Below are 54,317 nucleotides of genomic sequence, written 5' to 3'. Positions count from 1 at the left end.
AGCGGCGGGCGCGGGCCCGCCACAGCAGCCGGCGCTTGCCGACACCGTCACGCCGACGGCGCTGCACACGCCGGTCTCGGGCAGCACCAGCCGGACTTCGCGGGCCGCGGCATGGTCTCCGGCAATATCGGCCACCACCGAGCGGACTTGCTCGTAGCCGGTCGCCATCAGGAAGGTCGGGGCACGGCCGTAGGATTTCGAGCCGACGATGGTGAAGCCCGGTTCGGGGTGCGCGAGCTCTGCAATGCCATGCGCCGGAACCGTGCCACATGAGTGGAAGTTTGGATCGATCAGCGGCGCCAGCGCCGGCGGCGCTTCGACGGCGGGATCGAGCGCGATGCGGATTTCGCTCAGGAACGACAGGTCTGGCCTGAAGCCGGTGGTGACGACGATGCGGTCGATGACCAGGTTGAACGGCTTGCCACCCAGGTTGGCGTCGACGACAAGTCCCTCGCCCTGTGTCTCGATGCCGTTGACGGCGAAAGACGTCAGCATGTTCAGCCTGCCATCCGTCATCGCCTGCCTGGCCGCCAGCCCAAGCGCGCCGCGTTCAGGCAACTGGTCGTTCAGCCCGCCGCCGAGCAGCCTGTCGACGCTGGCGTGGCGCAGCGCCCAGAAGATCTCGGTGCCCGGCGCCGCATCCTGCAACTCCATCAGCGCCAAAGCGACGTTGATGGCCGAGTGCCCGCCACCGATGACCAGGACGCGCTTGCCCGCATAGTCTTCTCTCGCCTTGCCGACCACGTCGGGAATGCCATAGGCGATGCGTGCCGACGCCTCGCCTTCGCCGACAACCGGCAGCCCGTCGACGCCGATCGGATTTGGCCGCCACCATGTTCCGGACGCGTCGATGACCGCGCGCGCGAGAACGCGGTGTTCGCCGCCGGTATCGCGATAGCGGATGACGAAGGGCGCGTCCTTGCGGCCATCATTGGCGACCTTGTCGTGTCCCTGACGGGTGATCGCGGTGACCTCGGCGCCTAGCTTCAAATTGGCGGCGATCGCGGGAAGCCGGCCAAGCGGCGCCAGATAATCGCGCACGATCTCGCCGCCGGTCGGCAGGCCCTGGCTATCCGGCGCCGTCCAGCCGGAGCGGTCGAGCAGCGCCCGCGCCGCCGCATCGATGTTATATTTCCATGGCGAAAACACCCGCACATGTCCCCAATCGAGCAGCGCCGCACCCACGCTTTCGCCGCGTTCCAGGACGAGCGGAGTGATGCCGCGTTCGACCAGATGCGCCGCGGCTGCCAGCCCGACCGGGCCAGCGCCGATCACCGCGACGGGAAGGTTTGCCATCATGTTCATAGGTTCGATCCTTCCGGTATGTTCGAATTATAAGCGCAAAAAAATCAAGCCAGCGCTTTGCCGGCGGTGGGCGCGCAGGCGGCGTCGGCGCAGCACTCGTCGGCGAGATAGCCGATCAGCGCATTCATGCCAGGATAGTTGGCGCGGCAGATCAGCGTCGTCGCTTGCCGCTCCTGCGTCACCAGACCGGTGTCGACCAGCCGCTTGAGGTGATGCGACAGCGTCGAGGACGGAATGTCGAGCTTGCCCTGGACGCTGCCGACGGCAAGCCCGTCGTCACCGGCGCGCACCAGGATGCGATAGAGCTGAAGCCGCGTCGGATTGCCGAGTGCTTCAAGCTGGACGGCTGCTTTTTCGAGTTTCATGGAAATAAACTACGCGGCACTTTTCGCGCCGTCAACTTAATTTCGAAAAATATGGAAATAGCATCAGCCGGCGCGTTTGCCCGAGGCGCCTGTGACCACCTCGCCATCCTCCTTGGTGAACGCGCCGATCTCCGGGTTGGGCAGGATGTCCAGCACCTTTTCCGACGGCCGTGCAAGGACGACGCCGAGCGGGCTGACCACGATCGGCCGGTTGATCAGGATCGGATGTGCCAGCATGAAATCGAGGATCTGCTCGTCGGACCATTTCGGATCGGCAAGGCCGAGTTCGGCATAGGGGGTGCCGTTCTCGCGCAGCAGGTCTCGCGGTGTGATGCCCATCGCGGCGATCAGTTCGACCAGCCTTTGTCGCGACGGCGGCGTCTTCAGATATTCGATCACCTCCGGCTCCTCGCCCGACTGCCGGATGATGGCCAGCGTGTTGCGCGACGTGCCGCAATCGGGATTGTGGTAGATGGTGATGGTCATTTCGAGCCCTTCCCAGTCGACATGGTATTCCGGACGGCGCCGCCCTTCTCGTACCAGCCCTTGCTGCGGTTCACGATCCACACCACCGACAGCATGACCGGAACCTCGATGAGCACCCCGACCACGGTGGCAAGGGCCGCGCCCGAATTCAGCCCGAACAGCGCGATCGCGGCGGCCACCGCCAGCTCGAAGAAGTTCGACGCGCCGATCAGCGCCGATGGTCCAGCCACGCAGTGCCGCTCGCCGCTGAGGCGGTTGAGCAGATAGGCAAGACCGGAGTTGAAATAGACCTGGATCAGGATCGGCACTGCCAGCAGCACGATCACCAGCGGCTGCGCAATGATCTGCTCGCCCTGGAAGCCGAACAGCAGCACCAGCGTCGCCAGCAAGGCAATCAGCGACAAGGGCTGCAGCGTGGCAAGCAGGGCATCGAGCCCGACCTGTCCCCTCGCTGCCAGCAGCCGGCCACGAACCAGCTGCGCGACGATCACCGGCGCGACGATGTAGAGTGCGACCGACAGCATCAGCGTGCCCCATGGGACGGTGATCGCCGACAGGCCGAGCAGCAGGCCGACGATGGGCGCGAAAGCGACGATCATGATCGCGTCGTTGAGCGCCACTTGCGAAAGTGTGAAATTCGGCTCGCCGCGCGTCAGGTTCGACCAGACGAAAACCATCGCCGTGCAGGGCGCCGCAGCCAGGATGATCAGTCCGGCAATGTAGGAATCGATCTGCACGGCGGGCAGCCACGGCCGGAACAGCCAGCCGATAAAGAGCCAGCCTAGCAGCGCCATCGAAAACGGCTTCACCGCCCAATTGATGAACAGCGTCACGCCGATGCCGCGCCAATAGGTGCCGACCCTGGCCAGCGAGGCGAAATCGACGCGCAAGAGCATCGGCACGATCATCAGCCAGATCAGCACGGCGACGGGAATGTTGACCCTGGCGATCTCCGCCGACGCGATGGCGCCGAACGCACCCGGCAGCAGGTGACCAAGCGCGATGCCCGCGATGATGCACAATGCCACCCACACCGTCAGATACTTCTCGACGAAGCCGATGCCGGGCCGCGTCGCCTCGCCCGCGTTCAGAGCGTGATCGGTCATGATGGTTTTCCAGTCATCGCTGCCTCAGCAGTCACAGGTCACGGCATTGATGACGGGACGGCAGAGCTCCGGCGCGCCATTGCAGCAATCTTCCATCAGATAGGCCAGCAGGTCGCGCAAGCCGGTCATGTCGGCGACATAGCGCACGGTCCTTCCGTCGCGTTCGGGACGGATCAGCCCGGCATGTGCGAGCACCTTCAGATGCGCCGACATGGTGTTCTGGACCGTGTCCAGCCTCGTGGCGATCTCGCCCGCCGGAATGCCTTCCGGTCCGGCGCGCACGAGCAGCCGGAAGACATCCAGCCGCGTCTCCTGGCCAAGTGCTGCCAGCGCGTTCAAAGTGCTTTTCTTATCCATATATCCGAATCCTCGGATTTATGGATATCGGCTTCCCAGCGATCTGTAAAGCGTGTCCGCCGCCATCATGTGACGGCAAGCACCTTTCCCGTATCGTGCTGGCGCACGAAGTCGACGCGGGCGCCGTCCCAGTGGTAGCTGTAGTGGCGACCCTGCACTGGAATGGTAATGACATCGGGCCAGAAGATGCCGATGCAGCCGCCGCCCGGCATGCGCACGCTGTTCCATACCAGTCCGTCGCTGCCTGCTGCCCGCAGCGCCCGCCCTTCTGCCTGCGAGGCGGAATAGTCATCCGGGTCGAGCACGCCGGGCACCGCGTTGACGTCATCGAGGTCGCGGTCGACGCTGCCGATCAGCACGCGGAAATCCGCCGTCCAGCCCGGCCCCTCGTTGGTGGCGCGCATGAATTTCTGATGATGGTGGATGGTCTCGGCCAGAGCGACGTCCTCACTGTCGCCGGCATAGTAGATGCCGTAGCTGCCATCCGAGAAGCGGCCTGGCCTCAGCGTCGAGCAGTGCACGAAGGGCGCCATCACGAAGCTGGCGCCGGGGCCGGAAACCCGCCTTGCGGCCGACACCTTGCCGAGATCGCCGATCTCGAACCTTATGCGCGGGTTGGTCTTCGCCTCGACGGCGGCAAGCGCCTCCCAGTCGCGCGGGTCGGCAATGTCCTCAAAGAGGTCGATGGGCGGATGGATGGAGCGGATGATGCGGAAGGTCTGGTGCCAGTCGACGCGGCGCCTGACCGCAAGTCCACTCACCATGCGCCACGCTCCGCATCGAGCCATTCGCGCATCGCCGAGAGATCGGAGATTTCGCCGCGCAGCATCAGGTCGAGGGCCGACTGGCCGCCGAAGGTGGCATTGGGCTTGCGGATCCAGGCGTAGCCGCGTGCCGGCTCCGTGAACAGATAGCGCAGGCCCTTATGGATGCCCATCAGATGCGCCATGCGGGTGCGCAGGTCACGGTCGATCCTGCCGACGCCGCCTTCTTTCCAGCGTGCCCAGGTCCGGGCCGATATGCCGCCGAGCAGGATACAGGCCTCGACGTCGCTAAGATTCCAGGCCTTGAACAGATTGACCGTGGTGCGCGCCAGCGCGCCGGCCTCGTCATCCGATATGACGCTGCCAACCGTGGCCGGTGTCGTGACAATGGACTGAAGCTGCATTTTGTTGCCTCGCTATTGGCAGATATATAGCATGCATTTGCCAATTGGCAAGGAGATCAGCAAGGCAGGGCCAATCGCTTTCAGGCCAATGACAGCTTCCGTCTTGTGAAGGCCACCAATCGCCAAAGTCGGCGCCGCCGCTCATCCGCCTGCCGGCACCTTCTCCCCGTATAGTGACGGGGAGAAGGGAGATGGCCGCATCGCTGGCGCCTATTCTGCAACATTGGAGATTGGCGAAACCGTCCATGACGGCGTCTTTCTCCCCGTCACTATACGGGGAGAAATGCCCGGCAGGGCAATGAGGGGCGGCGCTGACCTCGGCGATACCGGACGGACAGCGCGCCACATATCGTGGCGCGCTCTGACCAATTTTACTCCGCCGCCTCATACCCCGCGATGCCCTTGATCTCCAAAAAATCCTCGAGCCCGTATTCGGCATATTCGCGGCCATTGCCGGACTGCTTGTAGCCGCCGAACGGCAGGCCGGCGTCCCACTGGGGATAGTTGATGTAGACATTGCCGGTGCGCATGCGCGCCGCGACTTCGCGCGCCTTGTTCATGTCCTTGGCCTGGATGTAGGAGGCGAGACCATAGACGGTGTCGTTGGCGGTCTCGACCACCTCGTCGACGCTGTCGTAGGGCATGATCGCCAGTACCGGCCCAAAGATCTCCTCGCGCGCGATGCGCATGTCGTGGGTGACATCGGCGAACACCGTCGGCCTGACGTAATAGCCGCGGTTGAGTTCGGCCGGACGGCCGGGGCCGCCGGCGACCAGAGTCGCACCTTCATCGATGCCGGCCTGGATCAGGTCCTGGATCTTGTCGAACTGGACCTGGCTGACGACCGGGCCGAGCTTGGTGCCGGCGGCGTCGGCGGGGCCGACGGTGAACTTTTCCGCAGCCGCCTTGGCATAGCCGGCTGCCTCGTCATGACGGTCGCGCGGCACGAACATGCGCGTCGGCGCGTTGCAGGACTGGCCGCTGTTGCTGAAGCAGCCGGCGACGCCCTTGCTGACGGCGCTTGCGAGGTCGACATCCCCGAACAGGATGTTGGCCGACTTGCCGCCGAGCTCTTGATGCACGCGCTTGACCGTGTCGGCGGCGGCCTTGGCCACCAGGATGCCGGCGCGGGTCGAACCGGTGAACGACATCATGTCGATGTCAGGATGGCTGGACAGCGCCTGGCCGACGCCCGGTCCGTCGCCATTGACGAGGTTGAAGACGCCCTTCGGCACGCCGGCCTCGTCGAGGATTTCGGCGAAGATGATGGCGTCGAGCGGCGCGATCTCGGAGGGCTTCAGCACCATGGTGCAGCCGGCAGCAAGCGCCGGGCCGACCTTGCAGGTGATCTGGTTGAGCGGCCAGTTCCACGGCGTGATCAGGCCGACGACGCCGATCGGCTCCTTGACCACCAGATGGTTGCCCTTGACGTGGCGGAATTCGAAAGTCTTCAGCACGTCGGCCATCTTCTGCAGATGCGCCAGTCCAATGCCGACCTGGCTGTCCAACGCCATCTGGCGCGGCGCGCCCATCTCGCGTGACACAGCGATAGCAAGATCGCCACTGCGCTTCTTGTAGACCGCAATGATGCGGTTCAACAGGTCGAGCCGCTCACCAACCTCGGTGAAACCAAAGCTGTTGAAGGCGTGCCTGGCGGCGGCGACCGCCTTGTCGACATCGGCCTTGGAGCCGAGCGAAATCTGCGCAAAGGCGTCCTCATTCGAGGGATCGATGACATCCAATGTGTTGGGCACAACAGGATCGACCCACGCGCCATCGATATAGAACTGCAGATTGTGTGACATGGTTTTCTCCTTGGCCGCATCGCCGCGCCGGGCCGTCATATCTGGCTGGAGATAACGATGCACAAACGCCGCTGTCAAACGCAACCCCCGAAGTGGTTGAGCCAGTGCGGCAGTGATTGAGCCAGAGCGGTTGGGCCAGCAACCGGCTTGGTGACGATGGACTACAGCAGGATATGCCCGGCCTCGACCAGAAACCGCCTCGCCGCGGCCTGATCCGTCGCTTTCACCAACAGATGGTCGCCATCGAAAGTGGACACCAGGAAGATGCCCAGCCCGTTTTCCGACAACGGCCTGATGACCGACAGCACGATACCGGTTTCGTCGAAGGCAAACGGCCCATGAAGCTTGAAGGCCACCCAGTCACCGTCCTGCCTGACACTATCCGGCACACGATCCTGCAGGCAAACGATCGAAAGCTCGTCGTCAGTCCTTGTGATGCTGACGAAGCCTGGCCCGTCCGCCCAACCGGGGAAGGTCTCCCCCGCCGCCAGCCGGGCAACCGCGTAAAACCCTGGGAGTTGTTTGAGCCTGACGCAGATGGCCATTGTCGAACCCCTCCCTCAGATCGCCGGTGATCCCGCCAGCTTCTTGCTCATGTGGACCGTCATACCGTTCATGAACGGCTCTTCCCGGTCCACGATATAGCCCTGCCTCTTGTACAGCGACACATTCGCCGCGAACGCGCCATTGGTCAGCAGACGAAGCTCGGCACGTCCTGCTTCGATCGCCTTGCGCTCGGCAAGCTCCAGCAACAACCGGCCAATCCCCCTTCCCTGCGCATCCGGTGCCACGCAGACATTCTCGATCCACAGGTGGTCCTCGGCCAGCACGGTTTCGATCATCCCGACGATCCGATCATCCTCGACGGCGAGATCGAACGGATGCTCGGCAACGGCCTTGTCATAGTCGGCGCGCATAGGCAGCGGCTCGCGGCCGATCACCGGCACCCATTTGGCATAGGCGGCACGAACGATATCCCGGATCGCGGCGGCGTCAGCGGGCTCGGCCGGCCGAAGCCGGATGGAAAAATTGTTGGTCATCAAAGTGCTCCAGACATGAAAAACCCCGCCGGCGGTTTCGCGGGCGGGGCTGGAAACGAACGAACCGGGTCTATCCTGCCGGTCTTTGTCGTCGCGCAATCAGTCTGCCGCTCCGCATTGTGCAGGGGCGACGTCGCTTGGTGTTGGTGGGCGCGAGGAAGAACATGGCGCCAAGCTGGAACAGGAAGCGCGGCGCGTCAAGACACCTACAACGGCTTCTAGTATTCCTGCGCCGTCGGCCGGAACAATATCTCGTTGATGTCGACCTCGTCGGGCTGGCTCATGGCGAACACCACCGTCCTGGCAAAAGAATCGGCCGGAATGGCCACCCGGTCGTAGAGTGCGCGTACGCCCTCGGCGACATCGGGCTCGGTGACGCTGCCGGGCAGTTCGGTCGCCACGGCACCGGGCGAGATGATGGTGGTGCGGACGTTGTAGGGTTTCACTTCCTGGCGCAGACCTTCCGAGATGATGCGCACCGCGTGCTTGGTCGCGGCATAGACCGCTCCGCCCGGCCCGACCTTGTGGCCGGCGACCGACGACACGTTGATGATGTGGCCGCTTTTCTGCGTCTTCATGTGCGGCAGTGCCGCGGCAATGCCGTAGAGCACGCCCTTGATGTTGACGTCGATCATGCGGTCCCAGTCCTCGACCTTGCCGCGCTCCAGTGGCGAGTGCGGCATCAGGCCGGCATTGTTGATGACGACGTCGACGCGGCCGTGCGTCTCGACCGCATGGTCGACCAGACGCCGGACCTGGCCGACATCGGTGACGTTGGTCTGAAGGATGGCGCCCTCGCCAAGTGAAAGCGCGCCGGCCAGCGCCTGCAACCGGTCGAGGCGGCGTGCGCCCAGCACCAGTTTCGCGCCCTCCCTGGCCAGAAGCCGTGCGGCGGCTTCGCCCAGCCCGCTGCTGGCGCCAGTGATGACGACGACTTTGTCCCTGATGTTCTCGGCCATGATTCTTTTCCTTCTGATCTTTGGCTTCGCTGCCCCCGGCAGCATGGGCGGTCGCGTTGGCGGCTCAGCCGGGCAATTCGACCCGACCGAGCCAGCCGGTGACCTCTTCAAGCGTCTGGCGTTCCTGGTCGCACTGCTTGGAAAAACCCTCGATGAGCCGAGCCCCTGGTGCATGATCTGCGAGGACTTTCAGGCTCTGCCCTGTTCCGTAGCCGCCATGGGTGATGAACGGCACCAAGGTCTTGCCGGACAGATCGTGTTCCGACAGGAAGGAGCGGATCACCGAAGGCGCGGTCATGCCCCAGATCGGAAATCCGAGGAACACCGTCTCGTAGGTTCCGATATCAGGCACCGTGGCGGCCAGCGCCGGTTCGAAACCGGACTCCCGCTGCTGCTCCGCCACCGCAACCTGCTGCTTGTAGTCTTCCGGGTAGGGATCGACGGTCGCGATCTCGAAAATATCCGCTCCCAGAGCCCTGCTGATCTGGGCCGCGATGACCCGCGTGTTGCCGGTGCGGGTGTAGTAGGCCACCAGCCCCTTGGCACCGCCCGCCAGTCGCGCGCTCGACGCTCTGGCGGGCCGGCTCGATCCGGGACTCAATCCGGCGCCCAAAGGCAGTGCAAGCATGGTCATCAGTGCACCTCGTCTTGAGACCGGTTGACGCATATGGCTCTCCTGCGCATGGCTCTAGCGATCGATCCTTGCTTCCTGTTGCGGAGAATAGCGCGCTCCCTTCACCGCGATCGCCGAGACCGCATTCTCGATGTCGGCAAGATCGTCCGCCGTCAGCGCGATGGTGGCCGACGCGATGTTCTCTTCGAGGCGATTGAGCTTGGTGGTGCCGGGGATCGGAACGATCCAGGGCTTCTGCGCCAGCAGCCAGGCGAGAGCGACCTGTGCTGATGTCGCCTTCTTCTCGGCAGCGATCACGCCGATCGCGTCGACCAGCGCCTGGTTCGCCTTGCGGGCGTCTTCCGCAAAACGCGGCACGGTGTTGCGGAAGTCGCTGCTGTCGAACGTCGTGCTGGCATCGATGGCGCCGGTGAGGAACCCCTTGCCCAGCGGGCTGAAGGGCACGAAGCCGATCCCCAGTTCTTCAAGCACCGGCAGGATCGCCTCTTCCGGTTCACGCCACCAGAGCGAATATTCGCTCTGGACCGCGGCGACCGGCTGTACCGCATGCGCGCGCCGGATCGTGCGTACGCCCGCCTCGGAGAGACCGAAATGCTTCACCTTGCCTTGGCTGATCAAGTCCTTCACAGCGCCCGCCACCTCTTCGATCGGCACGACCGGATCGACGCGGTGCTGGTATAGGAGGTCTATGTGGTCGGTCCTCAGCCGCCTGAGCGAGGCCTCGACGACGTCACGAATATGCTGCGGCCGGCTGTCCATGCCATCGTGTCGGGCTGTCCCGGCGATGTCGATGCCGAATTTGGTGGCGATCACCACCTGGTCGCGGATCGGCTGCAGCGCCTCGCCGACGACCTCCTCGTTCGTGAACGGTCCATAGACCTCCGCGGTGTCGAAGAAGGTGATGCCACGGTCGAACGCCGCCCTGATCAGGTGGACTGCATCCGCCGTCTCCATCGGCTGCCCGTATGACTGGCTCATTCCCATGCAGCCGAGCCCGATGGCCGAAACGTCGAGACCGCTGTTTCCAAGTGTGCGCTTCTGCATTGTCGTTATCCCTTCTTCTCGGCGTCGGCTTGTTCGAAGACCTTGCGGGCAATGCCCAGAGCCGTGGCTGCCGTTGGCCATCCGGCGTAGAAGGCGAGATGCGTAATGGTTTCGATGAGTTCGTCGCGGGTGACCCCATTGTCGAGCGCGCGCTTCATGTGGAAAGGCATCTCATTTATCCGGTAGCCCGAAATCAGGCTGGTGACGGTGACGAGGCTGCGGTCCCGCGGCGATAGGCCGGGGCGCTCCCAAACGTCGCCGAACAACACCTCGTCTGTGTATCTGCCAAGCGCGGGAGCGATATCGGAGAATGGGCTTTTCAGCCTTGGAACATTGGTCATGGTGGTCTCCTTCGTAGAGTTCGGGCGTTGAACTCGGCGCCACGCGCCGATACTTGGTCAAACCCCGTATTGTTCGTCGCTGACATGCTCCAGCCAGTCGACGACCTTGCCGTCGAGCGCTTCGGCGATAGCGATGTGGCTCATCGCGGTGGTCGGCGCGGCGCCATGCCAATGCTTCTCTCCGGGCGCGAACCAGACGATGTCGCCGGGCAGGATCGGTTCGATCGGGCCGCCCTCGCGCTGCACCAGGCCTGCGCCCGAGAGGACAATCAGCGTCTGGCCAAGCGGATGCGTGTGCCAGGCGGTGCGCGCACCGGGCTCGAAAGTCACGGTGGCGCCGCCGACGCGGGCGGGCTCGCTGCCCTTGAACGGCGCGTCGATGCGCACCGCGCCGGTGAAATAATCGGCCGATCCCCTGGCCGAGGCTTGAGAGCCGTTTCGCGTGATGTCCATGGTTTTGTCCCTTCCTGGCAACAGGCGTGACACGACCGCCGGTCTTCAGAGGCTGCCGGTAGAGGCGCCCGGTGTGATGACGCCTATCTAGGGTCTGCGATTGGTGCCGATTAGGTGCTATATCCAGCATGATCTTATGAAAGGGGCTCATGAATGCCGCGAGACAATCTGAATGAGCTAACCGCATTCCTCGCCGTCGCGCGCGAGGAAAGCTTCACCAGGGCGGCGGCCAAGCTCGGGGTTTCCCAATCGGCGCTCAGCCATACGGTGCGGGCGCTGGAGGAGCGGCTGGGCGTGCGGCTCCTGACCCGCACCACGCGCAGCGTGTCGCCCACCGAGGCCGGCGAGCGGCTGGCTCGCACCGTGGGGCCGCGGCTCGATGAGATCGAAGCCGAGATCGCGGCACTCAGCGCCTTGCGCGAAAAACCCGCCGGCACCATCCGCATCACCGCCGGTGAGCATGCCGCCGATGCGATCCTGTGGCCTGCCCTGGCGAAATTCCTGCCCGACTATCCCGACATCAAAGTCGAGATCATCGTCGACTACAGCCTGACCGACATCGTTGCCGAGCGCTTCGACGCCGGCGTGCGGCTGGGTGAACAGGTGGCGCGCGACATGATCGCGGTGCGCATCGGCCCCGACATGCGCATGGCGGTGGTCGGATCGCCGGCCTATTTCGCCAAATGGCCGAAGCCGCGCACGCCGCAGGACCTGACCAACCACAATTGCATCAATCTGCGGCTGCCGACCTATGGCGGGCTCTACGCCTGGGAGTTCGAGAAGGCCGGGCGCGAGCTGAAAGTGCGGGTTGAGGGCCAGTTGGTGTTCAATACGTCCGGGCTGCGCATGAACGCGGTGCTCGCCGGCCTCGGCCTTGCCTATCTGCCGGAGGAACAGGTAACGGCCCATCTGGCCGACCGCCGGCTGGTGCGGGTGCTCGCCGACTGGTGCGCGCCTTTCCCCGGCTACCACCTCTATTACCCCAGCCGCCGGCAAGCGACGCCGGCCTTCTCGCTGCTGGTCGACGCGCTACGCTACCGAGGCTAGAACAGGAAACCGGGTTTCCGGAGGAGACATGCTCAAAACGAGCAGATAGAGCCCCATCCCGATTCGGGAACAGGTTCTCCATCTGGACTGCGCCCGCAGTCGTTCTATCTTCCGGATCGAGCAGATATGACGAAAATCCGGAGCCATCGCCGTGACCGTGACCGACCTCTATCGAGGCTACATCGCCTGCCTCAACAATCAGGACTGGCAGAAGCTGAATCGCTTCGTTCATGACGAGGTGCACTACAATGGCGACCGCGTCGGGCTGTCGGGATATCAAGAAATGCTGGAGCGCGATTTTCGGGAGATCCCAGACCTCTATTTCGACATCCAACTGCTGATCGCCGAACCGCCGTTCATAGCCAGCCGGCTTCAATTCAACTGCACGCCGAAGGGAACCTTCTTCAGCCTGCCCATCAACGGCCGGAAGATCTCCTTCAGTGAGAACGTCTTCTATGAATTCCTCGACGACAGGATCAGGAACGTCTGGTCGGTGATCGACAAGGCGGCGATCGAAGCGCAGCTTTAATCCAGGTCGGCCAGAAGGCGCCGTCTGCGCAACCAGCAATCGTTCGTAAAAATAGATCATTCTAACGAGAATAATTCGTTGGAAAGATCGGTATAGGAATGACATTCTCCCAGCGTACCTGCCTGGAGCATTGCATTGTCTTCCGTTTCTCACTTCGCGAACGATATTCCGAAAAGCGCGTTTCCTGCCGATCTGACACGAGGGCGAAAATCCCTCAATTGGAATGGCATCGTCCCCGGCATCGTCTTGGTCACGATGATCACTGCGGTCGCCTTCTCGGCCCGCAATGTTTCCGGCTTCGCGCTGTTCAGCCCGATGATCCTCGCCGTCGTCGCCGGCATGATCTACTCCAATGTGCTCGGCACACCGGTGCACGCCAAAGCCGGCATCGCATTCTCGCAAAAGCGCCTGCTGCGCTTCGCCATCGTGCTGCTCGGCTTCCAGCTGACGCTGGGCCAGGTCGTCTCGATCGGCGCCGGCGGCGTCGGCATTGTCGCGGCGACGCTTGGCGCCACCTTCGTTTTCACCATCACGCTCGGCCGGCTGATCGGCGTCGACGCCAAGCTGGCGCAGCTGATCGCCGCCGGTACCTCGATCTGCGGCGCCTCGGCCATCGTCGCCACCAACATCGTCACCGATGCGCGCGACGAGGACGTCACCTACGCCGTCGCCTCGATCACCTTGTTCGGCACCGTCGCCATGCTCGGCTTCCCGCTTATGGCGCCCCTGCTCGGCCTCGACCAGCACGCTTTCGGCCTGTGGGCCGGCGCCTCGATCCATGAAGTGGCGCAAGTCATCGGCGCTGGCTTCCAGAACGGCACCCAGTCCGGCGAGATCGCTACCGTCGCCAAGCTGACCCGCGTCGCCATGCTGGCGCCGATGGTCATCGCGCTCGGCCTGATGGCGCGTCGCAGGAGCAGCAGTGAGGTGGCGGCGCGGCCGCCCATGCCGTGGTTCGTCGCCGCCTTTGTCGCCATCGTGGCGCTGAACAGCCTCGTCACGGTGCCAGCCGAGGTGAAGTCGGCAATGGCGCTCGCCACCACCATCATGCTGACCATGGGGCTGGCCGCCATGGGCCTGCAGGCCGACATCTCGCAGCTGCGCTCGCGCGGCCTGCGCCCGCTGGCGCTCGCCTTCTCGGCCTTCCTGTTCATCGGCTGCTTCAGCCTGATGCTGGTGAAATTCACCTAGTCTAAACCGCGCCTCAGTCCTCGAACGAACTCGACGCGGCATAGATCGCCGCCAGCGTCTCGATGCCGGCCTGGTCGGCCTTGTCGAAGCGGCCGGGCAGCGGGCTGTCGAGATCGAGCACGCCGAAGACGCCTTCATCGTCCTCGAGCAGCACCACCAGTTCCGAGCGCGAGTCGGCATCGCAGGCGATGTGGCCGGGAAAATCATGCACGTCCTTGATCAGCATCGAGGTGCCGAGTTCGACCGCCGTTCCGCACACGCCCTTGCCGACGGCGATGCGCACGCAGGCCGGCTTGCCCTGGAACGGCCCGAGCACCATTTCCTCGTCCGATTGCAGGAAATAGAACCCGGCCCAGTTGAGGTCCGGCACCATCTGGAAGATGAGTGCTGCGGTGTTGGCGGCGTTGGCGATCGAATCGCGCTCGCCGTCGAGCAGCGCCTTAAGCTGAGTGGCGAGGTCGCGGTAGAACGCGGCCTTGTCTGAGGTGTCGATGGCCTTGGCCGCAAACATGAACGTGTCTCCGTATAGGGGGTGGCGGTTCGTCCGATCGCTTGCCAAAGTCCGGCGAGCTCCGCAACCAGACGGCCGCCTGGACAGTCTAGCGTGGATTGCGTCCCCTCCGAAAGCCGCAAGATCAGGATTGCCTCCCGGCGCTGAGCCGGTCGGCAAGGCAGCTATGCGTAAACTTTGCGATGGATCATCTTGAGAATCATGACGGCCCCGATCGGGGCCGCCATTCACATCTCAAACAGGTCGAACAAGTCCTGGGTTTTAGTAGCCGCCCATGCCGCCACCGCCGCCACCCGCAGGCGCGGCATCCTTGGCCGGGATGTCGGTGATCATCGCTTCGGCGGTGATCAGGAGGGCTGCGATCGAGCCGGCATCCTGCAGTGCGGTGCGCACCACTTTCGCCGGATCCACGATGCCTGCCTTGATCATGTCGACATAGACCTCGTTCTGGGCGTCAAAACCCTGATTGTGGTCCTTGCTGTCGGTGAGCTTGCCGACGACGATGGAGCCCTCGACGCCGGAATTCTCGGCGATCTGGCGGATCGGCGCTTCAAGCGCTCGCAGCACGATCGTGATACCGGCCGTGACATCGGCATTGGCGCCGGTCAGGCCGCCAAGCACCGAGCGGGCACGCAGCAGAGCCACGCCGCCGCCGGGCACGATGCCTTCCTCGACCGCCGCGCGGGTGGCGTTCAGCGCATCGTCGATGCGGTCCTTCTTTTCCTTGACTTCCGACTCGGTGACGCCGCCGACGCGGATGACGGCTACGCCGCCGGAGAGCTTGGCCAGCCGCTCCTGCAGCTTTTCCTTGTCGTAGTCGGAGGTCGTCTCCTCGATCTGGCCCTTGATCTGGGCGACGCGTGCCTGGATGGTCGCCTTGGTGCCGGCCCCGTCGATGATCGTGGTGGTGTCCTTCTCGATCAGCACACGCTTGGCGCGGCCGAGCATCTCGATGGTGACGTTTTCGAGCTTGATGCCGAGGTCTTCCGAGATCATCTGGCCTGATGTCAGCACGGCGATGTCTTCCAGCATTGCCTTGCGGCGATCGCCGAAGCCCGGCGCCTTGACGGCCGCGACCTTGAGGCCGCCGCGCAGCTTGTTGACGACCAGTGTCGCCAGAGCCTCGCCCTCGACGTCCTCGGAGATGATCAGCAGCGGCCTGCCGCTCTGCACCACCGCTTCGAGGATCGGCAGCATCGCCTGCAGATTGCCGAGCTTCTTCTCGTGGATGAGGATGTAGGGCTCTTCCAACTCGACGCGCATCTTGTCGGCATTGGTGACGAAATAGGGCGAGAGATAGCCGCGGTCGAACTGCATGCCTTCGACGACGTCGAGTTCGGTCTCGGCGGTCTTGGCTTCCTCGACGGTGATGACGCCGTCATTGCCGACCTTGTCCATCGCCTTGGCGATCATCTCGCCGACGCTGGCATCGCCATTGGCGGCGATGGTGCCGACCTGTGCGATCTCGGCCGACGACTTGACCTTCTTGGAGCGCGCCTGGATTTCCTTGACCACGGCGGAAACCGCCTGGTCGATGCCGCGCTTCAAATCCATGGGGTTCATGCCGGCGGCGACCAGCTTGGCGCCTTCGCGCAGGATCGAGGCGGCCAGCACCGTGGCGGTGGTGGTGCCGTCACCAGCGAGGTCGTTGGTCTTCGAGGCCACTTCGCGCACCATCTGGGCGCCCATGTTCTCGAACTTGTCGGCAAGCTCGATTTCCTTGGCGACGGTGACGCCGTCCTTGGTGATGCGCGGCGCGCCATAGGCCTTGTCGATGATGACGTTGCGGCCCTTGGGGCCGAGCGTGACCTTCACCGCATTGGTGAGGATCTCGACGCCGCGCAGCATGCGGTCGCGCGCGTCGGTGGAGAATTTGATTTCCTTGGCAGACATGATTTTTATCCAGTTCGTTCGGAGAAAATGAGGTCAGGCAGCTTTCTTGGCGGCCACGGTCTTGTCGGTTGCGGCCGTCTCGCTCTTGTCGATAACGCCCATGATGTCGGCTTCCTTCATGATCAGAAGGTCCTCGCCGTCGATCTTGACCTCGGTGCCCGACCATTTGCCGAACAGGATGAAGTCGCCGGCCTTGACGTCGAGCGGAACAAGCGTGCCGTTTTCGTCGCGTGCGCCAGGGCCGACGGCGATGACTTCGCCCTCCTGCGGCTTTTCCTTGGCAGTGTCGGGGATGATGATCCCGCCCTTGGATTTGATATCGCCTTCGGCGCGACGAATGACGACGCGGTCGTGGAGTGGCCGAAATTTCATGGGAACTTTCTTTCTGGGGCCGGCACAGGCGGCCACGCCCCTCCTCTATAGACGCGTTGGCACTCGATAGATAGGAGTGCCAAAAATTATTCGCGGGCCAAATTAAATATTCAAAAGTATTATTTCAGCTGGCCGTTTCGTGATATCCGCAGAATGTCAAATAATTCAAAAGATTGAATTTTGCCGATCGAGTGCCTATTTATCGGACAAGTTCACTTTCACGATTTCAGGCACAAGGGAGATTTCTTCGATGGCCGAAGGCAATCAGACGATCATGGAAAAAGCTGAAGCCCGCTTTGTCGACAAGCAGAAGAAGACAGCGGAGAAAAACAAGGCGACCGCCGAATATATGTCCGAGGCAAGAGCCAGGGAGATCAAGACGGCAAGGCTGAGGGAGCTTCGGCTGGCCAAGGAAGAGGCCGATCGTGTCGCCGAGGCCCTCAATCCTACGCCGAAGAAGAAGCGGGCGACCAAGAAAGCCACGGAGGCCAAGACATGAGCCTCACCTTCCCCAACCCCAGCCGCAGCTATGACGAAGCGGGCCAGCGCATTCGTTTCGTCGGCCATGACGGCATGTTCCAGATCTCATTTTCCGTCGCTGCCGACGCCATGGCCAAGATGCGGCCGGGCACTGCTGCCGATGAAGCCGGTTATCTCCAGACATTCGACACCGAGAGCAGCGCCATCCGCGAGGTGGCGTCGAAGGCCTACGACCGCACCCGCAAGAGCATGTATGTGCTGACGGCGGCCGATTTCGGCTGAAATGGCGGCGAGTTGGTGCTGACCGCGATCAGGTCTTGCGCTCGGCCCTTTCGCGGCGTTTGACGTCGCGGACATTCATCTGCACGACCATGTCCTCGGCCTCGCGCGGCCCCATCCCGACCATCACCTTTTGCCGGACAACCGCAGGCTGGCCGGTGAAGACATCGATGATGCTCCAACTCTGGGGAAGCTCCATGCGCACCGTGTAGCGGTTGGCCATGCCGGTCAGCCTTGCATCGTGAAAAACACGGCGCCCAGGATCAGCACCGTCCAGGCGACGACCGACAGTTTCAGCACCATGCCGCCATGCGCAGCCAGAAGCTTCCGCAGGTGCGGCACACCTGCCGGCGAGATTGGTGCCGCCGCCAAGGCGACAGGGGTCTTGAGGCCAAGTTTTCCAAAAACGGGCAGCAGCGACGGTTCACGCACGAAAGGCCTCGAATGTCAGGAAAAAGCGAAGCAACAACGCTCGCCTCCCTTCCATAGCACTCTTTTCGCGAGCGCCTGCATGCCAAATTCAAGACAGGACTGCTTTGACGGCCGGTCTGTACTGCCTTCGCAACACACAATCTATTCGCGGGAACTGACTGCGCTCGGGGCAGATTGGGACGCGAAATTTTGGAGGCCTCGCCTCGGGATCGAACCGAGGCTTCAGAGATTTGCCGTCTCCAGCGTAGCCGCTCCGCCACGAGGCCATGGCTGTCGAAGTAGCGGCCAAATATTTACGGAAAGGTTAATCCCGAGGGATTGTTCAGAATTTTCGGCATCGAGTTTCAGAGCGTTCGTCAGCCAACCTTGCCGGGCCTCGCTTCCGGCGCAGAGTTGCGATCCTTCACGCCCCAAGCGGCAGCCCGCCCCGTGTCGACCGAGGGCCTCCAGCACTGCGACTGACGTTCTTCCCCTGAGCTACGCGCTTCCGAGGCTGCTTTTACCCCGCGTTGCATTTCGGAGGAGAGGAGCGGAGGCCAACCAACTTTCCCCTTGAACAGCGATTCGATCTGGCTTAGCTTCATCTGAGAAAAGGTTTTCCCAAGCAATCGTCGTCGGGCTCGGCCACCTGCCGGGCCTCATCCGGCCCGGTAAGAGAAAACCTTTTCCCAACCAAGGATCTCGGCGCGATGCCATCGGACGATCTGCCTGCTCCGGTCTTTTCCAAGCCAGTCACCTTGCGTGACGTGGCCGCCCAGGCCGGAGTCAGCGTCGCCACCGCATCCAAGGCGCTCAACGGCCAGGGCCGGATGACAGCCGAGACGCGCGAACGCATTCGCGAGACCGCCCGGCGGCTCGGTTTCCGGCCCAACAGCCTGGCGCAAAGCCTGCTCCGGCGCCGCAGCTTCACCGTCGGCCTGCTCACCAACGATACCTATGGCCGCTTCTCGCTGCCGCTGATGTCGGGCATTTCGGACGCGCTGGTCGACAATGGCGTCTCGGTGTTCCTGTGCAATGTCGAGGAGGATCCGCGGCTGGGCCAGATGCATGTCGACGCCATGCTCGACAAGCGCGTTGACGGCATCATCGCCACCGGCAAGCGCATCGATCGCCATCTGCCCGTCGACCTCTCCAATCTGCGCGTCCCGGTGATCTATGCCTTCACGCAGCCAGATCCCGGCGCCGTCGCCTTCGTCTCGGACGATGTTGGCGGCGCCCGGCTGGCCGTCGAGCATTTCTGCCGGCTGGGCCGCAAGCGCATCGCCCATGTCACCGGGCCGGCGAGCTTTGCCGTGGTGCACGCGCGCGTCCAGGCTTACCGCGACGTGCTGGTCGAAAACGGCCTGACGGTCAGCGAGCCGCTGCTCGGCTCCTGGTCGGAAGCCTGGGGTCACCAGGCGGTTGCGCAACTGTTCGACGGCAAAAGCGAAAGGCCGGACGCGGTCTTCTGCGGCAACGACCAGATCGCGCGCGGCGTCATCGATGCGCTGCGCGAACGCGGCCTCGACGTCCCCAGTGATGTCGGCGTCATCGGTTTCGACAATTGGGAGATCGTGGCCGAGGCGACGCGCCCGCCGCTGACCTCTGTCGACATGAACCTTGTCGCGCTCGGGCGCGAGGCCGGGTTGACCCTGCTTTCGCTGGTCGGCGGCAAGCCCGCCGCGCCAGGCATTCGAAAACTGCCGTGCCGGCTGGTGGTGCGGCAGTCATGCGGCCATCCGCCGGGTGGCTGAAAACGAAGCGCCGCGCAATCGGCGCCAAGCCGCGGACCGCGGCAACCTTGGAGGAGGAGAACATGAGGAACCTGATTGCCAAACTGACCCTGGCCGCTGCCGTTCTGGGTGGCGGTCTCGGCACTGCCGCCGCCGAGACGGCCAACATCTGGGTGCGCGCCGACGGCTCGAATTTCATGCCGAGGATCGTCGATGCCTACAACAAGGCGCACACCAACCAGGTCAAACTCGACATCATTCCCAATGCCGAGATCATCCCGAAATACGGCGCCGCGGCCGCCGGCGGCACGGCGCCCGACGCGCTGTCGCTCGACTTGATCTACACGCCCTCATTCGCCGCAGCCGGCCAATTGGAGGACATTACCGACTGGGCAAAGTCCCTGCCCTATTTTGCCAGCCTGTCGCCTGCGCATGTGAAGACCGGCACCTACAAGGACCACATCTACGGCCTGCCCTTCTCCGCCGACGCCTCGGTGCTGATCTGGAACAAGAAACTGTTCAAGCAGGCCGGCCTCGACCCTGAAAAAGGCCCGGCCAACTGGGCCGAGATCGCGGCCGATGCCGAGAAGGTCAACGCGCTCGGCGGCAACATCAAGGGCTTCTACTTCTCCGGCAATTGCGGCGGCTGCAACATCTTCACCTTCACACCCCTGATCTGGGCGTCGGGCGGCGACATCCTGAGCGAAGACGGCTCGAAGGCGACGCTGGACAGCCCGCAACTGCGCGGCGCCATCGATCTCTACCGCTCGATGGTCAAGAAGGACCTGGTGCCGGCGGGCGCGCAGACCGATACCGGCGCCAACTTCTTTGCGGCATTTGCCGCCGGCAATATCGGCATCTCGCCGTCCGGCGCCTTCGCCATCGGCGCGCTCAACACCCAGTATCCCGATATCGACTACGGCGTCACCTTCCTGCCGGGCAAGGACAGCGGCTGGTCGTCCTTTGCCGGCGGCGACAATTTCGTCGTCACCAAGGGCACCACGAAACTGCCCGTGGTGAAGGAGTTCCTCGACTTCGCCTATTCGCTTGAAGGCCAGACCATCCTTGCCAAATACGGCAGCCTGCCGGTGCGCGGCGACATCGCCAAGGAGGCGCTGAAGGATCTCGATCCGCGCTACCAGGTCGCCGCCGAGGCCATGACCAAGGGCAAGACGCCCTATTCGGTGGTGTTCAACGACCTGATCAACTCCGCCAACGGGCCGTGGACGCAGATGATCAACGAGGTCTTCTTCGGCGACGATGTCGACGGCGCCATAGCCAACGCACAAGAGACGATGCAATCGATCATCGACCAGGCGCCGCAGAAATAGCCCAACCTCACCTCCCCCTTGAGGGGAGGTCGGACCGCAGGTCCGGGTGGGGTCGCCACCGCAGTGCTCGACGTTTCTTGATGTCGGCGCGCTCCGCAGAGGACCCCACCCCCGGCCCACGGCCGGACCCTCCCCTCAAGGGGGAGGGGGACGCAGCGCCAAGGGAACAGCCATGACCATCACCGCAGCAACCCCTGCCCCGCCCCGCGCCCGCAGGGTCGCCAGCCGCCAACAATGGATCGGCCTGCTCTATGTCGCGCCGGCTGTCGCGCTGGTCGTCGTCTTTTTCCTGATCCCGCTCGGCATGACGGCGTGGATGTCGCTGCACAACTGGCCGCTGATGGGCGAGCACAGCTTTATCGGCCTCGGCAATTACGTCGCCATCCTGCGCGACATCAGGTTCTGGAACGCGCTGCGCTTCACCGCCTTCTACACGGTGATCGTCACCATCGCGATCTTCGTGGTGGCCTTTCCGCTGGCGCTGTTCGTCGAACGGCCGCGGCCGCTGACCAATCTCTACCGCACCATGTTCTTCATGCCGGCGGTTGTCGGTTTCGCCTCGGCCAGCCTGCTCTGGTCGTGGTTGCTGAATGTCGATTCCGGCCTGTTCAGCCCGGCTGCCTACGACCTCGGACTGATCGACAGGAAGTTCAACCTTCTGGCCACCTTCCAGCCGGCCTTCTGGTCGATCATCGCCATGGTCGTCTGGAAGGTCGCCGGCTTCACCATGATCATCCTGATGGCCGGCCTGCAATCCATCCCGCAGGACCTGCAGGAGGCGGCCGTCATCGACGGTGCCGGGCCTTTCGCCAGGTTCAGGGCGATCACCTTGCCGCTGATGCGCCGCACGCTGGCGCTGGCGCTGATCCTGTCGGTCGCCGGCTCGATCCTCGCCTTCGACCAGTTCTACATCATCCTGCGCGGCGGCCCGCGCAACCAGACGCTGACGGCGGTCTACTGGATCTTCAACCAGTCCTTCGTGTCGTTCAAGCTCGGCTATGGCGCGGCACTTTCCATGGTGCTGCTGGTCATCCTGGTGGCGCTCAGCCTCGTCCAGCTATGGTTGTTGCGCAAGCCTGAGGGTCTCGACTGATGGCGCAGGCCGCCTCCCGTAGCCGCCGGCTCCTGAGCCGCGTCGCAGAACATTCGACCGGCATCGTCGCCTCGGTGCTGTTCGCCGCGCCGATTGTTTGGGCGGTGCTGTCGGCGTTCAAGCCGGCGGCCGAAGCACGCCTGCCGCCGCTGCCGCCCTGGCCGACGTCGGGGTTCTCGCTGGAGAACTATGCCACGCTCAACAGCTTCGGCGACGGGCTGTGGGCCTCGGCGCAAAACAGCATCTATGTCTCGGTGATGACGGTCGTGCTCTCGGTCGCCGTCAGCGTGCTGGCCGGCTACGGCTTTTCGCGGTTCCGGTTTCCGTTCAAGGACCTGTTCTTCATCCTCATCCTGTCGACGATCATGATCCCGTTCCAGTCGATCCTGACGCCGATCTTCCTGGTGCTGACCAAGCTTGGCCTGCACAACACCCTGACCGGCCTGGTCGGCGTCTATGTGACGCTGCAACTGCCGTTCTCGATCTTCATGATGCGCAACGCCTTCGACGCCGTGCCGCGCGAAATCGAGGAGGCCGCCCGCATGGACGGTGCCAGCAATCTCACAATGCTTTTGAAGGTGATGCTGCCGCTGGTCTGGCCGGGCGTCGTCACCATCGCCCTGTTTGCCTTCCTCGGCGCCTGGAACGAATTCCTCGCCGCCCTCGTGCTGATGACCGACCAATCCAAGTTCACGCTGCCGGTGATGATGACCGCACTGCAGTCGGGCCGCTTTGGCGCCATCGACTGGGGCGCGGTGCAGGCGGGCGTCACCGTGATGATGGTGCCGTGCCTCATCCTCTTCCTGGCGCTGCAGCGCTTCTACATCCGCGGCCTGATGGCCGGGGCCGTCAAATAGAATGGAGTAAGTTCATGACCGCATCGCCATCCGCAAAGACCGGAAAACCGAAGCTCGCCTTCCGCCCGCTGCCGGTGCCGCAGGTCGACGTGCACGGCTTCTGGGGCGACCGCGCCGACGCTGTCGCCACACGCACCGCCGACATCCTCTACGAGCGCTGCGTCGAGGCCCGCATGCTGGAGCAGATCGATCCGGACCGCCCCTCGCCCGGCATAGTCATCCCCTTCCACTCGCCCTCCCCCGACGAAGCCGACCGCCAGGGCGCGGAATTCACCGGATCGACGGTGACCACGCAGATGTTCTGGGATTCCGATCTCGGCAAGACGATCGAGACCGCGGCCTATTCGCTTTACCGGCGCAAGAACCCCGAACTGGAGAAGAAGATCGATGCCGTCATCGACATGTATGGCAAGCTGCAGCAGGAGGACGGCTATCTCTCGAGCTGGTATCAGCGCATCCAGCCCGGCAAGCGCTGGACCAATCTGCGCGACTGCCACGAGCTCTATTGCGCCGGCCACCTGATCGAGGGCGCGGTCGCCTATTACCAGGCGACGGGAAAACGCAAGCTGCTCGACATCATGTGCCGCTATGCCGACCATATCGCGTCGGTGCTCGGCCCCGAGCCCGGCAAGAAGAAGGGCTATTGCGGACATGAGGAGATCGAGCTGGCGCTGGTCAAGCTGGCGCGGGTGACCGGCGAGCGGAAATACATGGAGCTGGCCAGATACTTCATCGACCAGCGCGGGCAGCAGCCGCATTATTTCGACGAGGAGGCCCGCGCCCGCGGCGCCGACCCGAAGGCCTATCATTTCAAGACCTATGAATACAGCCAATCGCACATCCCGGTGCGAGAACAGCACAAGGTCGTCGGCCACGCGGTCAGAGCGATGTACCTCTATTCCGGCATGGCCGACATCGCGACCGAATATGGCGATGATACGCTGCGGTCGGCGCTCGACCTTCTGTGGGACGATCTCACCACCAAGAGCCTCTACATCACCGGCGGGCTCGGGCCATCGGCGCACAATGAGGGGTTCACCAGCGACTACGACCTGCCCAACGAGAGCGCCTATGCCGAGACCTGTGCAGCGGTCGGCCTGGTGTTCTGGGCCAGCCGCATGCTCGGCATGGGGCCGAACGCGCGCTACGCCGACATGATGGAACGCGCCCTCTACAACGGTTCGATCTCGGGCTTGTCGCTCGACGGCTCGCTGTTTTTCTACGAGAATCCATTGGAAAGCCGGGGCAAGCACAACAGGTGGAAATGGCACCGCTGCCCGTGCTGCCCACCCAATATCGGTCGCATGGTCGCCTCGATCGGCAGCTATTTCTACAGCCTGGCCGACGATGCGTTGGCCATCCACCTCTATGGCGACTCGACCGCCCGTTTCGACATATCGGGCGTCCCGGTCGGCGTGACGCAGACGAGCCGCTATCCCTGGGACGGCGCCGTCGAGATCGCGCTCGGACCGCAGGCGCCGGTCGAATTCACCTTGCACCTGCGCATTCCAGCCTGGAGCGCCAGTGCCCAGTTGAAGGTGAACGGCGAGGCCATCAAGCTGGCTGAGATCACCAGCGACGGCTACGCCGCGATCAAACGGACATGGACGAAGGGCGATGATGTCCGGCTCGATCTCGAAATGCCGATCGAGCGGCTTTATGCCAACCCGCAGGTGCGCCAGGATGCCGGCCGCGTCGCGCTGTCGCGCGGCCCGCTGATCTATTGCGTCGAGGCATCAGACAATGACAGCCAGCCGCATCGCCTGACGCTGCCGCGGACGGCCACCATCGAAGCGCAGCACCGGCCGGAACTTCTCGGCGGTGTGGTGACGCTGTCGACCGCGGCACTTGCCGATGCCGCCGACGGGTGGCGGGACGGGCTCTACAGGCCCGAGCCGCCGGCCACCGCCGAGACGCGCCTGACCGCCATTCCTTATTTCGCCTGGGACAACCGCGAGCCCGGCGAGATGCTGGTATGGCTCAGGGACGGGTGAGTTGTGATGTTAGCCCGATCTCTTCGGCCACCAGTTCCTGCAGCCGCCACAAATTGCGGTCGCGGATGCCGCAGGCTTCGAGGTGGCGGATCGTCTCGAAAAGATATTGCGCGCCCGAGCCCCAATGACCAACGGCTGTCACCAGCGTCGCCGCGATCGCCTGCTTGTCGAGGTTGCCGGCATAACGCGGATTGGCGGGATCGACGACGAAGCCAAGCGCGCGACATGGGCCGCCTTCGGTCCTGACCTGCAGCCAGCGCGGCACGTTGACGGCGGGCAGGATGGTCATTTCGCGGCGCAGGAGCGCTTCGAGGTTAGCCGCCACCGGTTCCGCGATCTCGAACACCATGCCCTGGCACTGGCCGCCGCGATCGAGCGCCATCATCAGGCCGGGCTGCTCGACCGTGCCGCGAAAACGCTGCACCGTGAAGCAGAACGAACGATGCCAGCCGCTGGCCACCGCGCGTTCTCCGCCTCTCACCTCGCCGGCGGGCTTCCACAACAGCGAGCCATAGGCAAATAGTTTCAGCGGCCCGGCCGGAGCGCCGGCCAGCACCTCGTCGCGGATGCGCGCATAGTCGGCATCGGTCATGTGAACCATGCCCGGCGTCGGCCCGGCATCCTCGACAGCACGCATGGTGCGCGCGACCAACGCCTCGGTCAGCGCCATCGGCTTGTTGCGCGGGACCCTCGATGATGCGGTGGAAATGGCCTTGCTCATCTTCGCGCTCCCAGTCCTACCGCCATGTTGCCGAAGGCTGAAGGATTCTCAAGGGCCGTGCAGCCGAGATCGAGTGGCCGATGCCGCTCTTGCGTGATGCGTCTTGGAACGATGTTGCCGGCAAACTGTTCTGTTCCTTGCCGGAGGATGCCATGAACGATGCGTCGGCAAAGCCCGTTGGTCCCGTCCTTTCATCGGCGGAGCGCGTCAACACGCTATCCCATTTCCATCGCGCCGAGATCGCTCGCATGGCGGGATGGCGCGACCGGCTCGACCTGACGACCAACTGGGCAATCACGGTGGTGGCGGCGCTGCTTTCGGTATCGCTGTCGACGGCCAGTGCGCATCACGGCGTGCTGCTGTTCGCCATGCTGCTGATCCTGCTGCTGCTGTGGATCGAGGCGCGCCGCTATCGGTTCTTCGATTTCTATCGGGCGCGCGTACGCCAGTTCGAACGCCACTATTTCGCGCAGATCTTTTCCCCACAGCCCGACTTCGCCTCGGACTGGCTGCTCATCGTCGGCGAAGGCCTGCGCGCGCCGAAATTCCTGCTGTCGCAGCGCGTCGCGCTAGCCCGTCGGCTGCGCGGAATTACATCTACCTGTTCCTGATCCTCTGGCTGGCCTGGGTGCTCAAGATATCCACACCCAGCCTTCAAACCGTGGGCGTCAGGACCGGCTTTGCCGGCTCGCTTCGCCAAGCCGTGGACAGCGCCGCCCTTGGCCCCGTTCCCGGTGTGGCGATCGTGGTTGTTGTGGCCGCATTCTATGTCGGGTTGCTTGCCATCGTCTTTTTCACGGCCGATGACGACGGCGAACTGTCCTTTGGCGACGTGCATGTTTGACGTTGATGTCCGGCGACACGCCGCTGCAATGCAAACGACGGTCCGCGCGTTGACATGGTCGGTCCGCCGAAACGTTTGGGAGAACGGAACTGCGCGCCTAGATGCCGAAGAACTGCTTGCCAACCATGTAGCCCAGTGCCGCTACGACCAGCGGAAACAGTGCCGGCGCGGCTTTGCCTAGAAGGGAGACCTGCAGGTCCTTCGCCGGCGTATGACGTGCATTGCCGAGATTCTTGGTCATTGCTTGCCTCGGGTTCGAAAGACTCATTAGCAAATGCTGATTAACAGCATGGCCGCGTTAACGGCCTGATAGGAAATCAACTCTGATCAAATGCAAATTCTAATGATCGGCACATGGACGGCAAAGACGCGCTACCCTATTTCGCGCGTTCGAAGCATTGGCCGGGACGCGCGGCTGTTCGCGCCAATCGGTAAAACCGCGCCTGAACAACAAGATGGCTCAGGAACCCGATTTAGCAGGTGAACGCCAGCTCCAGAGCCGGTGCAGTTCGCCCGCCGCCTCGCCCGAGCTTCGTGTTGATAGGCGCGGCATCGAACGGCATGCCCGCGGGGGAGGCAGGCCGCATCCCGTCAAAAAATTCGCAAACCAATGTCGGACTTGTTACGCCTCGTTCGTCCTTGGGGTATCGAACAGGCATTTATGAAAGGATCCAGCATATGCCCGGCACCGTACGTTTGCACCGCGTTCTGACGACCAGCCCGGAAAAGGTCTATCGCGCCTTCGTTGAAGCGGACGCGCTGGCCAAGTGGCTTCCGCCAAACGGCTTCACCTGCACGGTTCATAATTTCGAGGCAAAGGTCGGAGGCACGTTCAAGATGTCGTTCCGCAATTTCACCACGGGCGACAGCCATTCCTTCGGCGGCGAGTACCTCGAACTCGTCCCGGGCGAGCGCCTGCTCTACACCGACAGGTTCGACGATCCCAATCTGCCCGGCGAGATCCGGGTCACCGTGATCTTGAAAAAAGTGTCGGTCGGCACCGAAATCGACATCACCCAGGCCGGCATTCCGGACGTCATTCCGGTCGAGGCCTGCTATCTCGGCTGGCAGGAGTCGCTCAGAAATCTGGCAAAGCTCGTCGAACCCGAAATCAATCAATAGGCTGGGGGGTGGCCGGGAGAACGGGTCGTTTCTGGCCTGCCGAAGCCTGAAACTTGGACTGTGGCGGGAACTGCCCTTTATCGCTAGCAATTCATCATCGACACCCCCTGTGACTGGGCGTGTCAATGAAGGATGCAGCGGAGGCTAAAAAAGGCATGACTCTGACCAACCGAGACATCGTCGAGTTAACGGCGTGGCGGCGCCAGCTGCACCAGGCCCCGGAAATCTCGAATGAAGAGGAGAAGACGGCAAGGGAGGTTGTCGCCTTCCTCGCCGATACGGGGCCGGACAAGGTGCTGACACAACTCGGCGGGCACGGCGTCGCGGCCATATATGACAGCGGCAAAGCGGGGCCGACGGTGCTGTTCCGTTCGGAACTCGATGCCTTGCCTATCGAAGAACTTTCAGGCGTGCCGCATTCGTCGCGCGTGCCGGGCAAGTCGCATATGTGCGGCCATGACGGACACACCGCGATCCTGGCATCCCTCGGCCGTCAGTTGGGGCGCGAGAGGCCTGCAAGCGGCCGCGTCGTGCTGATGTTCCAGCCGGCGGAGGAAACCGGCAATGGCGCGGCAGGCGTCGTCGCCGATCCGCGCTTCGGCGAGATCGCGCCGGATTTCGCTTTCTCATTGCACAACCTGCCCGGCGTGCCGTTCGGCGAGGTGCGGCTCAAGCCCGGCGTGGTCAACTGTGCGTCACGCGGCATGCGCATCGTGCTGGAGGGCAAGACCGCCCATTCGTCCATGCCGGAGACCGGCATTTCGCCGATGCTGGCGATCAGTGAGCTGATGCCGGCGCTGCCGGCGCTCGGGCGCGGGACCTTCGCCGACGACGACTTCTCCATGCTGACGGTCACCCATGCCGCGATGGGCGAAGCCGTGTTCGGCATCTCGCCGGCTCACGCCGAGGTGTGGGCCACGCTGCGCACCCGGCGTGACGAGCGCATGGCAAACCTGTGCGCTGCTGCCGAAGCACTGGTCGCCAGGATCGCGGGCGAGCATCGCCTTTCCGTCCGCTGGGACTACCACGAGATCTTCGTCGCCAGCGTCAACGCGCCGGACGCGGTGGAGCATCTGCGGCGCGCACTTGATGAAGAGGGCGTCGCGCACGGCGAAGAAGCCCTGCCGATGCGCGCCTCTGAAGATTTCGGCCTGTTCGGCCACAGTGCCAAGTCGGCGATGTTCTTCCTCGGTGCAGGCGAGCGGCACCCTGCCTTGCACAATCCCGACTATGACTTTCCCGACGACCTGATCCCGATCGGGTCAAGGATCTTCATGCGCACGGCACGTAATTTGCTGGGCTGACCTCCGCCGACCCCAACACCGAAAGGAACACGCAATGCCAACGATGCCAAAGAACACGATTTGCCTCTGGTTCGACAAGGACGCCGAGGCTGCGGCTCGCTTCTACGCGGAGACCTTTCCCGACACCAGGGTGGGCGCCGTTCACCGTGCGCCGAGCGACTTTCCGTCCGGCAAGAAAGGCGACGTTTTGACGGTCGAATTTACCGTTGCCGGCATTCCCTGCATCGGATTGAACGGCGGCTCCACATTCAAGCAGAGCGAGGCCTTCTCGTTCCAGATCGCCACCGACGATCAGCAGGAAACCGACCGCTACTGGAATGCCATCGTCGGCAATGGCGGCCAGGAGAGCGCGTGCGGCTGGTGCAAGGACAAATGGGGCGTGTCCTGGCAAATCACGCCGCGCACGCTGACCGAGGCCATGGCGGCCGGCGGCGAGGAAGCCAAACGCGCCTTTGATGCAATGATGGAGATGACGAAGATCGACGTCGCGGCCATCGACGCAGCCCGGCGCGGCTGACCTCGATCGCAGCTGAGTTGCTATCTGACCTTGATGACGACCTTGCCCTTGGCGCGTCCTGTTTCGACATAGGCCAGCGCCTCGTTGGTCGCCTCGAAGGGAAAGACCCGATCGACGACCGGGCGGATCGCGCCGGCTTCGATGAGCGATGCGATCTTGCTCAACTGCTCGCCCTGCGCCCACATGAAGAGAAACGAGAACGTCACGCCACGGCGCTTGGCTCTCGCTCGAATACCGCGGCTCAGCAGGCGAAGCACCAGCTTCAGCACCATGTTCAGTCCCTTTTCCCTGGCGAAGTCGGGATCCGGTGGGCCGGAGATGGAGATGAGCTTGCCTCCCGGTTTCAGCACATTCAATGATTTTTCAAGTGTCTTTGTGTCCTGGCTGTTCAAGACGACGTCGTAGCCCGACAGCACTTTTTCGAAATCATCTTTCCTGTAGTCGACGACGACATCGGCGCCGAGCCCCTTGACCAGACCGGCACTCGCCGCGCTGGCGGTGGTCGCAACGGTCGCGCCGAGATGCTTTGCCAGTTGGATGGCGAATGTCCCCACGCCGCCGGATCCGGCTTGAATGAAGACCTTCTGTCCCCTCTTCAGGTTGGCCCTTTCGATGAGCGCCTGCCAGGCGGTCAGGCCGACCAGCGGGATCGAGGCCGCCTCTTCCATGCTGAGGTTCCCGGGCTTCAGGGCCACGTCGGCCTCGTCCATGGCTATGAACTCGGCGAATGTCCCGATCCGGCCATCGCGCGGCCGCGCATAGACGTCGTCGCCGAGTTTGAACTTGCGGACTTTCGATCCCACGCGGACAACCCTCCCGGCCACGTCGTGACCCAGGATGAACGGCCGGCGATAGGGCAGGATCAGCTTGAACTCTCCGGTTTTGACCTTGGAATCGAGCAGGTTCACCGCCGCGGCGTGGACCTCGACCAGGACATCGCTGTCCCCGAGTTTCGGCTCCGGCATTTCGGCCAGCCGCAGCGTGCCGTTCTTGCTATATTTGTCGACGACGAATGCCTTCATGGCAGTGACTTTCTGAGAGATTGTTGATGTTCGGGACAAGAGCCGCCCGGTGAGAGGTGTCAGGCCTGGAGAAAGGCCAATGCTTTCGGAACGAAATCGGCGTGGTTCTGGAACACCCCGCCATGGCCGGCATCCGCATAGATCACCAATTGCGCGCCCGGAATGCGGCGGGCGAGATCGTGGGTATTGACGCTCGGCACCATCCTGTCGTGATCGCCATTTGCGATCAGCGCAGGGATGCGGATGGCGCTCAAGTCTTGCGGCGCCTGTAGTCCATAAGCCTTCACCGCCCGGAGTTGCGCGCCGAACGCGCTAAGCGATATCGGCCTGTCGCGGTCGGCCTTGCGCTCTGTCAGCCGCTGCAGGAACGCCTTCGCGGCGCGGCGCCCATTCACCGTTCTGGTGAAAAACAGATAGTATTTCGGATCCCGAAAAGTCAGCGCACCCTTGATCATGTCCACGATCGTCAGTGGTGTCATCTTGTCGATGCCTTGGCCGCCGGCCGGCCCGGTGCCGGCCAGGATGAGCTTGCGCACAAGCCCGGGCTCGGTCAGCACGATCTCCTGCGCCACGAAGCCGCCGAGTGAGAAACCGAAGAGATCGACTTGATCGAACCCCAGCGCCCGGACAAAGGCGACCGCATCCCGTGCCATCTCGGCGATGCGTGACGGCGTTTTGCCGCCTGAAGCACCAACGCCCCTGTTGTCGAAGGCAATCACCCACCGGGTCGCGGCGAGGCCATCGACGATGCGTGGATCGAAATTGTCCAGTTGAGCGCCGAGATGGTTCAGCAGGATTACCGGCACGCCCGTCCTTGGTCCGAGCTGCCGATAGACGAATGCCGTGCCGCCGACATCGACGGAGTGCGTTGGCGTGTCCTGGAACGATGCCCGTAAGTGGGGCGACCGCTTGAACCCATGCGTCATGCTTGGCACCTCCGCCTTGCGGGGGCTGGCCAATCGTGTTGTCGTTGCCAGTCGCATGTGCGTAAAATCCTCTGCTCGCTTTTGGTCAAACCGGCAGGCGGAACTGTTTGCGCAGGCTCTTGTCGAATATCCCCGCGGGAGCAAAGCGGCGCAGCAGGCTGACCTGGCGCGCTGCCCTGCCGGCGGTGTAGCGCCGTTGCGGACGGGCATCGGTCGCTGCTTTGACGACCACCTGCGCCACCACTTCGGGCCGATCGGCTACGGGCATCACATCGCGAAGCAGCGCTTCCAGCGTAGCTCGAGCCTGATCGTATTCCTGCAACGGCGAATCCGGTTGGATCCCGTTCTGGTCGAAGACAGTGCGAACGAATGCCGGCTCGATGACCGAGACGCGGATATTGAAGGCACGAACCTCGTGGTCAAGCGATTCCGAATAGCCCTCGAGCGCGTGCTTGACCGCCGAATAATGCGCTGAATACGGCGCCGGCACCAGTCCCAGCACAGAGCCGATATTGACGATGCGCCCCTCGCCACGCCTCCGCATCGACGGCAGCACCGCATTGGTCATGCGAATGACGCCGAACAGATTGACGTCGAACAAGGCCTGCACCTGTGCAATCGAGAATTCCTCGGCGCCTCCAAGCTGGCCGACGCCAGCATTGTTGACCAAGAGGTCGATCCGGCCGGTCTGCGACAGCACCGTCGAAACGAGTGCGGCAACGGCCTCACCGTCGGTCACGTCGCAAACCAGCATGGTCACCCCGTCCGGGCCGTTGTCGGCCTTGCGCCGGCTGGTTCCGAAGACAGTGAACCCCGCCTTTGCCAGAGCCTCGGCACTGGCGCGGCCAATGCCCGAAGAGGCTCCCGTCACAACAGCGGTTATTCCGGAATTCGCATTCATTTCGTGCTCTCCAAAATCATGAGGGCTAGCTTTTTTGCGCCCGTTGAATTACAGTCGTAATATCAGATTACACTCATAATGCAATAGCAGAAAGGAATAGCAGCCATGCGCTACGAAAAGGGCCGGAAGGACGCCTCGCGCGGACGGATCCTGGAGGTCGCTGCGGAACGCTTTCGCGGCGACGGCATCGCCGCGTCCGGACTGGCGACCATCATGAGCGACGCCGGGCTGACGAACGGCGCCTTCTATCCGCACTTTCAATCCAAGGCGCAGCTTGTCCGCGAAAGCGTGGCGGCGGCGATGGAGCTTCAGGCGCAGCAACTGGCAGAAGCATTAGCTTCGGGCGTGGAGATGGCCATCGGCACGTATCTATCGGCCGAGCACCGGGACAATCCCGGAAAGGGCTGCGCGTCAGCCGCGCTGCTGCCGGAGCTCGCCCGTCAGCCGCCTGAGACGCGTGAAGCCTATACAGACCACCTGCTGGCTTTGGTGCGCCAGTTGGCGCAAGCGCTACCGCAGGCCAAGGATCCGGAGGGCGTGGCGCTGGCTGTCTTCGCAACGCTCCTCGGCACGCTGCAAATGGCCCGCGCCGTGGGCGGAACGGAATTGTCCGATCGCATCCTCTCGGTGGGGAAAGATGCGGCGAAGACGCTGATCGAGCAGCGTTAGCGCTCCAGGAAGCTGACAGTGAGGAACATGCCGGGCGCGGATAGCCGATCCGTCAGATCTTCCGGCTGGCCAGCAGCCTTGTCAGCCAGTCCGGATTCATTTCCGGAACAGAGGACAAAAGCCGTTCGGTATAGGCCGCGTGCGGTGGCGTGAGAACTTCGCTCTTCAATCCCTGCTCGACGACTTTGCCGCGGTGCATGACGACGATTTCGTCGGCTATCGCGCGCACCGTAGCAATGTCATGGGTAATGAAGATGTAGCTCATTCCGAGTTCACGTTGGAGACGTATGAGAAGCTTGAGAATTTCCTCTTGGACGATCTGGTCGAGCGCGGACGTGATCTCGTCGCAGATGATAAGCTCCGGATCGGCAGCCAACGCCCGGGCAATGCAGACGCGCTGTTTTTGGCCACCCGACAGCTCGCCAGGCAGGCGTTCCAGAAAATCTTCGCTCATCTCGACCATGTGCATAAGTTCGCCGATCCGGCGATCCCTCCGCGCGCCCTTGAGGCCGAGGTAGAACTCGAGCGGCCGAGCTATGACTTCTTCGACCGTTTGGCGCGGATTCAGGGCGTTGTCGGGCATTTGATAAATCATCTGGATGCGGCGCAGGACCTCTTTCGGCCGCGTCTTCAGGCCCGTGGAAAGAAGCTGGCCGGCAAAAGAAATCGAACCTGAAATTGGCGGCAAAAGGCCGGTGACGACTCGAGCGAGCGTCGATTTCCCCGAACCGGATTCGCCGACCACAGCCACGGTTCTTCCGCGCGGAACCTTGATGGAGACATCCTGGAGCACCTTGACCTTTCCTGCATAGGCCGCGGTAACGTTGTCTATCGTCAGCAGATAGTCATCGGCTGGAACTTCGGGCTTGGCGAGCTTGCGTACGGCCCAGAGCGTTTTTGTATATTCCTGGCTGGGTGAGGCCAGCATCTGGCGTGTGTCTGCCTCCTCCACGGTACGTCCGTGGCGCAGAACCATGATACGATCCGCCATTTGCGCCACCACCGCCAGGTCATGCGTCACATAGATTGCAGCGGTGCTGAGTTCCTCCACGATGTTGCGAATGGAAGCTAGAACTTCAACCTGCGTGGTCACGTCGAGCGCCGTTGTTGGCTCGTCGAATATTATGAGGTCCGGACGACAAGCCATTGCCATCGCTGTCATTGCCCGTTGCAACTGCCCGCCGGAGACCTGATGAGGATAACGAAAGCCTATGGTCTCCGGTTCTGGGAGTTGAAGGCGTCGATAAAGATCGACGGCGCTCCGGTTCGCCTCTTCCCGGCCGGCAATTCCATGCGCCACCGCGGTTTCGACGGTTTGTTCCAAGAGCCGATGTGCCGGATTGAAAGAGGCAGCCGCGCTTTGCGCGACATAGGCAATGCGGGAGCCCCTGAGGCGACGGCGCCCTTTTTCACTGACTGCCAGAAGATCAATCCCGTCGAACAGGACCGAGCCTTGCGTGATCCGGCAGCCCGGCTTGGCATAACCCATTGCGGCAAGGCCAATGGTAGACTTGCCGGCGCCTGACTCTCCGATCAGCCCAAGAACCTGGCCTCGCTTCAGCGTCAGATCGACCCCGTGGACAATGGGATGCCACCGCTCATCCGAGAACCCCTCCACATGCAGATTGCGGATTTGAAGCAGATCCTTTCCTTTTTCGCGTGGGCCTGGGCCGCTACTTTTCATCCCGCAACCCGCTTGTTGCTTGCAGGAACCAGTCCACCACGAAATTCACGGACACGGTAAGGAGAGCAATCGCGCCGGCCGGAAGTAGCGGGGTGACATCGCCATAGGTGATCAGGGTCGCGTTCTCGCGCACCATTGATCCCCAATCGGCCGTCGGCGGCTGAATACCGACGCCGAGAAACGACAGCGCCGCGACTGTCAGGAACACGAAGCAGAATCGCAAGCCGAACTCGGCGACCAGTGGCGGCATGACATTGGGAAGGATTTCCTTGGCGATGATCCATTTCGGTCCCTCGCCGCGTAATCGTGCCACCTCGACATATTCCATCACCGCCACGTTGAGCCCGACGGCGCGAGAAAGCCGAAAGACCCGGGTGGAATCCAGAAGCGCAATGATGACAATCAGGCTGGTGATCGACGAGCCGAAGATCGTCAGCAGCACCAGCGCGAAGATCAGACTCGGGATTGACATCAGCACGTCCACCGCACGCGACAAGATCTGGTCGAGCCACCCCCTGTACAATGCGGCAAGAAGGCCGAGCGAGACGCCTACCGCGAAGGACAGCAACGTGGTTGCGACCGCGATAGCGATGGTGTTGCGCGCACCGTAGATCAAGCGGGTAAGCATGTCGCGGCCGAGCTGATCGGTTCCCAGTTTGAACTCCTGGCTCCACGGCGCGAAGGCTTCGCTGAAAACCTGCGTCTCGCCATATGGGGCTATCCAGTGCGCGAAGACCGCAACAAAGACGTAGCCGAGGATCACGACGATGCCGAACCATGCGTTGAACGGTGCCTTCTTCAGCGCAGTTTTCGCCCGGGTCGCACGCGAGCGCCTCAGCCTTTGAACCGCCGCGACAGATTCGGATCTGGTCATCGTGGGTGCAAGAGCCTGGGATTGGTGGCGATGGAAATAACATCGGCTAGCAAGTTGAGAAGGATGTAAGTCGCGGCGAAAATCAGGGCGCAGGCCTGGACAACCGGAACATCCCTGGATTTCACCGCGTCAACCATCAGCTGGCCGATGCCGGGGTAGACGAAAACGACCTCGACCACGACCACTCCGACGATGAGATACGCCAGGTTGAACGCCACCACAGTGACGATCGGAGCCCAGGCATTGGGCAGGGCATGCCTCAGCACGATCACCATCGGGGACATTCCCTTGAGGCGCGCCATATCGATGTAGGGGCTTGCCAGCATGTTGATGATGGCCGCTCGGGTCATGCGCATCATGTGGGCCACGATTACCAGCGTAAGCGTGATTGCCGGCAGGGCGACTTTCCAGAGATGCTCCCAAAATGGCGTCTGATCGTTCACATTCGACAATGTCGGAAATTTGGGAACCGCATTGAGCGCCCAGTTCAGCGAGACAGTGAGCCAATGAGGCAGCGTTTGAGCGAAATCGGATCCGATGAACGTGTCGCGCGAGATCACCAGGTAGGCGAGCATATAGGCGACGAAAAATTCCGGGAATGAAATGGTTGTCAGTGTCGCGACATTCACCAGCCGGTCGAACCAGCCGTTGCGGTACAGCGCAGCCAGAATGCCAAGCCCCAAGGCCAGAGGAACAGCTATCAGCGCAGTCACCGCTGCAAGGAACATCGTGTTGTAGAGGCGTGGTGCGATGATCTCGGCCACGGTACGCCGATATCCGGTGCGGCTCGCAAACGAAGAGCCGAAATCGCCATGGAGCATCTGGGCGACCCAAACGAAGTAGCGCTCGACAGGCGGACGATCGATGCCGATTTCCCGCTGGAACGCGGCGACCGTTTCGGGCGTCGCCGATTGCCCTAGCGTGGCCTTGGCGAAGTCGCCTGGAAGCATCGCGATCGCAGAGAAGATGATGATGGACACGATGAACAAAGTGACCAGGCCGAGGCCAAGGCGCTGCAGGACCGTTCTTGCGACGGGGTTCATGTGCGTGGCGTTTCCCTTTGGGCGGCAGCCCTGCACTCGGAGTAAGCCGGCCGGAGCCTCAAAACCATCGCGGCTCCGGCCCGCCATCTCATGCCGTGGCGATCCACCAGCGTTCGGCCATTTTCAGTCCATCGTTCTCCCAGTTGGGCGCCACATCACCGTGTGCGAGCTTTTTGGATTGCGCGCTGACGAAATTGTTGAAGACCAGCACGATGCTGCCGCCGTCATCGTGGGTTAACTGCTGCATCTCGGCATACATCGCCGTTCGCTTGGCCTCGTCCGTCTCGGCGCGCGCCTGGACAAGCAATTCGTTGAAGTGGGGATTTTTCCAGAAAGACTCATTCCAACTGGAGTCGGCGGCGAAGGCTTGCGTGAACATCCAGTCGGCCGTCGCCCGACCGCTCCAATAGGAAGCGCACCAGGGTTTCTTTAGCCAGACATTGTCCCAATAAGCGTCCTCGGCCTCACGCACGACATTGACGTCGATGCCGCATTGGGCTGCCGTTTCGCGAATGAGCGAAGCCGCGTCCACGGCGCCGGCAAAAGCGGCATCGGCGACCGAGAGATCCACTTTCAGGTTCTCCATTCCGGCCTTTTTCAGGTAGTGCTTTGCTTTTTCCGGATCGAAGCTGTGTTGCGGTTGCGGATCTTTGGCGAATTTGATGGCCGGCGCGATGGGGTTGTCGTTGGCCACAGTAGCGTGGCCAAGAAAAATCTTGTCGACGATTTCTTGGCGATTGATCGCCCATTTCAATGCCATTCGCACGTCCGGATTATCAAACGGCGCCATCGTGACATTCATCGGCAAGGTATAGTGCCCGTAGCCAGTGACTTCGACGATTTCCACCTTGGGATTGCGTTTCAACATGCCGAGGGTCTTCAGGTCGGCGCGGCCGATATAGTCCACCTCCCCCGTGGACAGCGCCGCCATGCGGGCGGCAAGATCCGTGATGGCGATGAACTCCACCTCATCGAGATAGGGCTTGCCATTCTTGAAGTAGTTTGGATTGCGCTTGAGTTTGGCCGAAACACCGGGCTGGAAATTCTCGAGGACGAAAGCACCGGTGCGAACGCCTGAAGCCCAATCCGCCTTGCCGTCCTTGGCCGGCACGATGACCAGATGGTAGTCACTCATAATGTAAGGGAAATCGGCGTTGCCGCTCTTGAGCGTGAAAACCACCGTTTCCGGGCCATCCGCCTTGATGTCGGCGACGGAGTCCAACAGCGATTTCGCCGCCGATTTGGTGTCCTTGCCCATGTGATATTGCAAGGAGGTCACGACGTCATCCGCCGTCACGGTCTTGCCGTTGTGAAAGGTTGCGCCTTTGCGCAGCTTGAAGGCCCAGGTTTTGGCTCCATCCGAAGTTTCAAAGCTCTCGGCGAGGTCCGGTTGGACATTGCCTTTGGCGTCGACCTCAGTGAGGCTGTTGGACAGCGAGCCCGAAAATGCGGTTTGTGTGAACGTGTCGGGGTAGCCGGCCGGATCGATCGAATCCGTCGTCGCGCCATGAGCCATGCCGAGCTTGGCGAAGCCGCCCTGCATCGGTTCGGCCCGCGCCGTGCTCACGAACAGCCGGTCGGCGGCGGCAACGGTCAGGCCCGCGGCCAGCCCAAGATGAATGAAGTCGCGGCGGGAAACCTTGCCGCCTCCGATCAGGCTTTGCGCGATACCAAGCTTGTATTCAGATTCTGACATTTGACTCTCCCATTGCGGAGTTCTCCGCGTTATTTCTCGTCAAGCACCGGCGAACAAATCTGCTTATCGGCTCCCGCCAACTTTCCTTCGATTTTTCCAATCCCAATCGGCTGGCGCCAATCAGGCCGTCACGTAGATGCCGCCGGCTTCGACGGTGACTGGAAATGTGCGCGCGCGAACGGACGGATCGACCAAGGCCGCGCCTGACTTGATGTCGAACTCCCAGCCGTGCCAGGCGCATCGAACGATCTCGTTTTCGCGATGATAGATGAATTGCGCCTGTTCAACGGGCGCGGTTGTGCCGCATTGCGGCCCCTCGCAAAGCGGAGCGCCACGGTGCGGACAGACATTCAGCAGCGCGTGGAATGAATCTCCGATGCGGAAAATCCCGACCGAAAGGCTGCGGATCTTGGCGATGAACGGAGACCCTGTTTCGATCTCGTCGACGCGGCAGATATATGTCTTCTCGGGCATCGTATGCTTCCTCAGGCGGCATTCGCGGCTTGCGCGCGGGGGATGCGTTTGTAGACTTCCAGCGCGTTCAGTCCCATGATCTTGCTCTTCCAGGCAGGAGGGATTTGCAGCGTGTTGGCATCGTCGTAATCCCAGTGCGGATAGTCCGATGCAAACATCAGCGTGTTTTCTCCGTCCATCGCTTCGAGCGTGGACCAAAGATGTTGGATGTTTGCAGGCTGCTCCAGCGGCTGCGTGGAAAAGCGGATGTTGCGCCGGCAATATTCAGACGGCAGCATCTTCAGCCATGGCGTCTCCTTGCGCAGCGCTTTGTAATCAGCGTCCAGGCGCCAAAGGACCGACGGAACCCAGGCGACGCCGCATTCGATGATCACGAAGTAGAGGTCCGGCCATTTCTCGAAGACGCCATGGGCGATCATGCTTGCCACGTGCGACATCGCCGACATGTGCAGAATGGCATGCGTTTCCCAGAAGAATGTCGTCGGGGCAGGAGCAATGGCAGTTGAATTCACGCCGCCATGCCCGCCCAGATGAATGGCGAATGGCAACCCCACTTCCGCGCAGGCTTCGTAGATCGGGTGGTAAAACGGGTCGCCATACGGCTTGACGGACCCCTGGGAGGCGAGAACCTGGACCATCCGCGGATGACTGCCAAGACGGCGAATCTCGGCGGCAGCGAGCTTCGGATCCTGTGGCGCGATGATGATCGAGCCCATGAAACGATCGTCTTTCGGCAACCACTGATCGATCTGATAATCGTTGTACGCGCTGACCAGAGCGCTGGCATAGTAAGGGTTAGCCAGGGTCGACGCCTCGATAGGCTCATCGCCGGTCAGGATCGCCACGTCGACTTTGTATTTGTCGAGGTGCTTCTCTTTCATGATGAGATAGTTGTCGGCTTCCGTTTTCGGACGGATGTCCTTGCGGGAGAAGTCCTGCGGGTGGAACCAGGGCCGATGGCCATGCGGAAAGGCGCCAACGGGACCTGTTTTCTCGCCCTCGATGAACATGTCTTTCCACAAGCCGGAGAGATAGGGCTCCAACACGGTGGCGCTTGACCAGTAATTATGACAGTCGCAGTCGACTATGAACACTTCTTCCGCTCCGTATCCGTATCTCGTCCCGGCGGCGCTGCCGGCCGTTGATCTGCTGCAGCTTCCGCCTTGAGTATTGTTTGATCAAGCTTATGATACGTGGAATATGATCGAATTTTTCGATTGGAGATTTCATGCAACTTGATCACATCGAGACCTTTCTCGACATCATCGAATCGAGAAACTTCAATCGCACCGCGGATCGGCTAGGATTGACCCAGTCGACGATCAGCACCCGCATCAAGAATCTCGAGAGCGCAATCGGGTCCGAACTGTTCCAGCGCGGACGCGCCGGGGCGGAGCCGACCGCCGCAGGGCGGCGGTTCGAAGCTTATGCAAGATCCTTGCTGTCTACATGGTCGCAGGCTCGCCACGATGTCCGGGCGTTCAATCGTTTCGAAGGCACCTTGCGCGTCGCCGCGCAGGTCGGGATGACCCGCTCGGTTTTGCCGGGTTGGGTGGAGACGCTGTGTCAGGCTCTTCCCAAATCGTCGATCCATGTCGAGTCGGATTATTCAAACCAGATGGTCAGCGACCTGAGCATGGGAAATCTCGACATCGCAGTGCTTTACGCCCCGCGATACCTACCCGAAATCTCCTATGAGCATTTGATGGTTGAGGAATATGTGATGGTTTCCACGGTGGCCAGAACCCTCTCCGAGGTCGACCCCGAAACCTACATTCGTCCGGGCTATACGGTCCTGCTGGAGAAGGCCCATGCCGAATTGCTCGGCGAGTTGGCGATCTGTCGCCTTTCCATGGGATCGGAAACCTTGGCGGAGATGATGCTACGGCGCACGGGTGGCACCTGCTATATGAGAAGTGACGATGCGCGCAGGTTCGCCCTCGAACGCCCATCGTTCATCGTCGAAGGCGCTCCGACGCTGCATCAGCCGGTCCACACGGCCATCCTGGCGCGCCGCAAACACGAACCGATCATCCGCAAGGGAATCCGCGCCCTTCACGTTGCCGTGATGTCACTGGATATGTAATCGAAATAATCGATCATAACTCGGGAGGGATGCTTCTGTTGCGGGGGGCCTGGAACTGGCATCTTGGGTTCGACTTCGAACCGAGATGAATGATGAACGCACACGTTTCCTTTGGGGCCCCCGACCTCCTGCCGATGAGGCATCATCGGCAATGGGCACAAACCACATCGCAGCTTGTACTCTGCCGTCGTGTAATCGAGGAAACGCCCGATGTGAAAACTTTCGTTTTCACATCCCCGACGGATCGGATGTTCTGCTTCAGCGCGGGCCAGTATGTGCTCGTGCACCTCAAGATCGAGGGTGCCGCGGTGACGCGCTCCTACTCTGTTTCGTCACCACCGACGCGACCGCTCGACCTGCAGGTCACGGTGAAGCGAACACCGGGCGGCCTGGTTTCGAATTGGCTCCACGACAATTTGGGGGCGGGCGACGAGATCGAGATCGAAGGGCCGCTCGGCTCATTCAATCTCGATGACCTACCCTATGAAAAGCCGCTCTTCCTTTCGGGCGGCAGCGGGATAACGCCGGTGATGTCCATGCTGCGTGCGCTTACCGACCGCGCGGCCGACCAGGATATCTCATTCGTTCATAGTGCCAGAACGCCTGGTGATATAGTCTTTCGACGGGAATTGGACGCACTTGCCTCTCGCTTTCCCAACGTAAAAGTAACGTGCGTTTGCAGCCAGGAAGATCCCACCTGGAGGGGGCCGACTGGCAGAATAGACAGTCAGATGCTGCTGACCCTCGTTCCCGATCTCCACAACCGCACTATCTTTGCCTGTGGCCCTGAAGCGTACATGAAAGCCGCACGTGCCTGCCTGGATGCGATTGGCGTGGCTCCGTCACGGTACCACCAGGAGAGCTTCGGCGGCGGCAGCAGCCCCCAGTTGGAACCGGCCCCGACAATACCATCTTCGGTCCGTTTCGTCCGCTCCGGGATCGTGCATAACTGCTTGCCCGGAGAGACGCTGCTGGAGGCGGCGCGCCAATGTGGCGTCTACGTCCCAACCGCCTGCCAGCAGGGAGTTTGCGGCACATGCCGCATCGCCAAGCTGTCCGGCGAAGTCGCCATGGAGGATCTCGGCGGGCTGGCCCCTGAAGAGAAGTCGGCCGGCTATGTCCTGGCATGCTGCAGCCACCCTCAGGGCGCGGTTTCGCTCGATCTTTAACCCCGGGTGCTTGGTTCAGCATTGAAGCCGGCGCAGTAAGTGTTGAACTGCCGGTGAAGGCGTTGCGGGCGTAGCGGACTGATGCGCATCGACCTCAGCCGATATTGCTCAGAAGTCGAGAGCAATCATCATGCCACGGACTTCGGCCATTTCCAGCAGCAGGTCCTGCAGTCTGTCGTCCAGCGCGGCACCGGTCAGCGCCAGAAGCTCGGTAATGCTCTCTCTCATCGATATGACGGCGGCGCCTGTCTTCTCGGCGAGCAGCCGTCCGATGGCAGCCCGGATCAGTTCGTCCTGATCAGACATGCTTCACCTCCCGACGCACTGCAACCTCCCCTTGCTTTCCATGCCACCACCGCTTTCGACAACAGGGCGTGATTTCCCATACGGTATGTTTTTTGATGCGATCCCGGGCGGCTTTGCTCACGCCAGCAGATCGTCTTTATCGACCTGCCAGTCGTTCAAAGCCGCCAATGAAGGCAGCGGCGAAAAATCGCCGGGTTGGACCGTTTCAACCGCTGCAAGCAGCTCCTGCGGCACTTCGTGCCGATAAAGCCCGGTGCATGCGCCCTCTTCGACCATTGCCGGCAACCCCGTGATCGCGTCGAAAATCGAAAATGTACCCGTTGGTTCTTCCAGGATCTCTAAACGCCTCACCCGAAACCTCCCTCTTGCGCAAAAGTAGCGACTAACGCCGCTATCCCCAAGTGGTTCCCCAGGCCGGCACATTTTTTCGCGCCGTGGTTGTAGCGCATGCCGGCAGGGCAGTCATGCCCCCAGGGTGCATAGCCAAAATCGCTACGCACCACTTTTAAATCTTGACGCGTGTCAATTTTTTATAAAACATGCGCAAACGCCGGATTGACATCGGCCGGCGCTCTGGGAGGAGCAATGCCTGACATCGAAAAGCGCCCGAACCGGGGCCGCAATCCGCACATCCCCAAAGTGGGCAGCAACCTGTTGGCGGACCATCGCGCCGGGCGCCAGGCTCGCGCGCCGTCTAACATTGCAGTCACCGGACAGCGACATTGATGCAGCCCATAAAACAATCAGGAGGAGGAAAAACCATGCGTATGTTCAATTGCCTGAAGCCTGGCACGAACCTGCTTGGCGCAGGCATGCTTGCAGCCATCGTCGCAGCGCCCGCCCACGCCGAGGATACGGCGAAAGTCGCGGCCATCGTCAAAGGCCTCGACAATCCGTTCTTCCAGACCATGCAGAAGGGCATCGAGGAACAGGCCAAGGCAAACGGCGTGAATGTCAGCGTCCAGGCCGCCGCCAATATGGGTGACGCCACCGGCCAGGCCGACCGCCTGACCGCCATGGCCATGCAGGATTTCGATTGCTACCTGGTCAACCCGATCAGCGTCTCCAATCTCGTCCAGGCGCTGGTGCCGGTCGCCCAGAAGAAGAAGCCGATCGTCAACATCGACTCGACCATAGACCCCGAACAGGCCAAGGCCGCCGGCTTTGCCGTCTCGACCTATATCGGCACCGACAATGTCGCCGCCGGCGCGCTGGCCGGCGAAGAGATGCTGAAGCTGGTGCCGAAGGGCTCCAAGGTCGCGCTGGTCGCCGGCATCGTCGGCGATGTCGGCTCCAACGCCCGCATCAAGGGCTTCAAGCAGGCGGTGGAAGGCAAACTCGACATCGTGGTGATGGTCAGCGCCGACTGGGATCGCGAAAAGGCGCTGACCGCCGCCACCGATATTCTCGCCGCGCACCCGGATCTCGCCGGCTTCTTCGCCGCCAACGACATCATGGCGCTCGGCGTCGAGCGCGCCGTGCGAACCTCGGGCAAGGACGTCAAGGTGATCGGCCTCGACGGCATCGTCGATGCGCTCAAGTCGATTGCGGCAGGCGAACTCACCGCCACCGTCGCCCAATATCCCTATGTCGTCGGCGCCATGGGCCTGGAGGCTTGTGCAGTGGCGGCCAAGGGCAAGGAACTGCCGGCCAACGTGCCGGCGCCGGTGCTGTTGATCAACAAGGACAATGCCGAAGCCTCGCTGAAGAACTTCCCGCGGCCCGGCGGCGACTATCCCGATCCCTTTCGCGAGATGCTGAAGTGAGCACACCTGCAGACAACGCGCCCGCCGCCCATTCGGCGGGTGCTGAGGAGAGCCGTCCCTCCCTGGCGGCTCTCCTCCTCGATCCCTCCTTCTGGGCCGACTGGGCATCCGTCGTCGGCCTGGTCGGCCTCGTCATCGTCTTCGGCATCGCCCAGCCGGTCTTTCTCAGCGTCGCCAATCTGCAGGCGCTGCTGTTGGCGGCTGCGATCCTGGTCGTGCTGTCGATCGGCCAGACCTTCGTCATCGCCACCTCGGGCATCGACCTGTCGCTGGCGGCAGCCGTCATGCTCGGCGCCATCATCCTCGGCCTCGTCAACGCCGCCGGCTACGGCATCTTCGTCGCCTGCGTGCTCGCGGTTCTGGCCACCAGCGCCGTCGGCTTCCTCAACGGGCTGATCATCACGGCAGGCAAGATCCCCGACTTCGTGGTGACGCTCGGCACGCTGTCGGGCATCACCGGGCTTGGGCTCATCCTGTCGGGCGGCGAGCCGACCATGGTCGGCTCGACCTTCCTGCTCAGGCTCGCTTCCGGCTCGCTCGGACCGTTCGGTTATCCGGTCTGGGTAGCAATCGCAGCCGTCATCGTCGCGCATATCGCACTCTACCACACACGCTTCGGCGTGCATCTGCTGGCGACCGGCGGCCAGACCGAAAGTGCCGGCGCGCTGGGCATCCGCACCAACCGGGTCAAGATCGCCGCCTATACAATCTCGGGCTTCTGCGCCGGCATCGCGGCCATTCTTCTGGTCGCCCGCATCGGCTCGGCCGAACCGCAGATCAACACCAGCCTGCTCTTGAACTCGGTGGCGGCGGTGGTGCTGGGCGGCGTCAGCCTGTTCGGCGGCCGCGCCAGCATTCTGGGACCGGCGATCGGCGCGCTGATGCTCACCGCACTCGTCAACGGCCTGACCTTGCTCAACGTCTCGGCTTTCTACCAACCGCTTGCCGTGGGCGCCATCGTGGTGCTGGCGGCCCTGATCATGCGGTATCAGAAATGAGCGCGCCCCATCACATCCCCGCCGCTGAGGCGATCATCGCCTGCGAAGGGCTGAGCAAGCATTTCGGCGGCATCCGCGCCTTCACCGACGTCGCCTTCCAGGCCCGTCGCGGCGAGGTCACCGCCGTCATCGGCGACAATGGCGCCGGCAAGTCGACGCTGATCCGCAGCCTGGTCGGCGTGCATCAGCCGGACACCGGCAATTTGTTCTTCGACGGACGGGCGCGGCCCTTCGCCAACCCCGACGAGGCACGCAAGGCCGGCATCGAGACCGTGCACCAGAACCTGGCGCTGATCGACGAACTGACGGTCGCGCAGAACCTGTTCCTCAACCGCGAGATCGTGCGCCGCATCGGGCCGTTCGCTTTCCTCGATCGCAAGGCGATGAAGCGCGAGGCCCGTTCCATGCTGTCGCGGCTGTCGATCAACGCGCCGTCGATCAACCAGCGTGTGCGGCGCTTGTCGGGCGGCCAGCGGCAGGCGATCTCGATCTGCCGCGCTGTCGGCTCCGGCGCCAAGCTGGTGGTGATGGACGAACCGACGGCAGCACTCGGCGTGCAGGAGACCGCCAATGTCGAGGCTCTGATCCGGCGTCTGCGCGAGCAGTCGGTCTCAGTCATCCTGGTCAGCCACAATTTCGATCAGGTCCGCCGCCTGTCCGACCAGATCTGGGTGATGCGGGCGGGAAAGATGGCGGCGACCGTGCGCGCTTCCGAAACGTCCGGAAACGAGCTCGTCGCGCTGGTAACCGGCGCGGCATAGTCCTGCAGCATCAGACTTGAAATCAAAGGGAGTTCGCCTGTGGCACCAATTCGTGTCGGACTAATAGGTCTTGGAGAGGTCGCGCAGTCGATCCATCTGCCTGTGCTGGGCGATCAGCGCGACCGCTGGGTGATCGCGGGCGTGTACGACGTGTCGCCCAGCCTGGTGTCACTCGTCACCTCCGAATTTGCGACGGCAAAGGCCTTCGACACGGCCGAGGCGCTGATTAGTTCGCCCGACATCGACGCGGTGTTCGTGCTGTCGTCCGACGACACCCACAGCCGCTTCGTGCGGGCGGCGATTGCTGCCAACAAGCATATCCTGCTGGAAAAGCCCGCCTGCCTGACGGTGCGCGAAATCGACGATCTGCTGGCGCTGATGCCGGGCTACGACAAGACCCTGTTCGTCGGCTATATGCGCCGCTACGCGCCGGCCTATCTGGCGGCCAGGGACGAACTGCCGGCATACGCCGACATCACCCATGTCCGAATCTTCGACCTGATCTCGGAAGGCCGGCACTTTCTCAAGAAGAGCCAGAACGTCCTCTATCCCAACGACATAGACCCTACCCTGCTGGCGCGTGGCGCAAGCGAACGCGACGCGCTGATCCGCGAGGTGGTCGGCGCCGACGCGCCGGCCGATCTGGTGCGCGCCTATCGCGGGCTGACGGCACTTTCCTCGCATCACATTTCGGCGATGCGCGGGCTGATCGGCGAGCCGGCGCGCGTGCTGGCCGCGCACCGCACCAATGGCGGCGCCAACACATCAGTCACCTTCGACTACGGCCATTTCGCTTGTCTCTACGACGCGGTGGTCGACGATCTCGGCCTGTTCGACGCCATGATCGAGGTGCGCTCGAACACCAGGCGTGTGCGCATTCTCTACGACACGCCCTACATCCGCAGCCTGCCCACGCGGCTGGAGGTCACCGATGCCGGCCCGCTTGGCCCGGTGACGAAGACCTTCGGCCCGCTCTATGGCGATGCTTTCTCGAATGAACTCGAGATTTTCCACCGCCACATCACCGAAGGCACAAAGCCTCTGACCGACCTCGCCGATTCCCGTCGCGACCTGGCGCTGATGGCCGAGATCATCGAGCGGATGAAAGAAAGTGGCGGGCGCTGAGGCGCCGCCTGCCGCCTACTTCCCACAGTGATGATCGTTGATCTTGTTCACCGCATTCGCGTCGGGTCCGACGCGATGGTAGGAGCACGCGCCGGCCGCCGTCGTCACCAACTGCTGATCGTAGTAGCGCGGGCCGCCGAACAGGATGTCGATGAGATCGCCTTCGGCGGGAACGTAGCGTTCGGAGTGGACCCGGCGGTCGTGGTGCCGGTCGCCAGCGAAAGTCGGGGCGCAAACGCTTGAGCCCATGGCGACAGCGAGAGCTAGGATCGCAACGCATTTGGTGGTCATGCCAATACCCTCCTGGCCATTCCGGAATCACACATACATCCAAAACCGCCAGCCGGACAAAAGTTCCGGAGAAGACCGCGATAGGCTCTTGCCGAAGCCAGCTGCCTCGCTCATCCATGGTGCGTGGAAATGTGGAACCTGTGATGACCGATGCCAGCCTTCATCTCGTCGAAGCGACGATCGACCAACTGCGCCGCGCGCTTGATGACGGCACCGTCACCAGCGTCGAACTGGTCGGGGCTTATCTCAGGCGCATCGGGCATTTCGACCGCCACGGCATCAGCCTTAATGCCGTCCCAGTGCTCAATCCTGATATGTTCGAGGAGGCGGCAGCCTCCGACCGGCGCCGCCGCAACGGCGCCGTGCTCGGACCGCTCGACGGCATCCCCTACACCGCCAAGGACAGCTACAAGGTGTCAGGCCTGACGGTGGCCGCCGGTTCGCCCGCCTTCGAGCATCTCATCGCCAATGAGGACGCCTTCACCATTGCCCGGCTGCGCGCCGGCGGCGCCGTGCTGATCGGGCTGACCAACATGCCGCCAATGGCCAATGGCGGTATGCAGCGCGGCGTCTACGGTCGCGCCGAGAGCCCCTACAATGGCGACTATCTGACCGCCGCCTTCGCATCGGGCTCATCCAATGGCTCCGGCACGGCGACAGCAGCCAGCTTCTGCGCCTTCGGGCTTGGCGAGGAGACCTGGTCGTCCGGCCGCGCGCCGGCCACCAACAATGCGCTGGTCGCCTACACGCCGTCGCGCGGCGTCATTTCGGTGCGCGGCAACTGGCCCCTGGTGCCGACCATGGATGTCGTCGTGCCGCACGCGCGGACAATGCCCGACATGCTCGAATTGCTTGACATCATCGTCGCCGACGATCCCGAGACGCGAGGCGATTTCTGGCGCGCGCAGCCCTGGGTCGAGCTGCCGAAAAGCTCCGCTGTGCGGCCGCCCCGCTATACCGATCTCGCACTGGCGGGGTCGTTGAAAGGCAAGCGGCTCGGCGTGCCCAGAATGTATATCGGCCGCGACAGCGAGGCCGATGCGCCGATCGAAACCCGCGCCTCGGTGCTTGCCCTGTGGGAGCGGGCCGCGGCCGATCTCACGCGGCTTGGCGCCGAGGTGGTCGAGGTCGATTTTCCCGTCGTTTCCAACTATGAGCGCGACCGCCCCGGCACGCGCACCATGGTCGAGCGCGGGCTGGTGCCCCAAGAGTTCGCCGACCGCGAGCTCTGGGATCTCAGCATCTGGGGCTGGGACGACTTTTTGCGCGCCAATGCCGACCCGTCTTTGCCCGATCTCGTCTCGGTCGACGGCCCAAAGATCTTCCCGCAGCCGCCGGGCACGCTGCCCGACCGCTATGAGGGCGGCTTCGACCTGAGGGAATATGTCGAGCGGGCGCGGTCCGGCGTCACGCCCGTCACGGAAATCCCGACGATTGAAGAAGGCCTGAAGGGCCTCGAAGCGACAAGGCGGATCGATTTCGAGGACTGGCTGGACGCCCATGGCATCGACGCCGTGGTGCTGCCCGCGGCCGCCGATGTCGGACCGGCCGATGCAGACATCGACGAGGCGTCCGCCGCCCTTGCCTGGCGCAATGGCACCTGGGTCGCCAACGGCAATCTGGTCTGGCGCCATTTCGGCATCCCCACCGTCACCGTGCCGATGGGAACCATGGCCGATATCGGCATGCCGGTCGGCCTGACTTTCGCCGGCAAGGCCTATGATGATGTCAGGTTGTTGCGCATGGCCGGCGATTTCGAACAGTCGACCCGGCGCCGCACCCTGCCCCCACGCACGCCGGAACTGACTGAAGATGTATTTTCCCGCCGGCCCACGCAAACCGGTGACGGCAAGGCACCTCCGCTCGTCATCGCGCTTGCCGCCGAGACGCGCACGACGGGCGATCAGGACGAGATCACCATCACGCTCGAACTGCCGATCGACGCCGAGGCGGAAAACGCCAGTGTCAAGGTGCATGTCAACGGCGAGCCTGTCGCGATGCAGCGAAGCGGAGCGCGCTCCTGTGGACAGGCATTGGTTCCGGCCGCTGAGCACCAGCGGTTCCACAGCGTCTGGCGTGGCTCGTATGGCTCGATCGTGACGGCTATTGTGCGGCTGGAGGATGGGCGCAGCGCCGGCGCCTATCTGGTAACCGGAGGGATTGGATGAACGCCAGCCGCTAGGAAGGCAGCGAAGTCAGCCATTCTTCCCAAAATTCCTGCTGCATATGGACGAAAACCGGAACCACGTCGACGCCATCATCAAATATGTCGACCAGATCGCTCTCTTGCGGAAATCGCCCCGTCTTCACCTTGCAGGCTATCAATCCGCGACTTTTCTCCATCACGGTATTTTCCGGATAAACATTGGCGCTTGCTCCGTAACAGAAGGGTAGCAGGCCATCGACTTCGAGTGCCTGACGGATTTGGAACAGAGCCTCGAAAAAGTCTTCCTCTTCTGCCTCGATCACCTTGTCCCGATAACTGCATTTCAGATTGCAGGCAGCGCCGTTCACGTGCAGCGTGAACACAGCTTGCTCGTCGTCACCAACGGAACCTGCGCCGATCAGAAAAACAGTACGCTGATGGTCCATCTCATCCCCCTCGCCATGTGACGGGATGGTAGTACGACAACGGCCGCTTTTCCAGCATGGCAGGGATTGGGACGGCCGCACTCCCTCCCGTCGTCATCCGCTGGCCGGGCGTCCCGCCGCAAAGGCAAGGTCCCGCCGAATGGCGTCCAATTTGTCTTGCGCCAGACCGGCAAGCAGCTTTTCATCGAGGTAGCCTGCTCGGATGAGATGAGCGAAGACATAAAGGAGCTGCGAATAGCGGTAGTCGAACGTCCGATCGATATCCCGCCGCTGTTCACGCAAATAGGCTTCCAGCTCCCACATCTGGGAGGGAACCGTCACCGCACTGGCCTTGCTCTTGAATTCGGCCATCGTCTTTGCGAGGGCCGCCTCAAGAGCCTTATCGAAGGCGTGGCGGGCGCGGACCAACTGAAATCGTTCATTGGATATCTCCGTAGATGTCCTGTGAATTCCACCAGATTTTCACGAACTTCGCCTGCTGCTACCCCCGCGCCGCCCAAAGCAAACCCCGCTCCACCATCAGCGCCATTTCCGGCACCGCGAACTCATCCGCAGTGTGACCAAGGGAACTGTAGAAAACCTTCCCCGCCCCATAGCGCCGTTTCCAGACGACCGGCATGACGACGCCGCCTATCCCAGGAAAATGCGCGTCGGTGAAGGTGGTGGTCGCCAGCACTTCGTTGCTCGGGTCGACATGCATGTAATACTGCTCCGACCGGTAGGCGAAATCGCTGATGCCCGATGTGATCGGCTCGTCCGGCCTGGTGATCGCGACAGTATAGTCAATGATATTGCCGGGGTGCGCCACCCATTGGCCGCCGGTCATGAACTGATAGTCGGGCTCGTTGCGGAAACTGTCGCCCATCGTGCCGTGGAAACCGCCGAGCCCGCTTCCCCCGCGAACGGCAAGCGTAAGGTTCTGCAACTCGGCCTTTTCGATCGTCGACATCGTGATGACGGGCACGATGAGATCGAAGGAAGCAAGCTCCGGATCGGCGAACATCGCGGTGCCCTCGCCGAGCGTGACGTCGAACCCGTTGCGTTCAAGCAGGTTGCGAACGATCTTCGCGCTCTGCTCCGGCGTGTGGCCCTCCCAGCCGCCCCAAGCGATCAAGGCCTTCTTTGGCATGGTGTCCCTCCCTTGGAGCACTCCGCTTCGATCTATCTGGCGTCAGCGCCAGCCCAGCGCCGGCGCGACATGGGTCAGGATCGCCTCGATGACATGCGCATTGTAGTCGACGCCGAGCTGGTTCGGAACGGTGAGCAGCAGCGTGTCGGCCTCGGCGATTGCCTCGTCCTGCGCCAATTCCTTGATCAGCACATCCGGCTCGGCCGCATAGCTGCGCCCGAAGATCGCCTTGGTGTTCTCCTCGATGAAGCCGATCTGGTCGCGGCCCTCATTGCCGCGGCCGAAATAGGCACGGTCGCGATCGTCGACCAGCGCGAAGATGCTGCGGCTGACCGAGACGCGCGGCTCGCGACTGTGACCGGCCGCTTTCCAGGCTTCGCGGTAGATGCGGATCTGCTCGGCCTGCTGGATGTGGAACGGCTTGCCGCTCTCGTCGAATTTGAGCGTCGAGCTCTGCAGGTTCATGCCGAGCTTGGCCGCCCATTCCGACGTGGCGTTGGTGGCAGCACCCCACCAGATCCGCTCGCGTAAACCCTCCGAATGCGGCTCGAGGCGCAAGAGGCCGGGCGGGTTGGGGAACATTGGACGTGGATTGGGCTGGGCGAACCCCTCGCCCCGCAGCGTCTCGAGGAAGACCTCGGCATGATGCCGCGCCATGTCGGCGTCGCTCTGGCCTTCCGGCGGCGCATAGCCGAAATGGCGCCAGCCATCGATCACCTGCTCGGGCGAGCCGCGGCTGATGCCGAGCTGCAGGCGGCCGCCGGCGATGATGTCGGCAGCACCGGCGTCCTCGGCCATGTAGAGCGGGTTCTCGTAGCGCATGTCGATGACGGCGGTGCCGATCTCGATGCGGCTGGTCTTGGCTCCGACGGCTGCCAGCAGCGGGAACGGCGAAGCGAGCTGGCGGGCGAAATGATGCACGCGGAAATAGGCCCCATCCGCCCCCAGTTGCTCGGCGGCGATCGCCAGCTCGATGGATTGCAAAAGCGCGTCCGATGCCGAGCGCACTTGCGATTGCGACGAGGGCGTCCAGTGCCCGAACGACAGGAAACCGATTTTCTTCATAGCCATGCGATATAAGGATGCGCGTCAGGCTTCAATGCAAAAGAGATTTTTCGACGCGCCCAATCCAGGCTCATGCATCGCTATTTTCAAACGCGCCGATGCCTTGCGCGATCAGGTTGGTCGCCATGACCAGTGAGACGATTGCCGCGGAATTGAAGACGACGACCCACCATTTGCCGCCGGTCAGGAAGCCATAGCCGTCGGCGACAGCCAGTCCCCAGTCGGCCGATGGCGGCTGGATGCCGAGGCCGAGAAAGCTCAGCGTCGCGATCGAAAAGAACGCGTAGCCCAGCCTTGTGACCAGCTCGATCAAGATCGTTTCCCTGATGTTGGGCAGTATCTCCAGAAACATGATGGCGAGCGGGCCCTCGCCGCCAAGCCGCGCAGCGCTGACATAGTCGCGCTCTTTCTGCTCGCGCACGGCGGCGCGGACGGTGCGCGCCACCAGCGGCGCGTAGGCGATGCCGATCACCAGGATGACCGTTACATTGGACGGGCCGATGGCCACCAGCGTCATGGTGACGAGAACGATGAACGGAAACGCCATCAGCGTATCGAGCAGCCGCGCGCCGATGGCATCGACCAGGCCGTCGAAATAGCCGAGCACCAACCCGATGATGCTGCCGGCGGCGACACCGGCCAGCGTCGCCAGCGGCGCAACCAGCAGGATGTCGCGCGATCCGACGACTATGCGGGACAGCACGTCGCGGCCGAGCTGATCGGTCCCGAACCAGTGCAGCGCGTCGGGCGGCGTCAGCATCGCCAGGAAATCCTCGGCATAGGGATCGTAGGGAACGAAGAGGTTGCCTGCTATGGCGCACACGACCCAGAACAGAAGCAGCAGCGATCCGACCACGACCGACGGCGGCAATCCGGCGAAAGCACTGCGGATCCGGCGCACTGCCGGAAAGCCGGCCACGGAGCGCGGTGGTGCGGGAAACTCCGCCAGATCTGTCATGGCGAGGTCCGGCGGCGTTGCCGCGGATCGAGCAGCGCCAGTACGAGGTCGCCGGCCGCCGCCGACAGCACGAATATTGCCGCCATCACCAGCACGCCGGCCTCGAGCACCGGGAAATCGTGTGCCTTGGCCGCATTCAGAACCAGATTGCCAAGCCCCTGGATGCCGAACAGCGCCTCGATCACCACCAGCCCGCCAAGCATGTAGCCGGTCTGCGTCGCCAGCACCGCGATGGTCGGCGTCAGCGCGTTGCGCAGCACGTGCCGAAAGATGATCTCGCGCCGCTCGAGCCCTTTCAAGACGGCGGTGCGCGTATAATCGGCGGCCATTGCCTCGATCACCCCTGCCCGCGTCATCCGGGCGATGTAGCCGGCAAGGTTCAGCACCAGCGGCAGCGCCGGCAGGATCAGATAATAGCCATGCGTCCAGAAGCCCGCGCCATCGGGCGCAACACCGGAGATCGGGAACCAGTTCAGCCACAGGCCGAAAACGATGAGCAGCATCAGGCCAGAAACGAAATCAGGCACAATGCCGAAGGAGACGCCTGCCATCACGATCAGCCGGTCGATCAAGCGGCCCGCATTGAGACCGGCAACGACGCCGGCACCAACGCCCAGCGGAATGAGAAAAATCAGAATAATGCCGGCAAGGGCGGCGGAGCGCTTGAGGCTTTCCAGCACGAAGGGCGCCACCGGCCCGCGCATCGACAGCGAGGTGCCGAAGTCACCGGTGACGGCCTTGCTGAACCAGAGCCAGTACTGGACGAGAACCGGCTGATCGGCGCCCAGCCGCTTGTTCAGTTCCGCCACCGCCTGCGCATCGGCAAAAGGCCCGAGCATCACACGGCCGACATCGCCGGGCAGGACCTGCCCGGCGAAGAACACCAGGATGCTGACCAGCCACAGCGTGAGGACAAGTGTGCCCAGACGCGCTGACAGAATGCGACCGGTCAGCATGTCGCGATCATGCCTGGACGAAGGAAACGCGGTCGAGCAGCAGATGCGAGATCGCGGTGAAGCGGACGCCCTCGACCTTCGAGCTGACGATCCGGCTGTATTGCGAGAAGTAGCTGATGATCGCCGGCGTCTCGTCGAGCAGCAAGGTCTGGATCTTGCCGGCAACGAGGCGCTGTGCCTGCAGATCGCGCGCCTTCGAGTAGTCGAGCAGCAGCGCATCATAGGCCGGGTTGTTGAAATGCGCCGCGTTCCAGGCTCCCGAACTCTTCAGCGTGGCGTTGAGGAAGATGTCGGGCGTGCCGCGATGACCGTAGTCGGTGATGCCGAGCACCGAATCCAGCCAGGGCGAGCTGCCGAAGGTGGCCGAGCCGTAATAGGCGTCCTGTGGCAGGACATTGAGCTTGACGTCGATGCCGGCCTTCTTGGCGAAGTTCTGGATGATCACCGCATAGTCGGGAATGTCATAGGCGCGTTCGGTGGTCAGCGTCACCTCGAAGCCGTTCGGCACGCCCGCCTCGCCAAGCAGGCGCTTGG

At 62.7% G+C, this 54,317-nt stretch carries 62 protein-coding genes, 1 tRNA gene and 1 pseudogene (2 of these 64 only partly in view); 22 read left to right on the top strand and 42 right to left on the bottom strand.

Annotation, left to right across the window (positions count from 1 at the left end):
• The 15 genes from AC0L3E_RS04010 to AC0L3E_RS03940 form a co-directional block, all read right to left on the bottom strand.
• Positions 1-1,305, bottom strand: the 5' portion of a protein-coding gene (locus AC0L3E_RS04010) for an NAD(P)-binding domain-containing protein (protein ID WP_473604264.1). It extends 120 nt beyond the left edge of the window; the window shows 1,305 of its 1,425 coding nt (coding positions 1-1,305); it begins with the start codon at positions 1,303-1,305; the stop codon falls past the left edge of the window.
• A 44-nt stretch (positions 1,306-1,349) separates the two neighbouring features.
• Positions 1,350-1,670, bottom strand: coding sequence for an ArsR/SmtB family transcription factor (locus tag AC0L3E_RS04005; protein WP_473604263.1), 321 nt, complete (start codon positions 1,668-1,670; stop codon positions 1,350-1,352).
• Between the two features lie 63 nt (positions 1,671-1,733).
• Positions 1,734-2,156 carry an arsenate reductase (glutaredoxin) gene (gene arsC, locus AC0L3E_RS04000; protein ID WP_473604262.1) on the bottom strand — a complete coding sequence of 141 codons (423 nt, stop codon included), beginning with the start codon at positions 2,154-2,156 and terminating at the stop codon, positions 1,734-1,736.
• Positions 2,153-3,262, bottom strand: a complete 1,110-nt coding sequence (gene arsB, locus AC0L3E_RS03995) for an ACR3 family arsenite efflux transporter (protein WP_473604261.1) — start codon at positions 3,260-3,262, stop codon at positions 2,153-2,155. Before arsB ends, arsC begins: the two co-directional genes overlap by 4 nt.
• 24 nt (positions 3,263-3,286) lie before the next feature.
• A complete protein-coding gene (locus tag AC0L3E_RS03990; RefSeq protein WP_023809328.1) occupies positions 3,287-3,619 on the bottom strand; it encodes an ArsR/SmtB family transcription factor in 333 nt (110 codons plus the stop codon).
• 65 nt (positions 3,620-3,684) lie between these two features.
• Positions 3,685-4,383, bottom strand: a complete 699-nt coding sequence (locus AC0L3E_RS03985) for an RES family NAD+ phosphorylase (RefSeq protein WP_127294914.1) — start codon at positions 4,381-4,383, stop codon at positions 3,685-3,687.
• Entirely contained in the window at positions 4,377-4,787 is a 411-nt protein-coding gene (locus tag AC0L3E_RS03980; protein WP_127326539.1) for an MbcA/ParS/Xre antitoxin family protein, read from the bottom strand. Before AC0L3E_RS03980 ends, AC0L3E_RS03985 begins: the two co-directional genes overlap by 7 nt.
• 371 nt (positions 4,788-5,158) lie before the next feature.
• Entirely contained in the window at positions 5,159-6,592 is a 1,434-nt protein-coding gene (locus AC0L3E_RS03975) for an aldehyde dehydrogenase family protein (protein WP_473604260.1), read from the bottom strand.
• A 161-nt stretch (positions 6,593-6,753) separates the two neighbouring features.
• The gene (locus tag AC0L3E_RS03970) at positions 6,754-7,137 is read right to left on the bottom strand and encodes an ACT domain-containing protein (protein ID WP_473604259.1); all 384 of its coding nucleotides are present in this window, start codon (positions 7,135-7,137) and stop codon (positions 6,754-6,756) included.
• A 15-nt stretch (positions 7,138-7,152) separates the two neighbouring features.
• On the bottom strand, positions 7,153-7,632 hold the full coding sequence (locus tag AC0L3E_RS03965) for a GNAT family N-acetyltransferase (RefSeq protein WP_128288590.1): 480 nt from the start codon (positions 7,630-7,632) through the stop codon (positions 7,153-7,155).
• A gap of 218 nt (positions 7,633-7,850) precedes the next feature.
• Positions 7,851-8,591 (bottom strand): SDR family oxidoreductase, encoded by a 741-nt coding sequence (locus AC0L3E_RS03960; protein ID WP_473604258.1) that lies wholly within the window; start codon positions 8,589-8,591, stop codon positions 7,851-7,853.
• A 64-nt stretch (positions 8,592-8,655) separates the two neighbouring features.
• Complete coding sequence (locus AC0L3E_RS03955; RefSeq protein ID WP_473604257.1) at positions 8,656-9,225, bottom strand: flavodoxin; 570 nt, start codon at positions 9,223-9,225, stop codon at positions 8,656-8,658.
• Positions 9,226-9,279: 54 nt separating this feature from the next.
• Positions 9,280-10,269, bottom strand: coding sequence for an aldo/keto reductase (locus tag AC0L3E_RS03950; protein WP_473604256.1), 990 nt, complete (start codon positions 10,267-10,269; stop codon positions 9,280-9,282).
• A gap of 5 nt (positions 10,270-10,274) precedes the next feature.
• Positions 10,275-10,610: a carboxymuconolactone decarboxylase family protein gene (locus tag AC0L3E_RS03945; RefSeq protein ID WP_127398022.1), complete on the bottom strand. Its 336-nt coding sequence runs from the start codon at positions 10,608-10,610 to the stop codon at positions 10,275-10,277.
• Between the two features lie 57 nt (positions 10,611-10,667).
• On the bottom strand, positions 10,668-11,063 hold the full coding sequence (locus tag AC0L3E_RS03940) for a (R)-mandelonitrile lyase (protein ID WP_128309461.1): 396 nt from the start codon (positions 11,061-11,063) through the stop codon (positions 10,668-10,670).
• A gap of 153 nt (positions 11,064-11,216) precedes the next feature.
• Here AC0L3E_RS03940 and AC0L3E_RS03935 point away from each other — a divergent pair, with 153 nt between their 5' ends.
• The 3 genes from AC0L3E_RS03935 (at position 11,217) to AC0L3E_RS03925 (ending at position 13,830) form a co-directional block, all read left to right on the top strand.
• Positions 11,217-12,110, top strand: a complete 894-nt coding sequence (locus AC0L3E_RS03935; RefSeq protein ID WP_473604255.1) for a LysR family transcriptional regulator — start codon at positions 11,217-11,219, stop codon at positions 12,108-12,110.
• 151 nt (positions 12,111-12,261) lie between these two features.
• Positions 12,262-12,639: an ester cyclase gene (locus AC0L3E_RS03930; protein WP_128309459.1), complete on the top strand. Its 378-nt coding sequence runs from the start codon at positions 12,262-12,264 to the stop codon at positions 12,637-12,639.
• A gap of 135 nt (positions 12,640-12,774) precedes the next feature.
• Positions 12,775-13,830 carry a YeiH family protein gene (locus tag AC0L3E_RS03925; protein ID WP_473604254.1) on the top strand — a complete coding sequence of 352 codons (1,056 nt, stop codon included), beginning with the start codon at positions 12,775-12,777 and terminating at the stop codon, positions 13,828-13,830.
• Between the two features lie 13 nt (positions 13,831-13,843).
• On the opposite strand, the gene AC0L3E_RS03920 is transcribed toward AC0L3E_RS03925, so the two are convergent.
• The 3 genes from AC0L3E_RS03920 to AC0L3E_RS03910 form a co-directional block, all read right to left on the bottom strand.
• Positions 13,844-14,341 carry a GAF domain-containing protein gene (locus AC0L3E_RS03920; RefSeq protein ID WP_127271638.1) on the bottom strand — a complete coding sequence of 166 codons (498 nt, stop codon included), beginning with the start codon at positions 14,339-14,341 and terminating at the stop codon, positions 13,844-13,846.
• A 261-nt stretch (positions 14,342-14,602) separates the two neighbouring features.
• Positions 14,603-16,234, bottom strand: a complete 1,632-nt coding sequence (groL, locus tag AC0L3E_RS03915) for a chaperonin GroEL (protein WP_473604253.1) — start codon at positions 16,232-16,234, stop codon at positions 14,603-14,605.
• 33 nt (positions 16,235-16,267) lie between these two features.
• Positions 16,268-16,606 carry a co-chaperone GroES gene (locus tag AC0L3E_RS03910; RefSeq protein WP_127269688.1) on the bottom strand — a complete coding sequence of 113 codons (339 nt, stop codon included), beginning with the start codon at positions 16,604-16,606 and terminating at the stop codon, positions 16,268-16,270.
• 250 nt (positions 16,607-16,856) lie between these two features.
• On the opposite strand from AC0L3E_RS03910, the gene AC0L3E_RS03905 reads away from it, so the two are divergent.
• Positions 16,857-17,105 (top strand): hypothetical protein, encoded by a 249-nt coding sequence (locus tag AC0L3E_RS03905; protein WP_127269690.1) that lies wholly within the window; start codon positions 16,857-16,859, stop codon positions 17,103-17,105.
• The gene (locus AC0L3E_RS03900) at positions 17,102-17,368 is read left to right on the top strand and encodes a DUF1488 family protein (RefSeq protein WP_127269692.1); all 267 of its coding nucleotides are present in this window, start codon (positions 17,102-17,104) and stop codon (positions 17,366-17,368) included. The genes AC0L3E_RS03905 and AC0L3E_RS03900 overlap by 4 nt, the downstream gene beginning before the upstream one ends.
• Before the next feature lie 28 nt (positions 17,369-17,396).
• On the opposite strand, the gene AC0L3E_RS03895 is transcribed toward AC0L3E_RS03900, so the two are convergent.
• The 3 genes from AC0L3E_RS03895 to AC0L3E_RS03885 all read right to left on the bottom strand — a co-directional run bounded on the left by AC0L3E_RS03895 (position 17,397) and on the right by AC0L3E_RS03885 (position 18,063).
• Complete coding sequence (locus tag AC0L3E_RS03895) at positions 17,397-17,588, bottom strand: hypothetical protein (protein ID WP_127269694.1); 192 nt, start codon at positions 17,586-17,588, stop codon at positions 17,397-17,399.
• A gap of 5 nt (positions 17,589-17,593) precedes the next feature.
• On the bottom strand, positions 17,594-17,797 hold the full coding sequence (locus tag AC0L3E_RS03890; protein ID WP_127321091.1) for a hypothetical protein: 204 nt from the start codon (positions 17,795-17,797) through the stop codon (positions 17,594-17,596).
• A 190-nt stretch (positions 17,798-17,987) separates the two neighbouring features.
• Positions 17,988-18,063: transfer RNA gene (locus AC0L3E_RS03885), tRNA-Cys, on the bottom strand.
• Positions 18,064-18,486: 423 nt separating this feature from the next.
• On the opposite strand from AC0L3E_RS03885, the gene AC0L3E_RS03880 reads away from it, so the two are divergent.
• The 5 genes from AC0L3E_RS03880 (at position 18,487) to AC0L3E_RS03860 (ending at position 24,784) form a co-directional block, all read left to right on the top strand.
• Positions 18,487-19,530, top strand: a complete 1,044-nt coding sequence (locus tag AC0L3E_RS03880; protein WP_256747864.1) for a LacI family DNA-binding transcriptional regulator — start codon at positions 18,487-18,489, stop codon at positions 19,528-19,530.
• Between the two features lie 62 nt (positions 19,531-19,592).
• Entirely contained in the window at positions 19,593-20,840 is a 1,248-nt protein-coding gene (locus tag AC0L3E_RS03875) for an ABC transporter substrate-binding protein (protein ID WP_127326526.1), read from the top strand.
• 172 nt (positions 20,841-21,012) lie between these two features.
• On the top strand, positions 21,013-21,933 hold the full coding sequence (locus tag AC0L3E_RS03870; RefSeq protein ID WP_473604252.1) for a carbohydrate ABC transporter permease: 921 nt from the start codon (positions 21,013-21,015) through the stop codon (positions 21,931-21,933).
• Positions 21,933-22,790 carry a carbohydrate ABC transporter permease gene (locus AC0L3E_RS03865; RefSeq protein WP_127326524.1) on the top strand — a complete coding sequence of 286 codons (858 nt, stop codon included), beginning with the start codon at positions 21,933-21,935 and terminating at the stop codon, positions 22,788-22,790. Before AC0L3E_RS03870 ends, AC0L3E_RS03865 begins: the two co-directional genes overlap by 1 nt.
• Before the next feature lie 14 nt (positions 22,791-22,804).
• Positions 22,805-24,784 (top strand): glycoside hydrolase family 127 protein, encoded by a 1,980-nt coding sequence (locus tag AC0L3E_RS03860; RefSeq protein WP_473604251.1) that lies wholly within the window; start codon positions 22,805-22,807, stop codon positions 24,782-24,784.
• Here the strand turns inward: AC0L3E_RS03860 and AC0L3E_RS03855 are convergent.
• A complete protein-coding gene (locus AC0L3E_RS03855) occupies positions 24,771-25,505 on the bottom strand; it encodes a gamma-glutamylcyclotransferase (RefSeq protein WP_473604250.1) in 735 nt (244 codons plus the stop codon). The two genes, AC0L3E_RS03860 and AC0L3E_RS03855, sit on opposite strands and share 14 nt — an antisense overlap.
• Before the next feature lie 152 nt (positions 25,506-25,657).
• Between AC0L3E_RS03855 and AC0L3E_RS03850 the strand changes: the two are divergent.
• Positions 25,658-26,349: pseudogene (locus tag AC0L3E_RS03850) on the top strand (DUF2270 domain-containing protein).
• Positions 26,350-26,446: 97 nt separating this feature from the next.
• On the opposite strand, the gene AC0L3E_RS03845 reads toward AC0L3E_RS03850, so the two are convergent.
• A complete protein-coding gene (locus AC0L3E_RS03845; RefSeq protein WP_127271038.1) occupies positions 26,447-26,590 on the bottom strand; it encodes a hypothetical protein in 144 nt (47 codons plus the stop codon).
• Positions 26,591-27,027: 437 nt separating this feature from the next.
• On the opposite strand from AC0L3E_RS03845, the gene AC0L3E_RS03840 reads away from it, so the two are divergent.
• The 3 genes from AC0L3E_RS03840 to AC0L3E_RS03830 all read left to right on the top strand — a co-directional run bounded on the left by AC0L3E_RS03840 (position 27,028) and on the right by AC0L3E_RS03830 (position 29,292).
• Entirely contained in the window at positions 27,028-27,471 is a 444-nt protein-coding gene (locus AC0L3E_RS03840) for an SRPBCC family protein (protein ID WP_127272572.1), read from the top strand.
• 155 nt (positions 27,472-27,626) lie between these two features.
• Positions 27,627-28,775 (top strand): amidohydrolase, encoded by a 1,149-nt coding sequence (locus tag AC0L3E_RS03835; protein WP_127326521.1) that lies wholly within the window; start codon positions 27,627-27,629, stop codon positions 28,773-28,775.
• Between the two features lie 43 nt (positions 28,776-28,818).
• The gene (locus tag AC0L3E_RS03830; RefSeq protein ID WP_174800353.1) at positions 28,819-29,292 is read left to right on the top strand and encodes a VOC family protein; all 474 of its coding nucleotides are present in this window, start codon (positions 28,819-28,821) and stop codon (positions 29,290-29,292) included.
• Between the two features lie 20 nt (positions 29,293-29,312).
• Here AC0L3E_RS03830 and AC0L3E_RS03825 read toward each other — a convergent pair whose 3' ends face one another.
• From AC0L3E_RS03825 to AC0L3E_RS03815, 3 genes are all read right to left on the bottom strand, one after another.
• Complete coding sequence (locus tag AC0L3E_RS03825; protein WP_292335366.1) at positions 29,313-30,314, bottom strand: NADP-dependent oxidoreductase; 1,002 nt, start codon at positions 30,312-30,314, stop codon at positions 29,313-29,315.
• Between the two features lie 59 nt (positions 30,315-30,373).
• A complete protein-coding gene (locus AC0L3E_RS03820; protein ID WP_473604248.1) occupies positions 30,374-31,240 on the bottom strand; it encodes an alpha/beta fold hydrolase in 867 nt (288 codons plus the stop codon).
• Between the two features lie 85 nt (positions 31,241-31,325).
• Positions 31,326-32,141, bottom strand: a complete 816-nt coding sequence (locus AC0L3E_RS03815) for an oxidoreductase (RefSeq protein WP_473604247.1) — start codon at positions 32,139-32,141, stop codon at positions 31,326-31,328.
• 105 nt (positions 32,142-32,246) lie between these two features.
• Between AC0L3E_RS03815 and AC0L3E_RS03810 the strand changes: the two genes are divergently transcribed.
• Entirely contained in the window at positions 32,247-32,810 is a 564-nt protein-coding gene (locus AC0L3E_RS03810) for a TetR/AcrR family transcriptional regulator (protein WP_127268724.1), read from the top strand.
• 52 nt (positions 32,811-32,862) lie between these two features.
• Here AC0L3E_RS03810 and AC0L3E_RS03805 read toward each other — a convergent pair whose 3' ends face one another.
• The 6 genes from AC0L3E_RS03805 to AC0L3E_RS03780 all read right to left on the bottom strand — a co-directional run bounded on the left by AC0L3E_RS03805 (position 32,863) and on the right by AC0L3E_RS03780 (position 39,675).
• A complete protein-coding gene (locus tag AC0L3E_RS03805; RefSeq protein WP_473604246.1) occupies positions 32,863-34,494 on the bottom strand; it encodes an ABC transporter ATP-binding protein in 1,632 nt (543 codons plus the stop codon).
• Positions 34,484-35,368, bottom strand: coding sequence for an ABC transporter permease (locus AC0L3E_RS03800; protein ID WP_473604245.1), 885 nt, complete (start codon positions 35,366-35,368; stop codon positions 34,484-34,486). The genes AC0L3E_RS03805 and AC0L3E_RS03800 overlap by 11 nt, the downstream gene beginning before the upstream one ends.
• The gene (locus AC0L3E_RS03795) at positions 35,365-36,411 is read right to left on the bottom strand and encodes an ABC transporter permease (RefSeq protein ID WP_128306095.1); all 1,047 of its coding nucleotides are present in this window, start codon (positions 36,409-36,411) and stop codon (positions 35,365-35,367) included. Before AC0L3E_RS03795 ends, AC0L3E_RS03800 begins: the two co-directional genes overlap by 4 nt.
• A gap of 88 nt (positions 36,412-36,499) precedes the next feature.
• Positions 36,500-38,107: an ABC transporter substrate-binding protein gene (locus AC0L3E_RS03790; RefSeq protein ID WP_473604244.1), complete on the bottom strand. Its 1,608-nt coding sequence runs from the start codon at positions 38,105-38,107 to the stop codon at positions 36,500-36,502.
• 120 nt (positions 38,108-38,227) lie between these two features.
• Positions 38,228-38,581, bottom strand: coding sequence for a Rieske (2Fe-2S) protein (locus AC0L3E_RS03785; protein WP_023809364.1), 354 nt, complete (start codon positions 38,579-38,581; stop codon positions 38,228-38,230).
• Between the two features lie 11 nt (positions 38,582-38,592).
• Complete coding sequence (locus AC0L3E_RS03780) at positions 38,593-39,675, bottom strand: amidohydrolase family protein (RefSeq protein WP_023809365.1); 1,083 nt, start codon at positions 39,673-39,675, stop codon at positions 38,593-38,595.
• Positions 39,676-39,809: 134 nt separating this feature from the next.
• Between AC0L3E_RS03780 and AC0L3E_RS03775 the strand changes: the two genes are divergently transcribed.
• Complete coding sequence (locus AC0L3E_RS03775) at positions 39,810-40,667, top strand: LysR family transcriptional regulator (RefSeq protein ID WP_023809366.1); 858 nt, start codon at positions 39,810-39,812, stop codon at positions 40,665-40,667.
• Between the two features lie 212 nt (positions 40,668-40,879).
• Positions 40,880-41,836 (top strand): FAD-binding oxidoreductase, encoded by a 957-nt coding sequence (locus AC0L3E_RS03770; RefSeq protein WP_473604243.1) that lies wholly within the window; start codon positions 40,880-40,882, stop codon positions 41,834-41,836.
• 108 nt (positions 41,837-41,944) lie between these two features.
• Here the strand turns inward: AC0L3E_RS03770 and AC0L3E_RS03765 are convergent, their stop codons facing one another.
• A complete protein-coding gene (locus AC0L3E_RS03765; RefSeq protein ID WP_473604242.1) occupies positions 41,945-42,142 on the bottom strand; it encodes a hypothetical protein in 198 nt (65 codons plus the stop codon).
• Between the two features lie 117 nt (positions 42,143-42,259).
• The gene (locus AC0L3E_RS03760) at positions 42,260-42,493 is read right to left on the bottom strand and encodes a hypothetical protein (RefSeq protein ID WP_127270217.1); all 234 of its coding nucleotides are present in this window, start codon (positions 42,491-42,493) and stop codon (positions 42,260-42,262) included.
• A gap of 410 nt (positions 42,494-42,903) precedes the next feature.
• Here AC0L3E_RS03760 and AC0L3E_RS03755 point away from each other — a divergent pair, with 410 nt between their 5' ends.
• Genes AC0L3E_RS03755 through AC0L3E_RS03740 form a run of 4 tightly spaced genes read left to right on the top strand, consistent with a single transcriptional unit; the run spans position 42,904 to position 46,792 of the window.
• The gene (locus AC0L3E_RS03755; protein ID WP_473604240.1) at positions 42,904-43,908 is read left to right on the top strand and encodes a sugar ABC transporter substrate-binding protein; all 1,005 of its coding nucleotides are present in this window, start codon (positions 42,904-42,906) and stop codon (positions 43,906-43,908) included.
• The gene (locus tag AC0L3E_RS03750; RefSeq protein ID WP_127319368.1) at positions 43,905-44,906 is read left to right on the top strand and encodes an ABC transporter permease; all 1,002 of its coding nucleotides are present in this window, start codon (positions 43,905-43,907) and stop codon (positions 44,904-44,906) included. The genes AC0L3E_RS03755 and AC0L3E_RS03750 overlap by 4 nt, the downstream gene beginning before the upstream one ends.
• Entirely contained in the window at positions 44,903-45,667 is a 765-nt protein-coding gene (locus AC0L3E_RS03745) for an ATP-binding cassette domain-containing protein (protein WP_473604239.1), read from the top strand. The genes AC0L3E_RS03750 and AC0L3E_RS03745 overlap by 4 nt, the downstream gene beginning before the upstream one ends.
• Before the next feature lie 39 nt (positions 45,668-45,706).
• On the top strand, positions 45,707-46,792 hold the full coding sequence (locus AC0L3E_RS03740; protein ID WP_292560456.1) for a Gfo/Idh/MocA family protein: 1,086 nt from the start codon (positions 45,707-45,709) through the stop codon (positions 46,790-46,792).
• 15 nt (positions 46,793-46,807) lie between these two features.
• On the opposite strand, the gene AC0L3E_RS03735 is transcribed toward AC0L3E_RS03740, so the two are convergent.
• Positions 46,808-47,083, bottom strand: coding sequence for a hypothetical protein (locus AC0L3E_RS03735; protein ID WP_473604238.1), 276 nt, complete (start codon positions 47,081-47,083; stop codon positions 46,808-46,810).
• A 143-nt stretch (positions 47,084-47,226) separates the two neighbouring features.
• On the opposite strand from AC0L3E_RS03735, the gene AC0L3E_RS03730 reads away from it, so the two are divergent.
• Positions 47,227-49,251 (top strand): amidase, encoded by a 2,025-nt coding sequence (locus tag AC0L3E_RS03730; protein ID WP_473604237.1) that lies wholly within the window; start codon positions 47,227-47,229, stop codon positions 49,249-49,251.
• Between the two features lie 10 nt (positions 49,252-49,261).
• Here AC0L3E_RS03730 and AC0L3E_RS03725 read toward each other — a convergent pair whose 3' ends face one another.
• The 7 genes from AC0L3E_RS03725 to AC0L3E_RS03695 all read right to left on the bottom strand — a co-directional run.
• Positions 49,262-49,675, bottom strand: a complete 414-nt coding sequence (locus AC0L3E_RS03725) for a hypothetical protein (protein WP_127269153.1) — start codon at positions 49,673-49,675, stop codon at positions 49,262-49,264.
• Positions 49,676-49,768: 93 nt separating this feature from the next.
• A complete protein-coding gene (locus tag AC0L3E_RS03720; RefSeq protein ID WP_473604236.1) occupies positions 49,769-50,083 on the bottom strand; it encodes a hypothetical protein in 315 nt (104 codons plus the stop codon).
• 73 nt (positions 50,084-50,156) lie between these two features.
• A complete protein-coding gene (locus tag AC0L3E_RS03715) occupies positions 50,157-50,804 on the bottom strand; it encodes a ThuA domain-containing protein (RefSeq protein ID WP_128362786.1) in 648 nt (215 codons plus the stop codon).
• A gap of 42 nt (positions 50,805-50,846) precedes the next feature.
• A complete protein-coding gene (locus tag AC0L3E_RS03710; protein WP_189367394.1) occupies positions 50,847-51,869 on the bottom strand; it encodes an LLM class flavin-dependent oxidoreductase in 1,023 nt (340 codons plus the stop codon).
• Positions 51,870-51,939: 70 nt separating this feature from the next.
• The gene (locus AC0L3E_RS03705) at positions 51,940-52,827 is read right to left on the bottom strand and encodes an ABC transporter permease (RefSeq protein ID WP_127269149.1); all 888 of its coding nucleotides are present in this window, start codon (positions 52,825-52,827) and stop codon (positions 51,940-51,942) included.
• Positions 52,824-53,783 (bottom strand): ABC transporter permease, encoded by a 960-nt coding sequence (locus AC0L3E_RS03700; RefSeq protein ID WP_473604235.1) that lies wholly within the window; start codon positions 53,781-53,783, stop codon positions 52,824-52,826. The genes AC0L3E_RS03705 and AC0L3E_RS03700 overlap by 4 nt, the downstream gene beginning before the upstream one ends.
• Positions 53,784-53,790: 7 nt before the next feature.
• A protein-coding gene (locus AC0L3E_RS03695; RefSeq protein ID WP_473604234.1) for an ABC transporter substrate-binding protein crosses the window boundary here: on the bottom strand, positions 53,791-54,317 show its 3' end. It continues 1,111 nt past the right edge of the window; 527 of the gene's 1,638 nt are visible here — the last part of the coding sequence; its start codon lies beyond the right edge, outside the window; it ends in the stop codon at positions 53,791-53,793.

The sequence above is a fragment of the Mesorhizobium sp. WSM4822 genome, assembly GCF_055811155.1.
Note: the sequence above shows the minus strand (reverse complement) of the source record. Positions and strands in the feature narration are given on the sequence as shown.

Coding starts and splice junctions, on each gene's coding strand:
- AC0L3E_RS04005 (WP_473604263.1), bottom strand. CDS start 1,670: ATGAAACTCGAAAAAGCAGCCGTCCAGCTTGAAGCACTCGGCAATCCG.
- arsC (WP_473604262.1), bottom strand. CDS start 2,156: ATGACCATCACCATCTACCACAATCCCGATTGCGGCACGTCGCGCAAC.
- arsB (WP_473604261.1), bottom strand. CDS start 3,262: ATGACCGATCACGCTCTGAACGCGGGCGAGGCGACGCGGCCCGGCATC.
- AC0L3E_RS03990 (WP_023809328.1), bottom strand. CDS start 3,619: ATGGATAAGAAAAGCACTTTGAACGCGCTGGCAGCACTTGGCCAGGAG.
- AC0L3E_RS03985 (WP_127294914.1), bottom strand. CDS start 4,383: ATGGTGAGTGGACTTGCGGTCAGGCGCCGCGTCGACTGGCACCAGACC.
- AC0L3E_RS03980 (WP_127326539.1), bottom strand. CDS start 4,787: ATGCAGCTTCAGTCCATTGTCACGACACCGGCCACGGTTGGCAGCGTC.
- AC0L3E_RS03975 (WP_473604260.1), bottom strand. CDS start 6,592: ATGTCACACAATCTGCAGTTCTATATCGATGGCGCGTGGGTCGATCCT.
- AC0L3E_RS03970 (WP_473604259.1), bottom strand. CDS start 7,137: ATGGCCATCTGCGTCAGGCTCAAACAACTCCCAGGGTTTTACGCGGTT.
- AC0L3E_RS03965 (WP_128288590.1), bottom strand. CDS start 7,632: ATGACCAACAATTTTTCCATCCGGCTTCGGCCGGCCGAGCCCGCTGAC.
- AC0L3E_RS03960 (WP_473604258.1), bottom strand. CDS start 8,591: ATGGCCGAGAACATCAGGGACAAAGTCGTCGTCATCACTGGCGCCAGC.
- AC0L3E_RS03955 (WP_473604257.1), bottom strand. CDS start 9,225: ATGACCATGCTTGCACTGCCTTTGGGCGCCGGATTGAGTCCCGGATCG.
- AC0L3E_RS03950 (WP_473604256.1), bottom strand. CDS start 10,269: ATGCAGAAGCGCACACTTGGAAACAGCGGTCTCGACGTTTCGGCCATC.
- AC0L3E_RS03945 (WP_127398022.1), bottom strand. CDS start 10,610: ATGACCAATGTTCCAAGGCTGAAAAGCCCATTCTCCGATATCGCTCCC.
- AC0L3E_RS03940 (WP_128309461.1), bottom strand. CDS start 11,063: ATGGACATCACGCGAAACGGCTCTCAAGCCTCGGCCAGGGGATCGGCC.
- AC0L3E_RS03935 (WP_473604255.1), top strand. CDS start 11,217: ATGCCGCGAGACAATCTGAATGAGCTAACCGCATTCCTCGCCGTCGCG.
- AC0L3E_RS03920 (WP_127271638.1), bottom strand. CDS start 14,341: ATGTTTGCGGCCAAGGCCATCGACACCTCAGACAAGGCCGCGTTCTAC.
- groL (WP_473604253.1), bottom strand. CDS start 16,234: ATGTCTGCCAAGGAAATCAAATTCTCCACCGACGCGCGCGACCGCATG.
- AC0L3E_RS03910 (WP_127269688.1), bottom strand. CDS start 16,606: ATGAAATTTCGGCCACTCCACGACCGCGTCGTCATTCGTCGCGCCGAA.
- AC0L3E_RS03905 (WP_127269690.1), top strand. CDS start 16,857: ATGGCCGAAGGCAATCAGACGATCATGGAAAAAGCTGAAGCCCGCTTT.
- AC0L3E_RS03900 (WP_127269692.1), top strand. CDS start 17,102: ATGAGCCTCACCTTCCCCAACCCCAGCCGCAGCTATGACGAAGCGGGC.
- AC0L3E_RS03895 (WP_127269694.1), bottom strand. CDS start 17,588: ATGGCCAACCGCTACACGGTGCGCATGGAGCTTCCCCAGAGTTGGAGC.
- AC0L3E_RS03880 (WP_256747864.1), top strand. CDS start 18,487: ATGCCATCGGACGATCTGCCTGCTCCGGTCTTTTCCAAGCCAGTCACC.
- AC0L3E_RS03875 (WP_127326526.1), top strand. CDS start 19,593: ATGAGGAACCTGATTGCCAAACTGACCCTGGCCGCTGCCGTTCTGGGT.
- AC0L3E_RS03870 (WP_473604252.1), top strand. CDS start 21,013: ATGACCATCACCGCAGCAACCCCTGCCCCGCCCCGCGCCCGCAGGGTC.
- AC0L3E_RS03865 (WP_127326524.1), top strand. CDS start 21,933: ATGGCGCAGGCCGCCTCCCGTAGCCGCCGGCTCCTGAGCCGCGTCGCA.
- AC0L3E_RS03860 (WP_473604251.1), top strand. CDS start 22,805: ATGACCGCATCGCCATCCGCAAAGACCGGAAAACCGAAGCTCGCCTTC.
- AC0L3E_RS03855 (WP_473604250.1), bottom strand. CDS start 25,505: ATGAGCAAGGCCATTTCCACCGCATCATCGAGGGTCCCGCGCAACAAG.
- AC0L3E_RS03845 (WP_127271038.1), bottom strand. CDS start 26,590: ATGACCAAGAATCTCGGCAATGCACGTCATACGCCGGCGAAGGACCTG.
- AC0L3E_RS03840 (WP_127272572.1), top strand. CDS start 27,028: ATGCCCGGCACCGTACGTTTGCACCGCGTTCTGACGACCAGCCCGGAA.
- AC0L3E_RS03835 (WP_127326521.1), top strand. CDS start 27,627: ATGACTCTGACCAACCGAGACATCGTCGAGTTAACGGCGTGGCGGCGC.
- AC0L3E_RS03830 (WP_174800353.1), top strand. CDS start 28,819: ATGCCAAAGAACACGATTTGCCTCTGGTTCGACAAGGACGCCGAGGCT.
- AC0L3E_RS03825 (WP_292335366.1), bottom strand. CDS start 30,314: ATGAAGGCATTCGTCGTCGACAAATATAGCAAGAACGGCACGCTGCGG.
- AC0L3E_RS03820 (WP_473604248.1), bottom strand. CDS start 31,240: ATGACGCATGGGTTCAAGCGGTCGCCCCACTTACGGGCATCGTTCCAG.
- AC0L3E_RS03815 (WP_473604247.1), bottom strand. CDS start 32,141: ATGAATGCGAATTCCGGAATAACCGCTGTTGTGACGGGAGCCTCTTCG.
- AC0L3E_RS03810 (WP_127268724.1), top strand. CDS start 32,247: ATGCGCTACGAAAAGGGCCGGAAGGACGCCTCGCGCGGACGGATCCTG.
- AC0L3E_RS03805 (WP_473604246.1), bottom strand. CDS start 34,494: ATGAAAAGTAGCGGCCCAGGCCCACGCGAAAAAGGAAAGGATCTGCTT.
- AC0L3E_RS03800 (WP_473604245.1), bottom strand. CDS start 35,368: ATGACCAGATCCGAATCTGTCGCGGCGGTTCAAAGGCTGAGGCGCTCG.
- AC0L3E_RS03795 (WP_128306095.1), bottom strand. CDS start 36,411: ATGAACCCCGTCGCAAGAACGGTCCTGCAGCGCCTTGGCCTCGGCCTG.
- AC0L3E_RS03790 (WP_473604244.1), bottom strand. CDS start 38,107: ATGTCAGAATCTGAATACAAGCTTGGTATCGCGCAAAGCCTGATCGGA.
- AC0L3E_RS03785 (WP_023809364.1), bottom strand. CDS start 38,581: ATGCCCGAGAAGACATATATCTGCCGCGTCGACGAGATCGAAACAGGG.
- AC0L3E_RS03775 (WP_023809366.1), top strand. CDS start 39,810: ATGCAACTTGATCACATCGAGACCTTTCTCGACATCATCGAATCGAGA.
- AC0L3E_RS03765 (WP_473604242.1), bottom strand. CDS start 42,142: ATGTCTGATCAGGACGAACTGATCCGGGCTGCCATCGGACGGCTGCTC.
- AC0L3E_RS03755 (WP_473604240.1), top strand. CDS start 42,904: ATGCGTATGTTCAATTGCCTGAAGCCTGGCACGAACCTGCTTGGCGCA.
- AC0L3E_RS03745 (WP_473604239.1), top strand. CDS start 44,903: ATGAGCGCGCCCCATCACATCCCCGCCGCTGAGGCGATCATCGCCTGC.
- AC0L3E_RS03735 (WP_473604238.1), bottom strand. CDS start 47,083: ATGACCACCAAATGCGTTGCGATCCTAGCTCTCGCTGTCGCCATGGGC.
- AC0L3E_RS03730 (WP_473604237.1), top strand. CDS start 47,227: ATGACCGATGCCAGCCTTCATCTCGTCGAAGCGACGATCGACCAACTG.
- AC0L3E_RS03725 (WP_127269153.1), bottom strand. CDS start 49,675: ATGGACCATCAGCGTACTGTTTTTCTGATCGGCGCAGGTTCCGTTGGT.
- AC0L3E_RS03715 (WP_128362786.1), bottom strand. CDS start 50,804: ATGCCAAAGAAGGCCTTGATCGCTTGGGGCGGCTGGGAGGGCCACACG.
- AC0L3E_RS03710 (WP_189367394.1), bottom strand. CDS start 51,869: ATGAAGAAAATCGGTTTCCTGTCGTTCGGGCACTGGACGCCCTCGTCG.
- AC0L3E_RS03705 (WP_127269149.1), bottom strand. CDS start 52,827: ATGACAGATCTGGCGGAGTTTCCCGCACCACCGCGCTCCGTGGCCGGC.
- AC0L3E_RS03700 (WP_473604235.1), bottom strand. CDS start 53,783: ATGCTGACCGGTCGCATTCTGTCAGCGCGTCTGGGCACACTTGTCCTC.